We start from the raw sequence: 54310 nt of genomic DNA, 5'->3' as shown, positions 1-54310 counted from the left end.
CCGCAGGATCGACTCCGGTTTCCGCAGCAGCGACGCACTCGTGCGTTCCGAGGCGGCCAAACATCGGCATGCCTTGGCCCAGGTTGTCACCTGGGTGGTGCTGACCGTCGTCTATGTGCTGGTCGGCATGGAAGTGCTGCGGCGGATGGGTTTCGCGGTCACCGGTCTGGTCGCGCCCGCGGCCGTACTCGGTGCCGCGCTCGGCTTCGGCGCACAGCGGATCGTGCAGGACATCCTTGCCGGGTTTTTCCTGATTACCGAGCGGCAGTACGGATTTGGTGATGTAGTTCGCATCGCTGTCACTGGATCTGCGGAGCAGGCCGAGGGTACGGTCGAGGACGTCACGCTGCGGATCACCACACTGCGCAATGCCGATGGTGAGGTGATCACCGTGCCCAACGGCCAGATCGTCAAGGTGACGAATCTGTCGAAGGATTGGGCGCGCGCCGCGATCGACGTTCCGGTTGCGGCCAGCGTCGATATCACCAGGATCAACGAGATCCTGCACGAGGTCGGTACAAAGGCGTACGAGGACCGCAGATTGAAGCCGCTGCTGCTCGACGAGCCCTCCGTGATGGGCGTCGAAGATCTGACAGTGGACCAGATGAACATCCGAATGGTTGCCCGAACATTGCCGGGCAAGCAGTTCGAGGTCGGTCGCGAGCTGCGGGTGCGAGTCGCCGCGGCATTGCGCCGGGAGGGAATCAGTGAGACCACGTAGATCCACGGCGATCCTGATGGCATCATGGGTCGCCACGTTCGTGTTGTACCTGTTCGTCAAGCCCGATCAACCGATCGTGACATCGCCCGAAAAACTCAACACCGTTCCGGTAGTGATGAATACGGCCACGCCGGGTCATTGACCATGATGTAGCTGGTGGCTGCACGCCGGTTGCTGGTTACACTGGCCAACCGTGATCGCTATGCGGAACGTGACCAAGTCGTATCTGACCTCGACGCGACCCGCGCTGGACAACGTCACCGTCGATGTGGGCAAGGGCGAATTCGTCTTCATCATCGGCCCGTCCGGTTCGGGCAAGTCGACCTTCATGCGACTGCTGCTCAAGGAAGAGGCCCCGACCGCGGGCGAGATCCGGGTCGCCGACTTCCGGGTCGACCGGCTGCCCGGCCGGAAGGTGCCGAAGTTGCGTCAGCGCATGGGTTGCGTTTTCCAGGACTTCCGGCTGCTGCAACAGAAGACCGTCGCCCAGAATGTGGCGTTCGCGCTGGAGGTGATCGGCAAGCGGCGCCAGTTCATCGACCGGACCGTCCCCGAGGTGCTCGATATGGTGGGACTCGGCGGTAAGGCCGATCGGCTGCCACACGAACTGTCCGGTGGCGAGCAGCAGCGTGTCGCGATCGCGCGGGCCTTCGTGAACCGTCCGCTGGTGCTGCTCGCCGATGAGCCGACCGGCAACCTCGATCCCGACACCAGCGCTGACATCATGCTGCTGCTGGAGCGGATCAACCGCATCGGTACCACCGTGGTGATGGCCACACACGACAATCACATCGTCGACGCGATGCGTAAGCGAGTGGTGGAGTTGGATCGGGGCCGGTTGATCCGCGACGACGCGATCGGCGTCTACGGGGTAGGTCGATAATGCGCGCTGGATTCCTGTTCAACGAGGTCCTGACCGGCCTGCGCCGCAATGTCACCATGACCATCGCGATGATCCTGACCACCGCGGTATCGCTGACCATGCTCGGCGGCGGTCTGCTCGCGCTGCGAATCGCGGATAAGACCCAGAACTACTTCATGGACCGGGTCGAGATCCGGCTGTACCTCACCGACCTGGTTTCGGCGAACGATCGGGACTGTTCGCTGAATCCGTGTCAGCAGCTGATGTCGGATCTGAAGAAGACCGATGGTGTGGTGTCGGTGCAGTTCGTCAACAGCGATGAGGCGATGAAGGAAGCCACCGAGGTGACCTTCAAGGACCAGCCCGAAATGCTGGACATGATCAAGGACACCCGCCTGCCCGCGTCCTTGCGCGTGAAGATGACCGACGCCGATCAGTACCCGCGGATCTACCAGACGTTCAACGGTAAGGACGGGATCCAGAGCGTTCTCAACGACAAGGACACCGTGGACCGCTTGGTCGGGGTGTTCGACGGCCTGCGGAATGCGGCATTCGCGCTGGCGGCGTTGCAGGCATTGGCGGCACTGTTGTTGATCGCGAATATGGTGCAGATCGCGGCGTTCAGTCGCCGCGAGGAAGTCGGCATCATGCGGATGGTCGGTGCGACGCGCTGGTACACCCAGTTGCCATTCCTGCTGGAAGCGGTGGTCGCGGCCTTGGCCGGGTCGATCCTGGCGGTTGTCGGGTTGTTCCTTGCGCAACCGTTGGTGGTGAATCGTGGGCTCGGTGCGCTGTTCAACAGCAATGTCTTCCCGCATCTCGCGGGTGAGGACATCGCGCTGGTCTCACTGACCATCGCGCCGCTCGGCATCGTGTTTGCCGCGATCACCGCCTACGGCACGTTGCGTTACTACGTCCGGGACTGACAACTCGCGCTGACGGCCTCGGTGTAGCTTGTGCGAGGCCGTCAGGGGACCCCCGCTCGTGATCGAAATTGGTTGTTCACATGTGGACAACTCGGCCGGTCACCTGGGATCCGCGCCGATGTAGGGGTTCGGTTGTCCGACCGCGCTCGTAGGATGGGCCGCGTGGAATACCCCGATGCATTCGCGGCTGTATTGACCGACGGCGCCCCGGTCGCCGAATCCGGTGCGGCACAAGAGGTTCTACGCCGGGTGTTCGGCTACGACAGCTTCCGCGGTGATCAGCGGGAGATCGTCGAGCATGTGGTCGGTGGCGGGGACGCGCTGGTGCTCATGCCGACCGGCGCGGGCAAGTCGCTGTGCTATCAGGTGCCCGCGCTGGTGCGTCCGGGCGTCGGCGTGGTGGTGTCTCCGCTGATCGCATTGATGCAGGATCAGGTGGACGCACTCAGCGCACTCGGCGTGCGCGCCGGATTCCTGAATTCGACGCAGTTCCCGGATGAGCGGCGGATGGTCGAGGCGCAGTTCGTCGCCGGGGAGTTGGATCTGCTGTATCTCGCGCCCGAGCGGCTGCGGCTGGAGTCGACCGCCGCTTTGCTGGATCGCGGCAAGGTGGCGCTGTTCGCCATCGACGAGGCGCACTGCGTATCGCAATGGGGCCACGACTTCCGCCCCGACTATCTGGGCCTGTCGATGCTGCACGAGCGCTGGCCGGAGGTGCCGCGCATCGCGCTCACCGCGACGGCGACGGCGAAGACCCGCGACGAGATCATCGAGCGCCTAGACCTCGGCTCGGCCCGGCGTTTCGTCGCGAGCTTCGACCGGCCCAATATCCAGTACCGGATCGAACCCAAGAATCGGCCGGATCGGCAGCTGCTGGACTTCATCAAGACCGAGCACGCCGGAGACGCTGGGATCGTCTACTGCCTTTCGCGCAATTCCGTGGAGAAGACCGCGGCCTTCCTCACCGAGAACGGCGTCGAGGCGGTTCCGTATCACGCGGGTTTGGATTCGCGCACCCGCGCCGCCAACCAGGCGCGGTTCCTACGCGAGGACGGCCTCGTAGTGGTCGCGACGATCGCATTCGGCATGGGCATCGATAAACCCGACGTGCGCTTCGTCGCCCATCTCGATCTGCCCAAGTCCGTGGAGGGCTACTACCAGGAGACCGGGCGTGCGGGCCGGGACGGGCTGCCGTCGACCGCGTGGATGGTCTACGGACTCGCCGATGTGGTGCAGCAGCGCAAGATGATCGACTCCTCCGACGGTGATGCTACCCATCGCAGGCAATTGCAGTTGCATCTGGACGCCATGCTCGCGCTGTGTGAAACGGTGTCCTGCAGGCGAACTCAGCTACTGGCCTACTTCGGACAGTCGGGACAGTCGTGCGGCAATTGCGATACCTGCCTGACCGCGCCGGAGACTTGGGACGGCACCGTGCCCGCACAAAAGGTGCTCTCGACGGTGCTGCGGCTGAAACGTGAACGCGGACAGAGTTTCGGCGCCGGCCATATCGTCGATATCCTGCTCGGCAAATCGAATCCCAAAGTGCTGCAGCATGATCACCACGAGCTGAAGGTCTTCGGCATCGGCACCGATCTGCGCGATGTCGAATGGCGCGGTGTCATAAGGCAATTGCTCGCACAGGGACTACTCGCCGTGCATGGCGACTACGGTGTGCTCATCCTCACCGAGGCCAGCAACGAGGTGTTGTTCGACGGCCGGGAAGTGCTTCTGCGCCGCGAACCGGAGCGTGCGGTCAAACCGGCTAAGACACCCAAAGCGGCCAGGGGCAAGTCCGTGGCTGCCGATCTGGCTTCCGCGGACATGCCGGTCTTCGAGAAGCTGCGCGAATGGCGGGCCACGACAGCCAAGGAACAGGGTGTACCCGCCTACGTCGTCTTCCACGACGCGACGCTCCGGGAGATCGCCGCGCGCAAGCCCGTGAGCCTGTCCGAGCTCGCGACGGTCGGCGGTGTCGGCGAGAACAAACTCGCCAAGTACGGCGAAGGAGTACTCGCGGTATTGGCCGGAGAAGTGAGCAACGCGTGATCGGGCAATGCGAGCACACCGTCGACCCCAGGGTGCTAACAGTCGATCTCGTGATCGGTGGTGCCAGTGAGGCATTTGCGCGCCGAATTGCCTGAATCGCAATGAAATTGCGCGGCGTCGAACCGGTTTCGCGGCTAGCGTGCAAGATATGCATTCCGGTGATGGCCCCACCGACGACGGGCCCGACCTGGGCGGCTCGCCGTCCACGGACCCTGGTGATCCGCCGCCGCATCGGCGCGGCACCCACGACCCCGCGGTGGAATCGGTGTGGTTGCGCCGCACCCCGCCGTTACCGCCGCGCCCGCGCGGGATACCACGCATGACCACGGTCTTGCTGGTCGCGGCCTTCATCGCGGTACTCCTGCTGTATCTCGCGGTCCGGCCGGGTGGCTAGGACAACAGGCGCGGAATAATTCGGTTGCCGAGTCACTTAAGGTTGACCGTTATGAAGGAACAGGGGCGCAAGGTCATCGCGACCAACCGCCGGGCGCGGCACAACTACACGATCCTGGACACCTACGAGGCCGGGATCGCGCTGGTCGGTACCGAGGTCAAGAGTCTGCGCGAGGGTAAGGCCTCGCTGGTGGACGCCTTCGCGACCGTCGACAACGGCGAGGTGTGGCTGCGAGGTCTGCACATTCCCGAGTTCAGCCACGGCACCTGGACCAACCATTCGCCGCGCCGGGTGCGCAAGCTACTGCTGCACAAGCGCGAGATCGAGCGGCTGGTGGGCAAGTCGCGAGAGGGCAACCAGACTCTGGTGCCGCTATCGATGTACTTCTCCGACGGCAAGGTCAAGGTCGAGCTCGCGCTCGCCAAGGGTAAGCAGGACTACGACAAGCGACAGGATCTGGCCAAACGCACCGCTGAGCGCGAGGTCACCCGGGAATTGGGGCGGCGGATCAAAGGCATGCGTTGACCGCTGTTCTACTGGCGCTGGTGGCCGCGGTCGGCTACGGCGTGAGTGATTTTTTCGGTGGTGTTGCGTCACGGCGGGTGACCGCGCTGCGCGTCGTTGTCGTCTCTTATCCGATGTCGACGCTATTCGTCCTCGCGCTGTTGCCACTGGTCGGTGGAACCCCGGACACCGCATCGATGCTGTGGGGACTGGCCGCGGGTGTCGCGAGCGGCTTCGCGGTCTGGTGGTTCTATGCCGCGCTGGCCAGCGGCCCGATGGCGGTGGTGTCGCCGCTGACCGCCCTGTTGGTTGCGGGAATTCCGGTGCTGGTTGGTCTGTTGATCGGCGAACGTCCGGGTCCACTCGCCATTGCCGGCATCGTGTTCGCACTCGGCGCGGTGTATCTGGTGAGCCGCGAGTCGCCCGATGACGTCACCGAGGAGATCACCGGCGGGCGTGAGCTGCGCTTCACCAGGAAGGTCGCGCTGCTCACCGTCGGCTCGGGCGCGGCGTTCGGCCTCGCCTTCGTGTGCCTGCACGAAACCCAGGCGAGCGCCGGGGTCTGGCCGCTGCTGGCCCAACGCGGCGCCGCGAGTCCGATGGTCTGGCTCATCGCGTTATCAGCGGGGGAGTTGCGGCCGCTGCGCGGTGAACCATTGCGGTTGGCGGCCTATATCGCGGTGCTGGACACCATCGCGAACGCCGCGCTGCTGTACGCATTCCACGGTTCGCTGCTCTCGCTGGTCAGCGTGATCGGCGCGCTGTACCCGGCCGCGACCGTCCTGCTGGCGATGGTCCTACTCGGGGAGCGGGTCGGGCGACAGCAGCAGTTCGGGATGGTTTTGGCGCTCGCGTCGGTTGGATTGATCGCGGCGGCCTGATCGCCGTCCGCGCACCCAGCAAAGCGAAGCTCGCCACCTGCCAAGATCAAGGCGCACCCATGGCGGAACGGTCCCGGGCCGGTGCCGTCGTAGCTTCCCGTTGATCTTGGCCCGACGCGCGTAGCAGGCCGGGGACAGCCCAGGTGCGACCGCATCCGTGGAGGCCGGAGGCGTGATACGCGCCGCATGGATAATGGAATGAACGCGGCATGGCCGAGTGTTAAAGTAACTAGCCCGACAAGGTGTCGGGACGTACGGGGCTGAACGGTTTCGACTGCGTACGTAGATTTAGGGGAAGCGTGTCGGTGCAGGCAAGAGACCACCGTAAGCGTCGTTGCAACCAATTAAGCGCCGATTCCAATCAGCGCGAGTACGCCCTCGCTGCCTAAGTAGCAGGCGTCTCTGTCAGTCCGGGTTCGTCCCTCGACCCGGGTACTGGCATCAGCTAGAGGGAATTACCGTCCGGCTCGGTCGCGGAGTCGGACGGGACATCCAACAGCGACTGGGATCGTCATCCGAGCTTGTTCGCGAGACCCGGAGATCCAAGTAGAGACCTAGCGAACTGCACACGGAGAAGCCCTGAAGACGCGGCGGAGGACCCGGGTTCGATTCCCGGCAGCTCCACGAAAGGCCTCTCACTTGGACACCAGGTGAGGGGCCTTTTTCATGCGCTGACCACCCGCAGATCCGGCCGCGTGCCCACATTTTGCCCACACCTGGCGGCGGCGGCACGGAATCCGACGCCCATCCGATCGGCTACGCCGTCAAGGTCGTCATCGAACAGATGGCCGTAATTGTCCAGCGTCATCGTGGCTGTTTTGTGCCCTAGCTGGCGCTGGATCGTCTTCACGTGCGCCCCGCTGGCAATCATGAGCGACGCGGCAGTGTGACGTAACTGGTGTGCGGTCACCCGCGGGAAGGTCGCCGGGCCGTTGGGCTCGCCACTGTCGTCGCACGGCACGGATGCCGAGATGCAGCGCTGTACGGCCTTGGTGAACCAGTGGGTAGTGGTCGGTGGTCGGATCGGTCCGCCATCGGATGGCCGCGACCACAGGAGCCCGGTCGGGTCGCGTTGGGCTTCGACGATCGGACGCAACAGTTCGGCGACTTCGGCAGGAATCGCGACGGACCGCAGCTCCCATGTCTTCGGCGTGCCGATCACCGTCCGCGAATTCACCTTCGACGCCGACCGCACGATGCGTATCCGGCGCCGGTCCAGATTCACGTCACGCGGACGTAGGGCCGACAATTCGCCCCACCTTAAGCCCGAGTAGGCGAGCAGCATCACTATCTCGCTGCCCTTGCTGCACTCATTCGCCAGTGCGGCCACTTGATCGTGCGTCAGGTACACGTGGTCGACTGGCTGACGGCGGGGGAGCTGCACGCCCTTTGCTGGATTCGCCGGTATCCGACGTTCGTCCACTGCCTCATCGAGGATGGACGACAGAACGCCATGGATATCGGCGACTGTTGACGCTGCCCGGTCGATTTGGGCTATCCAATCACGTATTTCGGGGCGAGTGATCGACGCTAGTTGCCTTGTGCCCCACTGAGGTTCAACATGCACGCGCCAGATGGATTCGACCCGTTCGGACCATGACGGTTTGGTGTGCACCTGCCGCGCTAGCCACGCCTTCCCCATCTCCGCGACAGTGAGCCGCCCCAGAGACGGTGCGATGTACTCACCGGTCATCTTCTTGACCTCGACCGTGTTGGCGAACTGCTCGGCATCGCGCCTGCGGACGAACCCGCGCTTGTCGGTCTGCTTACCGTCAGGCTTGCGGTAGCGCACGCGGTGCAGCGTGTGGCGCGCCTTTTTGCATGGGTCGTCGGCCCCGGTCCCATCCGGCCGCCCCTTGGCGCCGTAGTGCTTCCTGCCGCAGACTGTCAGGCAGGCTGTTGTCTGATACGGCTCAATCGTTGCCATGGCGCGAATCTTTCTGCTGTGTAATTGCTTGAGACAGTTCATCTTTCAGTACACGCGCGATGCGGCCACGTTTCTGTGCGTTGGCGTGATCACCTGCCCGCAAGTCGCGCTCCTCCGTGAAGCCATGCCCCCATAACCTCTCTGCTTCCGCGGCCAACTGTGCGATAGAGAGGTTCAGATCCTTTGCGACACGCTCTTCGGCCTTGCGGGACTGCTGAGTCACCTCGACGGCACCGAAGAAACCCACCTCGACCGGTTCATTCGCAACGAACAGGCTGAGCGTCCGGCCTTCGATTGAATAATCGTCGTTGAGTTCGACAAATCCTTCGTGTGCAAGCAGCGAGGATAGTGAAATCTTTTCGCCGAGAACAGTTTCCAGCGTCAGTGTCAGTGCAACCAGGGTTGCGAGCGTGCATGACACCTTGCCTCTCTCCATTGCTGAGACGCGGCTGTCTGTCCAGTTGAGGCCAAAGCGTCGACCGGCCACGGCTATCTGGTCTGTGGTCAGCCCGTGAGCGGTCCTGATCCTTTTGAGGTTGCCGCCAACGACCTCGGCTATCGGGGTGGTGATGGTGGAATCCATGCGCAGACAGTACCGCAAACTTTCGTCGCCTTGACGAGTTGGCGAAATCTGTGGTTATCTCATCTCATGCCGCAAGAAATCAGCGGCTTGATAGTTGAGGAGGACTCCAAGTGACCATCAAGCGACCGCCGCTTGCCACTCCCGCAGAGGTGGCGGAGTACCGGCGCACAACAGTCGCGGCGCTCGCTCAAGAGCGATACGCAGGGACGGGGCCGAGTTTCAAGAAGCTCGGACGGCGCGTGTTCTACGACTGGGGTGACGTATACGCCTGGGTGGATGCAAACACGTCCGGCGCTGCCTGATGTCCGACTGCCTGATCAACGAAAGCGGCCCGGAGGCTGCAGCAACAGTCTCCGGGCCAGTTCGAAAACCCCAAGCTCAGATAGAAGGAATTTCCGACATGAACAAGGATAGCCGTCCGGCACACCTGTCTGAACGCCAGCCGAGTTGGCCGGCCGAGATGACGGTATCCCGCGCACTGCTCGACGCTCGGAGGACAGGAGTCGATATAGGCGCCGTTCTGGACGCCGCGTATCTCCGGGTCATCGCACAAGCGGAAACAGGAGAATGATCGCCGAATTCCCTCTGTAATTCGATAAAGGGCCTGCACCCCATTACTCGGCCCGGTGAGTAGGAAACCACCGCTCACCGGGCCGAACGTCGAAATTCAGGAGTTATTCCGACATGACTAATAATAATGCCCCGGGTGCGGGATTCTTCGACAACGGTTCCGCGGGCTCGAAATCCCTATCGGATGCCAATTCAGGAGAAAATCTATCCGAAAGCGTGGATCGCACAGCAGGTAGAGCGGTCGTGCCATTTCCCGATCAGAAGAAACCTTCGCTGCGTGATCAGATACTCAGCATAGGCGACCTTGCGGAACTCGAACCAGCGGCGCCGCTCATCGACGAATTTCTATATACGGGCACCCTGGCGCAGCTTTCCGCCCCCGCGGGTAGCTACAAAAGTTTTCTCGCTGTCGGATGGGCCTGCGCTCTAGCACTCGGACAATCGTGGGAAGGGTATCGGGTCCCGAAAGCCGAAAGAGTCCTCTACGTGGCCGCTGAGGGTGTCGCGGGACTACTCGTACGCATTCTCGCATGGTGCGAACTATCCGGCGTCGATCCAATCGCATTGCGTGACGAGCTATTCATCCTGCCCCGACCGGTGCAACTCGGGAACATAAATGATGTCGCCGAGTTGTGCCAAGTCGTCGAGGAAATGAGACCGGGGCTTGTCGTGCTGGACACGAGAGCGAAATGCACAGTCGGTCTAGATGAAAACTCGGCTACCGAACAAGGAAAGGCTATCGCGGCAGTCGAGCGGGTCATGGACGCGGCCAAATGTTCGATGCTCGTGATTCACCATGCCGGACGGCAGGGATCGAATCCGCGCGGCTCGACGGCTTGGGATGGCGGAGTTTGGTCCGATCTGCGAATGGAAGGGTCCGAACTCAGGGCGACTGTTCGCGCTGAAAAGCACAAAGACGCTCCGTCTGGTCGGCGGCACGATTTCAGGCTAGTTCCGCACACGGTCAGCGAGAAACTGATGCCCGGCTTCGATGAGGAACAACGCCGAACGCTCGTGCTCATCGGAAGCGACGGAGCGGAACGGGGGAGTAGCCAGCATGAGCAATGGATCAAAAACACATTGCGCGAATACGCCGGGGAGGATGGTCTCAGCCGCTCTGATCTCGTGAAGATTTCAACGGACCACGAGTCTGCCGCAGGGCCATCAGAGGCGACTATCCGCCGAACGCTCAGGAAGCTTGCCGAGACTCGCGTTCTCACGAACATCGGGACGCGAAGCAGGCCGCGGTATGTCCTGGTTGGCTCATGAGCAAGCGTCGATCAGCTCGTGCAATCGGCTCATTTTGGGGTGAGCCAGTTGCATGAGCCGAATCTTGTAATAGTCAGGACCTGTCACCAATTGGTTCGCCTATATATGGGCTCTGACCTGCGAACTAGTCAAAGGGATCACATTGGCTCAGTCATCAACCAAATCGGCTCAGTCACCTCCCACCCCTATAAGGGTGGGAGATGAGCCAATGGCAGCTTGTTTTGATGCTTCGAACAAGAAGACTCGTCGAAGCATGACTGTCGAAGCTCATGGACTAGTCGAAGCCGCTGCCAATAGCCACGGGCCCGCAATAGCCCCTGATTGCCCGCCTAGCCGACGAAAACCCCTGACTCTAGCGTGCGGCTATGGGCTACAGGAGGAGGCCCGATGAGGCTGTCGCAATCGGAAGCCGAAATGGTCGGCGCTCTTGTCGCAGAAGCGGTAGCACGCCGACTCCGTGTCAGTGCCAACATTCCGCCCTGGCTGATTCATCTCCGCAGTCGGGTCAGACTCGAATTGAGTGTCGGCAGTACCGATAGCGGAAGGGTGCATGAACTCGCAACCGCTATTGAATCGGAATTAGCGATTTCCGCAGTCGGAAATGCCGGTAATGCGAATAAGTCAGAATCTGAAATAGCGGATGGCACTTCTGCATTGATCGGCGCGAAAGAGGCGGCACGCCTAATTGGTTGCACCGATCGGCAAATCAGGAATCTAGCTGCCGATCTCGATGGTAGGAAGGTCGATGGTCGCTGGCTGTTCAATCGACGCGTAGTTCTCGCCTACGCGGCAGGCAGGCAGGAGTGAGCCGATGGGGACTATCACACCGGGGCAGATAAAGACCATCTCACGCTGCCGCTGTCGGCGCGTACACCGTAGCTACAGAACATTCGCCAAGTGTTTGTACCGCAAGCGCTGGGAGCCTATCCGCGGTGACGGTCCATTCGCAGTGCTGATCGACCCACTTAGCGACGATTGCTTCGAGGTCCACCTTTGCCCCACTGAAGAGAATGCGATGGCCTTCTATAAGGAAACGCAGCAGTACGACCTATGTAGGCATCGTGCGAAACGAATTGTTCGGCTAATTAATACCCCTCGAATTACGCGAATAAAAGAGGCTAGATAGAAATGCTCCGTGATAATTCGGACCGGTGGAATTGATTGGACTAGGAATGAGCGAGATCGATAACATCGGCGCGACTGAAAATCTTACGGTCGATGCCGGAAAAATTACTCCACGGAATATCCTTGCATCGGCTAACCATCACGAGCCAATCGGCGACAGGAATTATTCCAGCGCTCACAGTTATTGTCTCTCGTCAACCCTCTTGACAAATGGATTTCTGTCTGAATTTCGACTACGTGCACATGCATTTAAGCCTGTGACCTGCGGTTATGCCTTGAGTAGGAATATGACTGCATTGTCAATAGGTGGGGCACCCGGAAAACTTCCGATATCCGCTACGTCCAACCTCCTTTGGGGAGGGCGTCTCTCCCCCCGCGTCAAGCCCTGGAGTGAAAACCGTAAAAATTCCTGTTTCGCTCATAGGGGTAATTAAATGCGAATTGAATTAAATGACAATAAATCAAATGCAATTCCCGAGTCGACAAATAAATCAATTGGAGCAGCAAGCAATTTAATCGAAACAACCGACCTGGGCCCATATCGTAAATGGTCCGCCCCCGAATTTGTTCTGTGCAATGTCTGTGGAAACAATCGCCGCTATTTCGGTCCCGGTGCCGCTAGTGAGCCGAAGCGCAAACCGAAACGCCGATGGTCATGGCTCAGTGGTGGCGATGATGAATTCGGCGAACTGTGCCCGAGTTGCGGCGCGATATAAATCAGTCAAAAGGAGAAGAGTAATGCCTATCAATATCCGAGTCTCGGACCTTATTGCCGCGGAGGAGCGGTTTGACGCTGCAGAAAAGGAGTTGCGCGAACACAGCGCTAGCGAAGAGTCGTCGACTTTTGAGTCCATCGACAAGCAGGGCCGCAAGTCCTTGAATGTGTCGGGGATTTACTTCGAGCGTCATGAACAGCTACTTCATCGCGTCGAGAAGGCCTATTACGACCTTGCGGCTATCCGCCGTCGTTTTGTGGAAGGGGTGTAGTCATTCATGCAGAAGCTCGAGAACTTTCGCCTACGGGGCATACAGCGGCCCGTTTCGAGCGGTGGCGCCGATTCGGGGCTGGCCGCTCGCGGGTCTCGAATCACAGCCTCTGTTCGTCGCAGCACGGGTTTCCGCGAATGCGCTGAAGACATGGCGCGGATCATCGAACGCCGCGGCACCGACAAGGCCAAGCGGATAGCGGCAGCATTGCGCGCTGGAGCGCCCGAAATTCGCGGCGGGGAGAAGCGGAGTTATTCAATCGTCAAAGCGAAAGGACTGTAATGCTTACGCCTAGAGAAGTGGCAAATGACAACTTCGCCCTAATTCGTTCAATGGGCCGCGGAACCGTGATCGGAGCCGACCGGCGCGAAGTCGATACGGAGCGACTCGCCAGTGCTCATCGCGCCGAGGCTGCGATTCAGCGGGCGTTGGCGGGACCAGTCAAGCAATATTCGGCTGAACCAGATGACGCGCAGTTGCGCGCGATGCTCGGCTATGTGCGGGGGCGCATCGGTGAACTCAAGGCGCGTCTTGCAGATGCCTCGCCCGAGTCGTCGCCTGCATAACTAGCAGGCGATCCGTGCCGCCTAGAGAATGATTTTCCCTGGGGTTTCTTCCTTTGACCCACAGGCGAATCGTGCCACATTCTCTAGGCGGCACCTTTTCCCAAGGAGCTTTGTCATATGCGAGACATGCGATGGGAAGTCACTGGATTTGGTGCGCTCCCACGTCGATACAGCTCGCCGAGCTTATCCGCGCCATGAATCGACCAGTGAAGATCGTTGCCGGGGCCAGTCACAATGGCGGCGAGCCTTACTCTCTGGCTATGTACTTGATCGACGCTTTCAAGCTGCTGAACGCGGCGACGACCGCCTGATGGCCACCGAGTTCGACACCCGCACCGAGTGGTTCCGAAGTCCGCGAGTGTGGCCGCTGATGGTCGAGCACTTGCGGACTCGGGGCCGCCCGGTCGCGGTGTGGTCGGGTGCGTGCTCCAGCGGCGAAGAGGCGTACTCCATGGCGGTAACGCTCGACCGCGAGGGCATTGACGGCACCGTGTACGCGTCCGACATCGATAGGAGGCTCGTGCGGACGGCCGAGAAAGGCGAGTATCCGCGCCCACAGTCGCCGCTGCTGTCCGATCGGGACCTACACAGCTACTTCGCTCAGGTAGGCCGTCGATACGTGGTGCGGTCGACCATCCGCGACCGGGTCGAGTTCGGGACCGCCGAACTCGGCGTCGACACACCGCCTCGGTGCGATATCGCCATGTTGCGCAACGTATGGCGACACCTGACCGAGGATGCCAAGGAGGTTGCCGCCCGTGCCGTTGCCGACGCTATCGGCCCGGACGGTCGCCTCGTGCTGGGCGGAAGCGATTTCTTCATCCAGGACGCGGACGGCACGTGGCGATCACTCGGTGACCCTACGTTCCGCAACGCCACCCAAGCGGATGTCAACGCCGCGTCAGACACGCTCCCTCATGCCCTGCCTGCGCTTCGTGCACACTTCACCCCAGCCGAGCACCCGATGATCTGGCGGACCCGCTACCCATAGCTTCTATTCACTGTCAGGCTTGAACGGTGGGACGCGATCGAAGTCCGGCGGGTGGTCGTACTTCTCGATCGTCGCTTTGCTCGTCGACGGGTCCTGTAGCACGAATTCCCAAGGGCCGGAGTTGATGTCGAAGTTCTTGCCGTACCCGATCCATTTGCCAACCAGTCGATGCCCGGTCGGTTCGATCAGTAGTTGGATGGCCCCGTTGTACCGGGCGCCCCGGTAGTAGCCGTGTGGGTCGGTGTCCTCGGTCCATGTCCCGGTCGCGACTCCGCCGTCGATATCGAGCTCCATGCTCATGACCGATGGCGCTGAGCCGGGCAGGCTCCGCACGGTGAGGTGGTCGCCGTGCTGCAGGATCACCACGTAATGCCCGGTGCTGAAGGTCTGCTTCCGGCCGGACGAGTAGTACTCATAGTGGCTCAGCCAGATACCGCTGTAGTTGCCTGGATTGGCGCGCGGCCGTGGCGCGGTGGCAGGCCGCTGGAGTTTTGTCGGTTCGGCGGGCTCGACATCGTGGCCGCCGTGGCCATCGTCGGTTACGTGGGCCATGGCGAAGCCGAGGTGCTCGATCGGTAGCCCGAGGACCCGTTCGAGTGCGCTCGCATGTGAGGGCCGTGGGGTGCGGGTGGTGCCCGACTCCCAGCGCTGGACGAGTCGCTTGTTTGCGCTAGAGCATCCGATATCGCGCAGTGCGCGGGCAAGGTCATCTTGGCTCATAAGCCGCCCCATCCGCGCGGCGCGTAGGGCGGTGTTTGGTGCGGTCATGCGGGCCACGATAGACCTTGCGGGCAGATAATGACACCCAAATGTCGCCCTCTGAGGTACCGATTGGACGTCAGTCGCGACGCCGCGCGGTCACGCCTTCCGGGAACACGCTGGTAGATACCCGACGCGCCGAGATTCCTCCCGAAGGCTTTCGGCGCGTTGGGCTTTCCCCTTCCAACGAGTACGACACACACCAAGGCGGCACGCCCATGACCGCGGAACTCATCGCCACCCTCGTAACAGGTGGGGCGGTTCTACTGCTCGGCTTCCTGCTGTTCATCTTCCTGCCATGGCTGCTAGACCGAGGCGGCGAAGCGCTACCGGACGGCGCGATTCGGGCCGCCGACATCCTCGACCGCATCGGCGACGACGGATCACTGCGCACCGATTCGTGGCAACTCGAACCGTCCCATCGCGCACCGGCCGAGGGTTACACCACGGAGCAGGCGCACAAGGCGATGCAGCGACATCGCGAGTGTGCCACCGATATGTGCCCAGCGAAGCATTCCGCGTTTTGGACTCTCGTCGACGCCGGGCGCGCGGTACCCGATGGGCGGTTCCAACGATGAGCGGCATCACCCCCGAGCAGGCTCGCGCTATGGATCGCTGCGACATCGCTCCGTACAACCTCGATATGGAGCGAGCCAACGGCATCGTCCGGATCCATGCCGAGAAAGGCACGTGCACACCGGATACCTGCTACCGGCTGGCTGCTGCTGTCGGGTTCCTCGACGATGCTGGCAAGCCTGCGGGTATCCGGGTGGCTGCGGACGGAAACGTCTCGGTGGTCGACGCGGACGGTTGGCTCGAGGATGCCCCCTCGACGGGCGAGCGGTCCGCCATCGAGGACGGCAACACCATCGCCGTTGACCCGGTTGAAGTCACCGATCATCCACAGCGGGCGCTGCCGCACGCTGAATAGAACGTGTCTGTGGCGCGTGCACGCCGCAGTGGCGACGGAACGCCCCGACCGTGCGTGGTCGGGGCGTTTTCGTGTGCCCACAATCTGCCCACAATTGTGGGTGAAACCGGGTGATTCAGCATGACTCACGGTGATGTATTTTCGCAGGTAGAACCCGGATCGGTCCCCCCGTCAGGGGCCTAATCCGGGTTCGATTCCCGGCAGCTCCACGAAAGGCCCGGTCCACACGGACCGGGCCTTTGTCGTTTCGGTTGATCGTTCGGGACTACACGCACACTCCGCCGAGGTTCACCGCCGTGACGTTGGTGTACCCGGCTGCTGGTTGGTAGTCGGGGAGGCCGTCGTAGTAGACGGCGCTGACGATGTGCTGGCCCGCGATATCCGGAATCCAGAGGATGCTCGCGGTGCCGTTGGAGATCGGGACGGTTCCGACGATGTTGCCGCCGAGGCCGGGCAGGCGGCTGGTGAATTCGACAACACCGCTTTGTACCGGGGTGCCATCGGGGCGCTGCACCCGCGCCTGCGCAGTCTGTCCGCATCCGACCGACGCGATACTGGTCGTACCGAGTGTCGGGCCGGTCATCACCACCGAGAGGGTCGGGGCGATCGCCGCATTCGCTTGGGGTGCAAAGGTCGTCGGTACTGCCAGACACGCCGCCGCCAGCGCCACACCGGCCGCGCCGCGCGAGAGTCCGCCCATCATGCCTGCCTTTCGCTGTGCCGACCGGGCCCCGCATGGCCCGGCGTAGGTTGTCGCACGGTACCTGAGACGTGGATCACGTTGAGGCAAGCCGCGCCGAGAATTCCGGGAAAGCCGTTCATGGGTGAACTGTTGCTACGGCCTGATGACCGGGATGTCCGGTCCGAGCTGAGGGAGCCCCGCATTCCCGCCCGAAACCGCGTCGCACGGAGTTAGTGTTGCACCGCGCCACATAGCCACGTTCCAGCAAACCGCGAATGGAGCGTTATGGGACACAGGACGGGTATCGCCGCGTACATTGCAGCCGGGCTGTTGATCGTCACGGGTTGCGCAACATCGACGGACTCCACCGGAACTTCCACGCGATCGACTTCGCCCGAGCCCGCGTATGCCGCCGCTCTTCGGCCGGTGATCACCACGTTGATGAAGGACAACGCCATTCCAGGCGCTGTTGTGATCGTCAAATCGCCGAAGCAGGGCAATTGGACCGCGGCATTCGGTACTCGAGCCATCGACTCGAATGAGCCGATGGCTGTTGACGATTACTTCCGGGTCGGCAGTAATACCAAGACGATGACGTCGACGGTCATCCTGCAGTTGGTGCAGGAAGGCAAGCTTTCGCTCGATGATCCCATCGACAAGTATTGGCCCGGCGTGCCGAACGGTGATCGGATCACGATAGCTCAGCTCAATGAAATGCGAAGCGGGCTATACAGTTACACGTTCGACCCGCAGTTCAATGCCGCGCTCGACAACGAGCCGCAGAAGGTCTGGACACCCGAGGAATTGCTGGCCATCGCGTTCGCGCACCCGGTGAACTTCCAACCCGGGGAAAAGTTCGAGTACAGCAATACCAACTTCATCCTGCTCGGGCTTGTCATCGAGAAGCTCACGAAAAAGACGGCCACTGAGAGCTTTCAGCAGCGAATCTTCGAGCCATTGAGTCTGAAGCACACATCACTGCCCGCGCCAACGGACTCCTCGATTCCGGAGCCCCATCCCCAGGGCTATGCCTTCGGCACCAACGTTTCCACCATCGACACCTACGCGCTTCCTCCCGCGCAACAAGCCGAGGCCGTCGCAGGCACCCTGAAACCGGGCAACCAAACAAATATCAATGTGTCTTGGGCGTGGACCGCTGGTGGTGCGATCTCGACGGCGGACGATATGGCGACGTATGTGAAGGCGCTCGTCGGCGGTGGCCTACTCGATGCGAAGATGCAGAAGATTCGGTTGGACAGCATTGCGCCGATCGATCCGGCGAATCCGGACCAAGCCGGATACGGTCTCGGCATTGTGCGTTTCGGTACCCACCTCATCGGCCACGACGGTCAGCTACCGGGGTTCATGACGTTCATGGGCCACGATCCGGCATCGGACATCACCATCGTGGTCGCCACGAACCTCGCGGCGGTTCCGTCGGGCGAGGGGTCCGCCCTTGTGCTGGTCAAAGGCATGCTGCCGACCTTCTACGGTGCTGATGCCCTACCGGGCAAAGCGACCGCGAGCCCGACGAGCAGTTCCGCCGAAACAACGACGAGCGGTCGATGACAGGTGCCATTGGCGAGCGTTCGCGGCGTGATCTGGTCGCCACGTGGGAAATCGGGCCCTCTGCCTATCGCCGCGCCATATACCGAATGCGGCAGCGCTGAGATCGAGTTCGGTCATTCTGCCGCGGATGATGTTCATGATTCGCGCGGCTTCGGGCTTGCTCTTTGCGGGACAGTCGAATTCTGTGCTCCGTGGCTGTGATCCGAGCCGAGCAGATGGCAGCGACGACGATCATGACGGTCAACGCAACGCTGGAAACCGCGTGAGCTGAAATTTACGCGCCGACGACCGGGCCCGGAAGATAATGCGACGTAGCGGGCACATGAGGAGGAAGCCGTGCGGTATCAGGCCGGGGTGGATGCGACGTTGCGAGTCACCGTCGAGTTCACCGATACGGCGCGTCGAACGCTCGACATCTCGTGGTCGGCCGCCAACGCATCGGCCGCCCGCAAGAAGTTCGAGTACGCGCGAATCTTCCTGGTGGCGCTGGATAATGATCCGCAGCGGATGTACCTCGACCTCGTGGACCGACGGCCGTCGGCATCAGTGTCACTGCCCGCTGAATTGACCGACGGCGAGTACGCCATCGAAGTCGACGCCTATGGCAGCGCGAGCTGGGGTGATGGGCGGCTGGACGCACGCGGCCGCAGTGCCTCGTTCACGATCGGCTCGCGCGAATAGCGACACATACACCCAAGGCTTCGTAACCCAATCGGCCGCAACCGAACACCGGCTAGGGCCGAAGGTACGAAGCAGAGTGGACAAAGAACTCTGGGGTCGGTCGGCCGCGCGGCGGACCATAGCGGGGCGTGCACTCTTTGTCGGGGGAGTGGACCCACCGGGGTCACCACATGGGGCGCGCTCCCACCGAACAAGGCGCAACATGGCAATCTCCTTGCGAAAGTTCGCAATCGGCATAACTCTGATCACGGCGGTTTCGCTCGGATCGGCGGCATGCGACACCGGCACCACGCCCGCCGCGAAAACGACTCCCTCGGCTACCCTCGCCACTCGTATTCAGCTGACAACAACAACATCTGCTGCTCCGAGTGCGGTGACATCGGTGCTGCCCCTCCCGCCGGCGGCACCGTCTGCCACGCCGCCCACTACGGCGGCTGTTCCGCGATCCGTTGTCCCACAACCTGTCGCCACCACCGCTCCGGCGGACGTCTACTACCCCAACTGCGATGCCGCTCGCGCTGCGGGTGCGGCACCACTGCACCGCGGCGATCCCGGCTATCGCTCGAAACTCGACCGCGACAACGACGGAATCGCTTGCGAGTAGCGGACCGCCGCCTCGATTCCGCCGCGATCAGGGTTCTGCTTCCACCACTGTCGGCGTAGCCTCGGATCTGTGCTGCGCCGCCAGCAGATGCACCAGCTCGATCAGAATGCCTACGGTCATGAGTCCGAGCACCTGATCATTTCGCGGTGGCCAGCCCGTGAATCGCAGGTCGATCGACTCAGCGCCGAGTTCGTCGAGTCGATCAGGGACGAATCCGTACGAACCCGGTTGTCCGGCGCGACGATCGCGTTTGCGGCGGACGTGATGACAACGACAACAAAATCTTCGATCCTCGATCGAAGACTCTGGTCGCAGACCGGCACCGCGCCCTGCGGGCGATATCCTGGCCTGCCGGGGTGTTGGTACATCAGATTGGTTGTGAATCAATGCAATTCGCCAGTTCGAACCGTTACCCTGGGGACATGACCGCGATGCGGCTTGGTAACGGTATGTGGTCGATTCTGCGGGTCGCCTGCGCGGGCGTTGGCATCAATTCCACAGACGCCCAACTACTGCGAGTGACGGGGGAGATCGACTACCGGTTGCCCGGCGGTGTGTTAGCGCGGATCGCTGCGCCCGGACAGGACGGTGCCGCCAAGCGTGCGGTCGATGTCGCCCGATGGTTGGAGTCCGCCGGAATCTCAGCGGCACAAGTGGTTTCGGATATTCCCCAGCCGGTGGTGGTGGACGGTCGCGCGGTGACCTTCTGGCATGAGTTGCCGCGGCACCGCGCGGGCACACCCGCGGAGGTGGCCGCGGCGCTGACACGTTTGCACGGACTCGCGTCGCCGGCCGATACGGAAATCGGACAGGTGGCGCCCTTCGTCGGACTCGATGAACGCATCGACGCCGCACACACCATGAGCGCGGACGACAGATCCTGGATGCGTAGGCATTTGGCGGAACTGCGCGGTCGCTGGGCCGCGCTGCCGACCGGTCGACCATGGTCGGTCATCCATGGCGCGGCGTGGAGCGGCAATGTGGTTGTCGCGGAGGACGGCAGCGTGATCCTGCTCGATACCGGGCTGCTGTCGTTCGGTCCGCCGGAATGGGATCTGGTGCATGCGGCGATCGAATGCGCGTCGTTCGGCTGGATCACCGATGCGCAGTATGCCGAGTACTGCCGGGCCTACGGCAGTGATGTGATGCGCTGGGACGGCTTCTATCTGCTGCGCGATATCCGGGAGTTCCGGATGGTCACCATGGCCGCGCAGGCAGCGTCCGCGAATTCGGAGTACCAGGAACAGGCGGATCTGCGCCTGGGCTGTGTGCGTGGCGATATCGGCCCGCGGGTGTGGGACGGGTGGACGGCGCTGTCATAACGTGCTGGCGCCGCCGAGCGGCGGACGTCCGGGAGGGCGTCCGCCGCAGCGCGTTCAGCCCTGCTGGGTCGGCACGACGATGAGCTCGGCCACATTGACCCTCGGCGGTGCGGCGACGGCGTAGGCGATCGCATCGGCGATATCGTCCGAACGCAGGATTTCGAGTTCGCTGCGCCATTGGGTGAGCCCGACGCGCTGTTCTTCATCGCGCATACCGGCGCCGAGTTCGGTTTCCACGAAACCGGGCTCGATATTCTTCACCCGGACACCGCGCGGGCCGAATTCCGCGCGCAGATTGCGGGTCAGGTGGGCAACCGCGGCCTTCGTCGCGGTGTACACGCCGTAGTTGGGGAATACGGTGTGCCCACCGATCGAGCCGACGTGGACTAGATCCGCGCGACGACCGTCGCGTGCGGCGGCGAGCAGGTCATCGATGAAAGCCCGTCCGGTGTAGAGCAACCCGTTGATGTTGGTGCCTACCATTTGATCCCATTCGTCGGTGTCCGCGGCTTCGAACGGCGCGGCGAGCATGACGCCCGCATTCGCGACCACCAGATCGACCGGACCGAATGTCGCGCGCACCGTCGCCGCGGCATCGCGCACGGATCGCTGATCGACCACATCGGCGACCACCGCGAGGGTCGGTCCACCGATCTCGGCGGCCAGTTCTTCGATCCGATCCTTACGGCGGCCGAGCAGGGCCACCCGTGCGCCATGGTGTGCGAGCTGTCGGGCGGTGGCGGCGCCGATACCACTGGACGCGCCGGTGACAACCGCAGTGCGGCCTTCGAGGTTATTTGTCATGAACACCACATTCGTATCCGCCACGGCCACCCGCCAGGCTGCGGACTTCCTGGTAGTCGCAGGGCCACCCAGGTCCGCCCGGGTTGTCCTACCCTCGGGTACATGGACTCCGAGAACCGATTGGGCGTATTCCTGCGCGCCCGCCGCGAACTAGCGCGTCCGGAGGAGTTCGGGATTCCGGGCGGCGGGCAACGGCGGGTAGCCGGACTGCGTCGCGAGGAAGTGGCCATGCTCGCGGGCATGAGCGCGGACTATTATGTGCGGCTGGAGCAGGGACGCGATAAGCATCCGTCCGAGCAGGTTGTCGAGGCATTGGCCCGGGTCTTCGCGTTGGACGAGGAGGGGGTCGCGCATCTGCGGGAGTTGGCGCGGCCGACGGCTCGGCGCAGGCGGGCAACGCGACGGCCCGAGCGGGTTGCGCCCGGGCTGCTACGCCTAATGGATTGCTGGCCGAATACGCCCGCGTTGGTCCTGGGCCGACATATGGATGTGCTTGCGGCGAATCCGCTGGCCACCGCGGTCAATTCCTGTTCGGCCAAGGGCGTCAATATGGTACGGGCGATCTTTCTGGACCCCCAGGCACGTGAGTGTTATGCCGACTGGCCCACCATTGCCGCCGATACCGTTGCCAGTCTGCGTGCCACCGCGGGCACCGATCTCGACGATCCACGCCTGACCGAACTGGTCGGAGAACTGACGCTGAAGAGCGAGGATTTCCGGCGGCTGTGGGCCCGTCATGACGTGCGAGCGAAAACCGCAGGCGTCAAACGTTTTCGCAACCCCTTGGTCGGCGATCTCACGCTGTCGTACGAAACCTTTGCCGTCAACGGTGCTCCGGGCCAGATCCTCATCGCCTATCACGCCGAACAGGATTCGGCCGATGAGCACGCGCTCGCGCTACTAGGCATGATCGTCGCGGGTAATGTGCACGAATCCCCTTCCGTGCCCGCCGATTCCGATAGCTGATACCTCGCCGCCTCGCTCGATCAACGATTTATCCACCAAACCGGTGAGCAACTCGAGATCGTCGACGGCATCGAGTGTTATACCGGCCGGAAATACCGCTAACCACATAACAAGACGGATCAATGCCGAGTTCGTCGCCGAGTCGATCCCTGCTCCGTTCGAACCAAGGCCTGCAAGGCATTCGCGCCGTTATCCGGTGGGTGTCCGTCCCAGATCGCATCGGCGGGCACAATTCGGCCGGGTTCCATGGCGAGCCGGGCCAGCAATGCGCGCACCTTGACCCCCCGCGATCCGCAGCGGTTGGTCCTCGTCATCGCGGACCTCGAAGGGGCCGAGCAGCAATACACGCACGGCAGTAAGCCTGCCGTATTGGTAGGGCAGTCGTAGTTCTGGTGGATCGGCTAACGACTGTGCGGCAGAATGCCGAGTGTCACGGCCAGTCCGGCCGCGATGCACCCGGCGGCCGCCGCGCTGGTCGGGAAGGAACGGGTGATGGTGGCGATGCCGGCCACGAAAATCAGGCAGGTTGCCGAGGCCAGCAGCGCGGTTCCGCGATCGACACCGGCGCGCCGGTGAATTCGCTTGTGCGTCACTGTCATGTTCAGGGAGTACCCGATCGCCGGGTTATCAAACTGTTATCGACCGCGACAGGCCGAATCATTCCGTGACAACTGCCGTCTCCGGCGTACCTCGAGTGGTAGGACTGGCAGATGGGCAATGACGAGACGGACGCGGACCTGATCGAACTCGCCACCAAGATCTTCGATCTAGCTCGGCACGGCGATACCGAGCAGCTCACGGCGTACCTCGATGCCGGTGTCCCGGTGAACCTCACCAACGACCATGGCGACACGCTACTCATGCTGGCCGCCTACCACGGTCATCAGGACGTGGTACAAGTGCTGCTGGCCCGCGATGCCGACCCGAACCGCGCCAATGACAAAGGACAGACACCGCTGGCCGGTGCCGTCTTCAAGGGCGAGACCGAGATCCTGCGCGCCCTGCTCGACGCCGGTGCTGATCCGGATGCCGGGACACCGTCCGCGCGGGCCGCGGCGGCCATGTTCGGCAAGAACGATCTGCTGAGCTTGTTCGGGGCGTGACCGATTGCCATGAGCACGAACGCCGATTCGGCTGCGTTCGGGCGGATCGGTATAGTCGCCGCGGATGAGTAGTGTCACCACCCCAGATAGGTCCAAGCCCGTGAACCGACGATTCGGGCGCGCGGTGTGGCTGGTGCCGGTGCTGCTCGTCGGCTTCGCCACCTGGTGCCTGCTGGCGCCGCTGTGGCCCTTCCATCGGATCACCGGTGGGTTCATCGACTTGCAGGTGTACCGGCTCGGTATCGAGGCGCTGCGCGATGGCGCGGATATGTACGGTCAGCTGCCGCAGACCACCATCGGTATCGGCCTGCCGTTCATCTATCCTCCGTTCGCCGCGCTGGTGCTGAGCCCGTTCGCACTGCTGCCATGGGACGCCGCGGCCTTCACCTTCTTCATCTCCTCGACGCTAGCGCTGGCCGTGACGCTCTATCTGGTCGCGCGGCGGCGCTGGCCCGAGCGCGGCGGATTGCGGCTCGCATTGCTCGCCACCTGCTGCGCGACCCCGCTGGCCATGCTGCTGGAACCGGTCCGGTCCACGCTGGACTTCGGACAGGTCAATCTGCTGCTGATGGTGTTGGTCGCCGCCGACGCGCTGACCGCGAAGCCGAAGTGGCGGCGCGGCATGCTGGTCGGTGTGGCCGCCGCGATCAAGCTGACACCGGCCGCGTTCGTGCTCTACTTCCTGGTGCGCCGGGACTATCGCGCCGCGATCACGGCCGCGATCACCGGTGCGGTGGCGACCGCGCTCAGCTTCGCGATCCTGCCCAAGGAATCGGTCAACTACTGGTTCGGCGGGCTCGGCAATGTCTCCGGGCTCAGCGGCTCCTCCTTCCATACCAACCAGTCGATCCAGGCCGTGCTCGCCCGCTTCGGCGTGGAGAAGCCGCTGTTCACCGTGCTGTGGCTGCTGCTGAGTGCGGCGCTGCTCGCGCTGGTGGTCCCGGCCATGCGCCACGCCGCCCAGGTGCCCGCACTCGCGCTGTCCATCAATGCCGTCTTCACGCTGCTGGTCTCGCCGATCTCCTGGTCGCACCACTGGGTGATGATCGCGCCGGCGCTCTTCGCGATGGTCTGTTACACGACCACACTGCCGCGCGGTCGGGCGATCGGCTGGTATGTGGCAATTGTGCTCACCGCCGCGGCATTCGTCTACGGGCCGCAGAATTGGCTGCCCGGCGATAATCGCCGCGAATTGGCTTGGACGCCTTGGCAACACCTGTGGGGGAACACCTACGTGTGGTTGAGCGTGTTGCTGGTGGCTGCGTACCTCGTTGCCAGCAGGCGGGCGAAGTCGCAAGTGAGCGAACGCGATTGCGCGCCGAAGGACATCGATCTGGTCGATCTGGCAGGTCCCCGCCCGGCAGCCTGACCGTTTCTGAGATGCTGGGCTTTTGGACGGAGGTGCCGCGTGGTCGCGATCGATATCGAACGGAATCCGAAGTCGGCGTGGCCGCTGACGCCCCTGCGCGCGGTGCACGCGCGCGGGCTCGGCGGGGTGCCGCCGACGGCATTGGTGCTGATCGGGATCGTCAGCGTACAGGTCGGTGCGGCACTGGCCAAACAGCTGTTCACTGCCACCGGAGCCGCGGGTGCGGTCACCCTGCGACTGTTCTTCGCCGGGGTGGTGCTGTTGGTCGTCTGGCGCTCCTCGCTGCGCATCGAGCGGCGCGCGCTGCCGGTCGTGCTCGGCTACGGCACCGTACTCGCCTCCATGAATCTGTGCTTCTATCAGGCCATCGACCGGATTCCGCTGGGTATGGCGGTCACCCTCGAATTCTTGGGGCCGCTCACCGTCGCGCTGGCGGGCTCACGGCGATGGACGGATCCCGTGTGGGCGGTGCTCGCCGGCGGCGGCGTGCTGCTGTTGACCAAGGCGGGCGGTGATGTCGGTTGGTCGGGTGTGCTGTTCGCGCTGGCCGCGGGAGCCCTGTGGGCGAGCTACATTCTGCTGAGCGCCGCACTCGGTGACCGGACCAGCGGCGGCGGGGGATTGGCCATCGCAATGGCCTTCGGCGGTGTGCTCATGGTCCCGGTCGGCATTGCCGACGCGGGAGCGACGCTGTTCCAGCCGTCGGTCCTCGCCGCCGGTTTCGCGGTCGCGATGCTGTCGTCGGTGCTGCCGTATTCCGTGGAACTCGAAGCGCTGCGGCGCATTCCACCGCGGGTCTTCGGCGTACTGATGAGCCTGGAACCGGCGGCCGCCGCACTCGCCGGACTGATCGTCCTCGGCCAGATCATGCACGCGGCGCAATGGGCTGGCGTCATCTGCGTGGTGGCGGCCTCCATCGGGGCGACCCGCACAGCGCGGCGGAAATAGTCAGCAGCCCGCACTACCCGGGGCGAAAATCGGGACTTCACACCACCACGGCTTGATCATTGGCGGTGTCGCCGGTGCGCCGGCGACGATCCAATCGCCCTGTAGGGATACCTCGCGGGGTGACAGCGGTTCGTTCGCCGGACCGGTGGCGACGGATCCGTCCAGATGGAATTTGCTGCCGTGACAAGGGCAATTGATGGTGCCGCCCGCGATTTCGTTGAGGGCACAGCCCTGGTGTGTGCAGATCACCGAGAAGCCTTGGTAATTACCGGGATTCGCTTGGGTCACGACAGTGTCACCGAGGATGAGGCCGGAGCCGACCGGCACATCCGCGGCGCGGGCGATGGCGTTCTCCGGTGCGCCCTCCTCGACCTGCGGCGCCGGTGCGGGTTGCTCCTGCACCTGTCGACGAGTGGCGGGTAGCGGTGCGAACGCGCCCGCGATGATCCATTCGCCCTGAACCGAGATGGTGCGCGCGGCGAGCGGTTGGGTGGCCGGACCAGTGGCTACGGAGCCGTCGAGATTGAATCTACTGCCGTGGCAAGGGCAATTGACGGTGCCCCCGCTGATCGTGGCGACCGCACAGCCCGCATGCGGGCAGATGACCGAAAAGGCCTGGTAATTGCCAGAACTCGGTTGGGTGACGACGGTATCGCCGAGTAGCACGCCGGAACCGATCGGGACATCGGCGGTACGGATAAGTGCGGTGCCGGGCACTGGTTGCCGCCCGGCCTGTATCTCGACGGCGGAAGGCGACGGTTCGGCGGCGATCGAACTCGACGACGTCGGCGCTGCGGTGGAAGTGGAAGTGGCTGGGTTCGAGGGACTTTCGCTCGTCGAACAGGCCGCGACAACTGCCGCGGCTCCTGCTCCGATGACGATTGTTCGACGGTTGACATGTTCGACGCTCATCGTGACCTCGGCGTTGTCGGCTCGTTGTGGTAGGTGTTACGAGATGGCCGCCGATTCGGTTCGAGGTCGTTTCGGATACTTGCCGATTTTGGCGCTGCCTACCGCCCGGTGGTGATCGGGGTGCTCGCCGCGCTGTATGCCGTCGAGCGAACCGGCCGCGGCCAAGTCGTCGATGCGGCGATCGTGGATGGCACCGCGCATCTGCTCGCGAGCACCTTCGCCAAACTCGCGCGCGGCGCGTGGACCGACGAGCGCGGGGTCAACCAACTCGATGGTGGTTGGCCGTTCTATTCCGTCTACGAGACCAAAGACGGGTCGGCACATGGCCGTCGGTGCGCTGGAGGCGAAGTTCTACCGGCAGCTGATCGAACTGCTCGACCTCGATATCGATCCCGCACAACAGCACGACCGCTCGACCTGGCCGAAGCTGCGAAATATGTTGGCCGAACGATTCGCCGAGCGCACCCGCGACGAATGGGCCCGGTTGTTCGAGGGGACCGACGCCTGGAGACTGGAACCGGGCGGGGCAGCCACCGGCCATTGAACGGAACACTTCTGAGACCAGAGGTAGGTGTTCGATGAGACTCTCCTGAGAAAATACGGCGGCGCTACCCGTAAGCGCGCGCTGTGACCCGTAGGCTGGAATGATGCGGGCGATTGCGTTCTACGAATTCGGCGGTCCGGACGTACTGCAGATCGTCGACATCCCGATTCCGGAACCGGGTCCTGGGCAAGTCCGAGTCGAGGTGCGGACCACCGCGGTGAATCCGGTGGATTGGAAGATCCGTTCCGGCGCATTATCTTTCGGCGAACCGACGTTTCCGCAGTATCCGGGTGGTGAGATCGCCGGTGTGATCGATGCGGTCGGTCCTGATGTCACCGGCGTGGCGGTCGGCGACGAGGTGCTCGGCTGGGCCGTCGCGGCGTACGCCGAGTACACCCTCAGCAATGCCGTCGCGAAGAAACCCGAGGAATTGTCCTGGCCGGATGCCGCATCGCTCCCGGTCGCGGTGTCGGCGGCGGAGAAGTCATTGGCGGCACTGAAAATACAGTCGGGCGACACGCTGCTCATCAACGGTGCGTCCGGTGCGGTGGGGTCGATGGCGGCGCAACTGGCAGCGGCCGAGGGAGCCACCGTAATCGGCACCGCATCCGCGGCCAATCAGGACATTGTGCGCGAAATCGGCGCCACCCCGACCACCTACGGTGCCGGTCTGGTCGAGCGCGTGCGCGAACTCGCGCCCAACGGCATCGACGCCGTCTTCGATGCGGCCGGATACGGTGTGCTGCCCGCCGCGATCGAATTGCGTGGCGGCACCGACCGCATCGTGACGATCGCCGACCCGGCGGCCAGCGATCTCGGCATCACGTTCCTCGCCGGTACCGGTGCCCAGCGGCCGACCGAACTGCTCCACCAGGTCGCCGAGCGGGTCGCCAGCGGTACGTTCCGGCTGCCCGGCCCGGCGCGGACCTTCCTGCTCGAGCGTGCCGCAGCCGCCCAGGAGGAGAGCGAAAAGGGGCGTGGCCCAGGCAAGGTCGTCCTCAACGTGAGCTGACCCCGTCCCGGAACGCCTTGTTGCGAACGACAACCGGCGTACCATCTTCTCTTGCCGTGTACCGATAGGAGCCGCGGCAAGGAGGAGGACGGGCGCGATGGCCGGTAGTCCATCGACGGACGGCACGGGCCGCGGCGTGCTCGATGCCGGTTTCCAGATCCTGGAGGCCATTTCAGCGGCACCCGAGGGCTGTGGACTCTCGCAACTGGCCCGCACCACCGGATTGGCGAAGGCCACCGCATATCGGCTGGCCGAACAATTGGTGGCGCTCGGTGCCGTACAGCGGGTAGAGCAGCGTTATTTCGTCGGCGAGCGCATGGCGGAGCTCGGGCGACATTGGCAGGCCGCACCGATCCTGCGCCGGGCCGCGCAACGACCGGCCCGGGTACTGTCCGCATTGACGAATTCGACTGTTGCGGTGTGCATTCTCGATGCGGGTGAGGTTCGGATGGTCTCCGGGATCAAGGGCGCGGAGTTTTTCGTAAATACCACCGTGGATCCGGAGTTGGTCTATCGCACCGCGTTGGCGCAGGTGCTGTTCGCGGGGCGCGTCGACAACACCGTCCCGCCGCCGAGCTATTCGGCCGCGGAATGGCAGCGTGTCTGCTCCGGAATCGTCGATGCGGGAATGGTTTCCGTCGACCATCACAAGCTCATCGCCGGGATATGTTGTGCCGCAGCGGCTATCCGTCAACCGGGCATGTGTGACGCGGCCGCGATCGGCTGTATCTCCCTGTCCCAACAGTTTCCGCCGAATCTGCCCGGCCTGGTCGCACATGCCGCCCGCGAAATCGAGAAGAATCTTCGCTGATCGGTTCGTTCAGTGGACCGGACCGTTCCTGCATACTCGGCGGGCGAACCAGGATAGATGAGCTGTCGAACGCTGTGAGTAAGGGCGATCCACCGATGCAAGACTCCGATCTCTGGGGCCACCGCTATGTCTCCTCATCCGTCATCGAGAACGGCCGACCACGATTCCTGGTCCGCGGCACCTGGATCACCCTGTGGTTCGTCGACGAAACCCGCCGCCTATCCGCCCATGCAGGTGCGAATACCGTGATGTTCGAGGTGGATCCCGATAGCGGTGTTCTGAAAACCCGGTCCCCGTTCTCCACCGTGCTTTCCTACCCGCCGGAATTCGCCGACCAGGACTCCTGGCTCACCGAATTCCTGCTCCTCGCACCGACATGGACCACCACCGGCGACGGCACCCTCATCCTCAGCGACGACCGGATCAGGATCGAGCTGCAACAGACCGCCGACTGCCCCTAGGTCGCCGGAATAAGAAGGTTTTCGACAACTCGGCGGATCTTGGACACCGCATCGGATTCGCCGAGTCGCAGTGCGGTATTGGCGGCGCAGAGGACTGCGTCGATCTGGAAGGCTGCGAGATCGATATCCAGATCAGCGATTTCGCCCGAATCGACGGCATACCGGAGTTCGCGCGCGATGGTCGCTATCCAGTCGCGCTGATCGCGGACGAGGGCATCGCGCACCGGACCGGGACGACTGTCGAACTCCGCCATATTCGCGACCCGATAGCAGCCACCCGTGAACAGCGGGGTCTGCGCATAGACGATCCAGTGTTCGATCAGGGCGCGAAGTCGTGCCACTCCATGCGGTTGTGCGCGGGCGGGCTGGATGACGGCATCGACGAACATATCGCGGGCGAAATCCAGCGCCGCCAGTTGCAGCGTCTCCTTGGTCTTGAACAGGGTCTGCACACCCGCCTTGCTGAGCCCGGTATCGCTTGCCAACTTGCCGAAGCTCAAACCCTCGAGACCGTCGAGGGAGGCGGTGTCGACCGCGTGACGCAATACGAGCTGGCGACTGCGGGCCCCGCGCAGCAGGCGCTTGTCCTCGGTAGTCATATCTAAAGAGTACGTCCGGCCGTATTGTTAAACAACGGGGCTCACCATCGCCTGCAGCAGATCGCGCAGGGTGCGCTGCTGCGCGGCGGTGAGTGAGGTCAGTGGCGACCGCGCCCCGAGCAGGTCGAGCGCCTCGGCGCGGCGCCGCTGCCCGGCCGCCGTCAGCACGATTTGTTTGGCGCGGCGATCGGTCGGATGTGGTTGTCGCCGAACGAGATCCTGCTGTTCGAGGCGGTCGAGCACGAAGGTCGCATTCGACGGTTCGCACGACATTCTGCTGGCCAACTCGCGCGCGGTAATCGGATCCGACAGTTCGCGCAGGGCGATGACCTGCGACGGCGTCATATCCAATGTCTCGGCGACGCGGCGTACATGCACGTCGAGGCGATGGGTGAACTGATGCACCAGCTTGCAGACATCCCGATCGATCTCGGTATCGACGGTGAGATTCGGTGACGCCTGCTCCATCATGCCGCCGAGTCTAGTGTCATGCTTCGAACTGTGATAGTTCTAGTTCAAATCATTTGAGTTGTAACTATCTGGAGTGGATATATGCGTCCTGCTGTCTTTGCGCTCATGCTGGTGGTCTTCAGCCTGACCACCGGGGAATTCGTCATCGCCGGAATCCTGCCCGAGGTGGCCGATGGTCTCGCGGTGTCGGTGCCTGCGGCGGGTCTGCTGGTGAGCGCCTATGCGCTGGGCATGATCGTCGGTGGCCCGGTGGTGACCGTGGCGACGGCGCGGCTGCCGCGCAAACCGCTCGTGGTCGGTTTGGTCGCGGTCGCGGTCGTGGCGAACCTGGGTTCGGCTCTCGCGCCCGACTATTCGACCGTGCTGCTGGCCAGATTCGCCGCAGGACTCGTGGTGGCAACGTTTTTCGCCGTCGCCATCGCAACGGTCGTCGCTACGGCCGAACCCGGGCGGGAGGCGTCCGCGGTGGCGCAGGTGTCGCTCGGCATGAATCTGGGCATTGTCGGCGGCACCCCGATCGGCGCGGCTATCGGCCAATCTTTGGGCTGGCGTGCGACATTCGTATCGGTCGCAATGTGCGCGGCCGTCGCGCTACTGCTCGTGCTGCGTTTCCTGCCGACGATGCCTGCGCCGTCGGGCGGATCGGTGTCCGGCGAGCTGCGCGTATTCACCGACCGTCGAGTGCAATTGGCGATCGCGCTCACCGCACTCGGCAATGTCGGTGTGGTGATGGTGTTTACGTACTTCACCCCGTTGCTCACCGAGGTGAGCGGTTTCGCGGCGGGTGTTGTTCCCGTGCTGCTGCTGACGTACGGCGCGGGCGCGGTGCTCGGCAATTATCTCGGTGGTCGGCTGGCCGATAAGGCGCTGATGCCATCGCTGGCGGTCCTGCTCGTCGCTCTTGCGGGCACGCTGGCGCTGCTCTGGGGCGTCGCGGAAATTCAATTGATCACAGTGGCATTGATTTTCGTGCTCGGTGTGCTGGCCTTCGCGATCATTCCCGGTATGCAGACCCGCGTCGTGACCGCGGCGGGTGCGGCACCCACACTGGCCGTCGCGGTCAATGCCTCCGGATTCCAACTCGCCGCCGCATGCGCGGGCCGCGTCGGCGGCTGGGCCATCGATGACGGACCGGGTCTGCGTTCGATATATTCGGTCGCCGCTGTGCTCACGGTCTCCGGTTCGGCGATGGCACTGTACATGCTGCGCCGTGATCGCAAACCCGCGTTGGAATCCAGCTGACCGGTATCTCGGTGAATCTGCTTGGTGCACAATCCGTCTCGAGTCGAGCCGCTATTATCTGGCTAGACGCTTACCAGCGTCGCCGATATCAGAAGAGGGGTACGACTGTGAGCATGATTCTGGCCGCGGCACATGACACGTATGGAGCAGTCCTGGCCCAACTCGGCAATCCGACACCGGAGGCGCCGCCCCTCGCGGACAAGATCCTGCAGATGGTGCGCTATTTCACCTGGTTCATCCTGCTGGCAGGCATTACCGCCATCACCTACGCGGGTGGACGGTTCGCCTGGGAGAAGTGGTCCGGTGGTGGCCTGCAGTCGCCGAAGATGGTGGCGGGAGCCATGATCGGCGGCGTCGTCGCGACCAGTGCGGGCACCATCATGAATGCCGTAATCGGCACCTAGGCACGCCATTTGATGGAGCAGCCCATGCTCGGCCGGTGCGGCTCGGGCACGGGTGCTCTGGTGAGTACCGCCTCGACCGCGGCGCGTAATTCGTTGCCGGTCACCGGTTTACCGTTGCCGGGGGTGGATTCGTCGAAGGCGCCACGGTATGCGAGTTCGAGTCGCGCGTCGTAGAGGAAGAAGTCCGGCGTGCATGCGGCCCGGAAATCTCGACCGACCTGCTGTGTTTGGTCGATCAGATAGGGGAACTTCCACCCCGCGCGATCGGCTTGTGCCCGTAGATGTTCCGGCGCATCATCTGGATAGGCATCGGCATCATTGGTGCAGATCGCCACCGTCGGGATGGTCAATGTGCCGAGCACCTCGCCGAGCTTCGCCTCGAGGTGCCGCACATAAGGGCAGTGGTTACAGGCGAAGATGACCAGTAACCCGGGCCCGTCCGCGTAGTCGGCACGGGTGTGTAGGTGACCGTCGAGGTCGGGCAGACTGAAGTCCGGAGCGGGTGTTCCGATCGGGACCATCAAGGATTGGACCGACATGAGGTGCCTCCATCCGAGTCGATGTCGAGCGTAAACCGTTTATCGCGCCAGATCCGCCGGATCGGTATTGGCGCCGCACAGGACGACGCAGACCCGTTCGCCGGGTTCGGGTCGATAGGCCTTGGTGGTCAATGCCGCGAGAGCAGTTGCGGCGGCGTGTTCCACGGCCAAGCGGCGGTCCTGCCACAGGGCCATCCGGGCCGCGATGATGTCGGCATCGGGGACGAGCACCGACGTCACGTCATAGTTCTGCGCAGCGTGCAGTGCCAGTTCGGTGGCGCGGCGGGCGCCCAGGGAATCGGCGGCGACCGAATCGACCGGCGCGTCGACGATACGTCCGGCCTGGATCGCATCGTGCAGCGCCCGACAGCGTTGCGGTTCCACCGCGATCGTCCGGACGCCGTAGTGGTCCGCCGCCGTGGCGACCCCGGCGAACAGACCTCCGCCGCCGACCGCGACGACAACGGTGTCCAACCGGGGGAGCAGATGGTGGAGCTCCACCATGAGGGTGCCCGCGCCGGCCGCGATGTAGGGGTTGTCGTAGGCATGCGAGGGCAAAGCCCCACTGGTATCGGCGAATTCGCGACAGGCGGCGAGTGCGTCCGCGTATTCGGTGCCGACCAGGCGCACATCCGCGCCGTAGCCGCGCAGTCGCTCGACCTTCACCCTCGGCGCCGTAGCTGGCAGGAATACAGTCGCCGGTACCTCCTGTTCGCGAGCCGCCCACGCGCACGCGAGTCCGGCGTTTCCGCCGGATGCGATGGTCACGCCCGCGTCCGGCAGCGTCGCGTCGTCCTGGTGCGCCCGGATGAAGTTCCGGGCGCCACGGGCCTTGAACGAACCGGTGTGCTGCATGAATTCCAACGCCAGCCATAGCTCACCGGTTGCGTCCCCGGGTGCGATGGCGACCGGCCGCACATGCCCGGTGATCCGATCGGCAGCGGCCTTCACATCGCCGTAGCTCAACTCCATTCGCACTCCTGTCCTCGGGTTCCTCATTGCTCATCCTGCCCTCTCCTCAGGCGTTGGGGAGCGCCCGGTGCAGGAGGTCGAGCAGATCGGTGAGGTGGCGGTCGTAGGTGGCTGATCGAAGACCCGTGGTGTCGCGCATGGTGAAGCCGTGCGGGTAGCCCACCGAGGCGTAGCGGACGTGCGCCGCGGCGAGCGCGCTTTCCAAACGGGCGATCTGCTCCGGAGTATCGAATCATCTTGGCTCGCAGGGTCGATCAATAATTCAGCGGTAGATATCCGTCGAGTCCTCTTATTTGCGAACAAATTGCCGATTTTCCCGCCATGTAGTCTGCGTCCATCTGTGAAGTTGTAGTCATGCTCTGTCGAAGAGAGGTTGACCTGTGAAACTGATCTGGATGACGGTGCCGGCCGCAGTTGCCGTTGCCGTGGCGGGCTGCTCCGATGACAAGTCCACGACGGCCGCGTCGCGTTCGTCCGTACCTGCGGAGACGAGTTCGGTGAGTGCGACGCCGATCGAAAACGAGGAGCCAGCCGACGGCGTGCGGATTCCGTTGGGGGAAACCAAGAAAGTGCCGATTCCCGCCGATGCCGTAATGGATATCAGGGTGCCCGTCGATTGGGGCGCGGCGAGCGCGAGCCTACGCTGTGCGGTAACCGACAGCACCGGCCGCAACGAAGACCTTCGTTCCACTAATACGAAAAAACAGGAAACAATCGGCGGAAAAGAGTGGATGACGCTGTGGACCTTTTCCTCGCCCGCCGGTGCTGAAGTCACCGTGGGATGCAAAGATCCGGAGTCGAAACTCGCGCCGGACGACGATCACCTGATCCGAGTTGTCCCGCGCGGCATCACTCCGCACTGAATCGCTGTGACGCGGGCGCCCAACCCGCCGCCCGAGCCTGCGGTACGCCGCCGCGATTGTCGACGGTGTAGACGATTTCCACCGATCCGCCGGACAGCGCACGCGAACTCTCGAGGGTCAGCCCGGTATCGATATCCAGTGCTTCGGTGAGGCGCATGCCGCCGCCGACGAAGAAGGGCAGCACGACCAATTCGAGTTTGTCCAATGCGCCTATCGCGCGAAAGGTTTCGATGGTGCGCGGACCGCCGATCAAATGGACATCACCGCCTCGATTGGCCGCGCGCAGCTGCTCGAGCAAGCGCGCCGGATCGCTGTCCACCGTGACGTGGTCGGGGGTGCCCGCGGGACGCTGCGATGCGAGCACGAACACCTGCAGTGTCGGCCACGGCCAGCGGTCATTTGTCAGCGCGGGCGCGAAGGTGGTGTGCCCCATGAGCGCGGCCTCACAGGTCGCGACGAATTCCGGAATGCCGTGGCTTTCGCCGGGTACATACGCCGGATCGACGACCTGTGGCGGCCACCCATTCGGTGTGGTGATGTAGCCATCGGCGCTCATGCACAGGCGTGAACGGATTTGCATACGACGTGCCTCCTTGGTTCGGCCTGCTGGATAGGACGACCCGGCCGCCGGGAATTCATCGGCGATCGATGACCGATCTCGGTGCCGCAGGAGCAGCCGCGGTGGCTGGCCGATCGACTACTGACCTTCCTCGACTCGGGCACGGGTAGCCTCGGATTCGTGGCAGAGGCAGTGCCGGGATATCGGGAGCGGCCGTCGCGGCTGCCGGGTGCGGTGGTGTGGACGAATACCAATGCCACCGGGGCCACGGCATTGCCGGTGTTGCCGGATGGATGTATGGATCTGCTCTGGAGTAACGGCAGGTTGCTGGTGGCCGGACCGGATACCCGGGCATATATGGCCGATGGTGCGGCGGGCACTCGATGGGTGGGGGTTCGATTCGCACCAGGGAGCGCGCCCGCTCTGCTCGGCGTGCCCGCATACGAATTGCGGGATAAACGGGTGGAGTTGGCGGATCTGTGGTCCTCGGCGAAGGCGCGGCGGCTCGCGGAACAGGTCGGCGCGGCAGCGGATCAGACCGATGCACTGGAAGCTATCGCGGTGCGCCGGGCCTACGACACCGAACCGCCCGACCCGGTCTTGTGGCGAATCGTCGATGCGCTGAATGCCGGATGTTCGGTCGCCGCGACGGCCGAGGCCGCGGGGGTCGGTGCGAGAGTGTTGCATCGACGCTCGCTCGCGGCCTTCGGCTACGGACCGAAGACGTTGGCGCGAATCCTGCGGCTGCAGCGGGCGCTCGCGGTGGCGCGTAGCGGAGTGCCGCTCGCGGACACCGCGTTTCGCACCGGATTCGCCGATCAGGCCCACCTCGCGCGCGACGTGCGTGAACTGGCAGGCATGCCGTTGAGCCAGTTGCTCACCCGCTCATAGCGACCGCTCAATCGGAGAGCGGGGCGTACAGATCGACGCTGTTGCCGTCCGGATCCAGGATCGTCGCGTACCGCTGGCCCCAGAAGGCGTCCCACGGCTTCAGTTCGCCGCGGTATCCGGCATCGATGAGTTCGCTGTAGACCGCGTCGACCTCGGCGGGATCCGCGCACTGGAATGCCAGCCCGAGTCGCCCCGCGGACGTCGGCGGCTGCCAGTCGGAGTGGAACGACTTGATCACGGCCTCGGTATCCAGTGTCAGGCGCATACCGCCGGGGAGCGTGGCCTCCATATGCCCCTCATCCGCCTCCGGGAACTCGAGACCCAGGCGGCGGTAGAAGGCGAGTGAGGCGGCCATATCGCTGACGACAATGCCGATGACATTGAGTTGTGGAGTCATATCCGCAGCGTATGCCGCACTTCGGCGGGCGTCTTGAATAAATCGGACTCAGCAGGCGGTGGCCGGGATCAGTTCCGCGATGAGGTTGTCCACCAGGATACGGATCCGGTCGCGGATCGAGCGCACGATGGCGATGTCCTCATCGGTCGCATCCGGCAGCATCCAATCGCGATAGCTGATACCGGGGAAGAACGGGCACACATCGCCGCAGCCCATGGTGACGACGACATCGGACATCGCGACCGCGTCCACGGTCAGCAGCTTCGGCGCATGGGCCGAGATATCGATATCGAGTTCGGCCATGACCGCGACGGCGGCCGGATTGATGGTGTCGGCGGGCGCACTCCCGGCGGAGTGCACATCGATGCGGTCGCCGGCGAGCGCATCGAGGAATCCGGCGGCCATTTGCGACCGGCCCGCATTGTGGACACAGATGAACAGCACGCTGGGCTTGTGAGCCATGTGCGGGAATACCTTTCAGGCTGGTGCGTGGTGCTGGGCGCAATGTCGGGATTGTCGGACGGTTGCACCTGGTCTGCGTCGGAGGGTGCGTGATACGTATACCAGGACGGGCGGCATATGTTTCGCGACGAGGGGGGCGACTTTGTCCGCCAAGGCATCTCGAGCCCCGGCGCTCGAGAGTTGTTGCCGTACGCGGCATATCGGTCAAGAAGAAACCGGTCGGTCAGGAATTCGGCATTTTGCCTGGATACGACGCGGCCCGCGGTGCCGGAGCGGCAACCGCGGGCCGTGCACGCACGCGAGGCGTCACATGGGACGCAGATCAATCACCTTGCGCAGCCGCGCGCGATCGCGCTCGAGCCGCCGGGCCTCGTATGCGATCGGGAAGTAGCGCACCCGCTCCGGCAATAGCGGCACCGCGCGGGCGACGAACCACCCCAACGCCTTGAGCTTGCGCTCATCGGACTCCGACCACGTCAGGCCGAGCTTGCGCCGGGCCGCCTCCGGAGTCGTGCCGACGGTCACGAAGTACTGCAGCCGACCGACCGGCGCGACCATGCGCTTCCAGGCCGGGTGCAATGCCCGCGGCAATTGTTCGGGCGGTGCCACCGACTGGATCACCCGCAGGTAGTCGTGCGCGGTGCCGGTCTCCTGTAGGTGGTTTTCCACCATATCGGCGAAGAACTTCTCGAATTCGGTGTAGTTCGCCGGAATCTCCTTGGGCGGCACCACAAAATTGCGCATGAGCTGCACCGTCTCCTGGTAGTACGCCTCCTTCTCGTCCGGGGTGAGCGGGCGGCGGGCAAAGTATTCGGCATTCTCGGTGAAGGCGAAGGTGCCGGTGTGCAGCACCCAGGCCCACGGCCCGGAGGCCAGCGCCTTGTGTCGGACACCATCGGCGGTGGTGGTGTTCAGCGAGGCATGCATCTTGCGCAGGCGATCCGCTTCCGCGATCGCCTCGTCGCCGCCGTACACCCACATCATCACCGAACCGATGCTGCGCACCGCGCGTCCGAGTGGATCGGTGCGGAAGGTGGAGTGTTCGTCGACGACGGCGGCAATGGTCGGTTCCATGGTCTGCAGCAGAAATGCCGAACCAGCGGTGAGGGAGAAGGTGATCAAGCCGGTCTCGTCCCACATGCGCGTCCCCGGTGCGAACGGGCGGCGCTCCGGTGCGGTCCGTGAATCGGCGTCGGATGCGACGGCGGTCATTGCGATCTCCTTTGATCGACCATCCAAGAACTTGAGAGACTTAGTGTAGCAATCTCTCATCGCCTTGGCTTGTCGACCGATCGTCCTGGGCATCGCTGACACGGCCCCCTAGGCTGAATCAATGTGACGACCGACTGGCGCAAACGGGACGGGCGGATCGGTGTACTCACCGGCGCGGGCATCTCCACCGATTCCGGCATTCCCGATTTCCGCGGCCCCCGCGGCGTGTGGACGAAAGACCCCATCGCCGAACTGTTGTCGACCTACGATGCCTACCTCTCCGATCCGGAGCTGCGCAAACGCTCCTGGCTGGCCCGCCGCGACAATCCTGCCTGGCAGGCCCAACCCAATGCCGCGCACACCGCACTGGCCGATCTGGAACGGGCCGGGCGCACCATCACGATCATCACCCAGAACATCGACCGGCTGCATCAGCGCGCCGGATCCTCACCGGGCCGGGTGATCGAAATTCACGGCAATATGTTCGAAGTCGTTTGTATCGGTTGCGAATACCAGACGAGCATGGCCGCCACCCTGGCTCGCGTGGCGGCGGGCGAGGCGGATCCGCCCTGTCCGGCATGCGGCGGCATTCTGAAATCCGCGACCATCATGTTCGGCCAGCAAATGGATCGCCGCACCATGACCAAGGCCGCGCTGACCGCCGAGTCCAGCGATATCTTCCTGGCCGTGGGTTCCTCGCTGCAGGTCGAGCCCGCCGCATCGATGTGCGCGATCGCGGTCGACAGCGGCGCGGATCTGGTCATCGTCAATGCCGAACCGACGCCCTACGACAGCATCGCCACCGAGGTCATCCGCGAACCCATCGGCACCGCCCTACCGCGCTTGGTCGCCGAAATACTGGCAAGTTGACGCTACCGCGCTTGGTCGCCGCACTAGTACTGGCGAGTTGACGCGCGACTCTGCCCCAACGGAGCGAGTCTTACGGGCGACCCGTTGGCGGTCCGAGCCGTCCAAGCACACGCGACGCAGGCTAAACACCACCGAGTACCCGCTCGACGTAGCCGTTGGCGAAGCGGCCTTTTGGGTCGAAGCGGCGGCGCACCTCGGCGAAGTGATCCCAGCCCGGGTAGCGCGGCCGTAGTGTTTCGGCGGTCTGGAAATGGCGTTTGCCCCAGTGCGGGCGGCCGTTGTACTTGTCGAAAACTGCCTCGCAGGCGCGGAAATACGGTTCGAAGTCCATGCCGCGGTACTGATGCACGGCGATGTAGCAGGTGTCGCGCCCGCTCGCGGGGGAGAGGTACGCGTCATCGGGGGCAACCCAGCGCACCTCGATCGGCATCGGCGTATCGAACTGCATGGCGAGTTTCTTGATCTCGCGAATGGCCGCTACGGAATATTCGCGCGGGATCGCGTATTCCATCTCGGTGAAGCGAATAAGCCGAGGTGAGGCGAAGACTCGATAGGAGCGGTCGACCTGGCGGCGGTAGCTGCCCGCATAGGCAGCGCCGCGATGTATCCACGGCACCAGCCGGGGCTGGCGCTTGCCGAGTCGGCACAGCGCGTCGAAGGCGTAGTTGGACATCAGGATGTCGGCAAACCAGTCCGCGGCCCTACCGCGCGGCTGTTCCGGCAGGTCGACGGGGTTGTTGCGTTTGGTCATCGCCAGTGGGCTGTGCCCGAACATATAGAACTCGAAATGCTGGTTGCCGTCGACATGGGAGTCCAGATCGGCTAGGACCTCCTCGACCGGAACCGGGCGCTCGATTCCCTCCAGCACGAACGACGGCACCAGCTGCAAGGTGACCGCGCTGATCACGCCGAGTGCCCCCATGCTCACCCGTGCCGCGCGCCAGCCCTCCGGATCGGACTCCTCGTTCAACTCGACCCGGCTGCCATCGGCGAGTACCAGCTCGATGGATTGCAGTGCGGCCGAAAGGTTTTGCAGTGTCGCGCCGGTGCCGTGGGTGGCCGTGGCGGTCGCGCCCGCGATGGTCTGTACGTCGATATCGCCGAGATTGGGAAAGGCCAGGCCGAGCGGATGCAGCGCATTGCTCGCGGCATTGAGGGTGATACCTGCCTCGACTCGCACGCGTCCGGTCTCCCGATCCACATCGAGGATGCGGTTCAGCTTCGCGAGGTCGAGCAGAATGCCGTCGGTGAGTACGGCATCGGTGAACGAATGACCCGCACCGGCGACGCGTACGGTCTGTCCGGTGGTGGCCGCGCGGCCGATGATCTCGGCTAATTCTTCGGTATCGCGCGGGGTGGCGATGGTAGCTGGCGCACACCGCTGATCCCCGGCCCAGTTCCCCCACGAATTGGTCATGTGTCCAACTGTAAGGGGTGGCTCGGACCGGCGCTAGATGTGTCCGGTTTTTGCGCGCTAGCGCTTGCGGCCCGCGCAGGCGAACGACTTGGCGCGTTCGACTTCTTCGTCCGTCAAGGGGGGCGCTGGTAGTGGTCGGCGTGGCGTGTCATCGCTGCGCACGCCGTTGAGTGCGATGGCCATATAGCGCTGCCAGGAATTCGGATTCACCGGCTTGGAGAACTCGGCCAGCGCATCGACCATGTGGATCAGCGCGAAGAAGTCCGATGGCTCGATATCGGGCTGTAGAGCACCGGCTTCGCGCGCGCGATCGATGACCGCGGCGATGGTCGGCTTGATCCGGTCGCGCAGCTGGGCGAAGCGCTCCAGATCCTCCTCGAGTTCGAGCATGACCTCGCTGAAGCCGCGATTGGTAGCGAGATGGGTGCAGGCGTACTCGAAGAACTGAACCAGCCCCAACCAGGGGTCCGGGTGCTTGGCCGCGGTCTCGGCGGCGACGGCGAACTCGCCGACATTCTGTTCGAAGACCTCGGCGATCAGTTCCTTCTTATTGGCGAAGCGCCGGTAGACGGTGCCGACGCCCACCCCGGCGCGTTCGGCCACGTCATCGAGGGTGATCTCCAAGCCGTGATCGGCGAAGAGCTGGCGGGCTGCCTCGACGATGCGCTGCTGATTGCGGGCAGCGTCGGCGCGTAGACGCCGAGGTGGAGGCACGGTAGTGGCGGGATTCACAGTCACATCCTAGCAATAAGCGGGATTAAGTGGAGGAGTTGTCTCCGTTATTGTGTTAGCTTAACTCGGAAAGCGGAGGAAATACCTCCGGATCAAGCCTCGAGACAAAGGGGACACATGACTACCACGTTGGACCGTGGGGCACTGGCCCCCGAGAAAACCGACTCGGGCCGCCGCGGCTCGCACGCCCTGCGCTGGTGGGTGCTCGCCGTACTAGGCGTGGCTCAGCTCATGGTGGTGCTCGACGCGACCGTCGTGAATATCGCGCTGCCCGCAGCGCAACAGGACCTCGGTTTCAGCGATGGCGATCGGCAGTGGGTCGTCACCGGTTACGCTCTTGCCTTCGGCAGCCTGTTGCTGCTCGGTGGCCGACTCAGTGACCTGTTCGGCCGGCGTAACACCTTCATTATCGGCCTGATCGGATTCGCCGTGGCCTCCGCGGTCGGCGGCGCGGCCACCAGCTTCGAAATGCTGGTCGCGGCTCGCGTCGGACAGGGCGTCTTCGGCGCGCTGCTGGCACCCGCCGCCCTATCGCTGCTCACGGTGACTTTCACCGAACCGAGTGAGCGCGCCAAGGCCTTCGGCATATTCGGTGCGGTCGCCGGCGCCGGTGGTGCCATCGGTCTGCTGCTCGGCGGCATGCTCACCGAATGGGCATCGTGGCGCTGGGTGATGTTCGTGAACCTCGGCTTCGCCGCGGTCGCGCTGACCGGCGCGGTGCTGCTGCTGGCCAAGCACGTGGTGACGGAGCGGCCCCGGCTCGATATTCCGGGCACCGTCGTGGTGACCGCCGCACTGTTCGGCATCGTCTACGGGTTCTCGCACGCCGAGTCGACCAGCTGGGGCAACCCGGTCACCCTCGGTTTCCTGATCGGCGGCGCGGCACTGCTCGCGGTGTTCGTGGCGCTCGAGACCCGGGTCGCGAATCCGCTGTTGCCACTGCGCATCGTGCTGGACCGCACCCGCGGCGGTTCGTTCCTGACAGTGTTCGTCATGGGCATCGGAATGTTCGCGATCTTCCTGTTCCTGACCTACTACATGCAGCTGAGCATGGGGTACTCGCCGATCAAGACCGGTCTGGCGTTCCTGCCGATGGTGGCGGGCATGGTCGTCTCCTCGACCACGGTCCCCTCGCTGCTGCTGCCGAAGGTCGGTCCGAAGATCGTTGTCGCCGGTGGCTTTCTGGTCGCCGCGCTCGGCATGGCATGGCTGACCCAGATCAGCCTCGACAGCAGCTATGTCGCGAATATCCTGCCAGCCCTGGTCCTGATGGGCCTCGGTCTCGGTGGCGCGATGTCGACCGCCTTCCAGGGCGCGACGGCCGGTGTGCACCACGAGGATGCCGGTGTCGCCTCGGCGATGATCAACACGAGCCAGCAGGTCGGCGGCTCGATCGGCACGGCGCTGCTGAGCACCATCGCCGCCTCGGCCGCGACCGACTACCTGTCATCGCATACGCCGGGTCCGCTGGCCGTGGCGCAGGCCCAGATCGAGAGCTACACGACCAGCTTCTGGTGGGCCACCGCGATTTTCGTGGCCGGTGCGGTGATCACCGGATTCCTGATGCCGAATACGGTTCCGGCTCCGTCGGAAGGTGAACCGGTAATCGTGCACTGAACTGTTCCGCTCGAAAAGCACAGCGCCCGCATCAATGACGATGCGGGCGCTGTGCTTTCGTCGATCGCCTCGGCCGTCACCGGGCCGAAGGCCCCAGCTGCCACGAAGCCGAACAGTTGCTGGCGCCCATTTTTCGCCGTCTTCCAAGGCGTTTCGGATCTCGCCCTCGGTGCCGCCGTCATCGCTGCCGACCTGTGCCCGTAGGGGTGGCCGGGAACTTCGGCCGAACATTCCCACCATTCGTACGTGCTCAGCGCCCCGTGTCAACGAACGATGCTGTTCATGGTGCGTCCCGTCGTCCCGGATGTTCGGCTCGGCCGACCCGCCCGTTAGCATTGCGCCGGTGACATTCGGCTCGGCAGGAGGTCAGCGCATGGCTCAGCGGGCCCGCAACCCTGCCGTCGAACCGTTGGTGCTGGTGGTGATCTCGCTCGGCGGTGGTCTCGGCGCGCTGGCGCGCTATGGCATCGGCGTGTGGTGGCCTTCGCAACCGCATCAGGTCCCCTGGGCGACCTTCACGATCAATGTCGTGGGATGCTTTGCGATCGGAATTCTGATGGTTCTGATCACCGAGGTGTGGGTAGCCCACAGACTGCTCCGCCCATTTCTCGGTATCGGCGTGCTCGGCGGCTTCACCACTTTTTCCACCTATAGCCTCGAGGTTCGTAGACTGCTCGAATCGGGTGCCGCGGTCGAGGCACTCGGCTATCTCGGGGGAACAGTGGTGGCCGGACTGGGGGCGGTTGTGCTCGGCATGTTTTCGGCACGGTCGGCTACTGGTACGGCACGGCGGATGAGTTGAATAGTGGACAGCGCGACGGAAGGGGGTCAGGCGATGAAAGATTCACCGACGGGCACTGGTCCGGCGGCGGGACAGTGGCAGTCGGCGGCGCGGCTGACGGTGCTGCTCGACGAGGACGACAAGTGGCGGCACGGGCCCCTGTACCACGAGATCGTGCGGCGCGCCCGCGACACCGGACTGGCCGGCGCCAGCGTGTGGCGCGGTGTGGAGGGTTACGGGTCGTCCTCGCGCATCCACACCAGTCGGATCCTCGATCTGGCCGAACACCTACCCGTACTGGTGATGATCATCGACGAGACCCTGCGGTTGCGCGCCTTCGTCGAACAGAATTCCGAGCTACTCGCTACGGTGAATGTCGCATTGTCCGAAGTCGAGGTCTGGCAGCCGACGCTGGGGGTCGCCCGATGATGGTGGTGCTCGTCCTGGTCGGCGGCATGATCGGTGCGCCGGCGCGGTATCTCATCGACCGTGCGGTGGCCGCGCGATTCGAATCTCTGCTGCCGCTGGGCACATTGACCGTTAACATTGTCGGTTCGGCGTTGCTCGGTGGACTGATCGGCGTCGGCGCGAACCACTGGCTGCTGGCCGCCGCGGGAACAGGTTTCTGCGGCGCGCTGACCACATTCAGCACCTTCGGCTACGAGACGATCAGGCTCGTGGCCGAGGGCGCCTACGCCTATGCGGTGGGCAATGTGGTGCTCAGCGTCGTGACCAGCTTGACCGCGGTGTTCGTCGCCGCGGCCACGACCCAGTGGTTGTGGACATGATTTTGATGACGAGCCGGGCGCAGCCGACACGGAAGGGAGACCCGAGCATGGCCCATGATCGAGCCGGGCGACCCGCGCGTCCCACTGACCTCGAGGACATCGCGCGTCTGGTGACGGCCTACTACAGCCGCATCCCCGATCCGGCCGAGCCCGCACAGCAGGTGGCCTTCGGCACCTCGGGGCACCGGGGCTCGAGTCTGGACACCGCGTTCAACGAGGCGCATATCCTGGCCATCACCCAGTCGATCGTGGAATACCGTGCCACGCGCGGGATTACCGGTCCGGTCTATCTGGCCCGCGATACCCACGCGTTGTCCGAACCCGCCTGGACCACCGCGCTCGAGGTGCTGGCCGCCAACGATGTGACCACGATGATCGACGCGCGCGATCGCTACACACCCACGCCCGCGCTGAGTCATGCGGTGTTGCGGCACAACCGCGGTGGGGCCAAGCATCAGGCCGATGGCATTGTCGTCACGCCATCGCATAATCCGCCGCGCGACGGCGGCTTCAAATACAACCCGCCGCACGGCGGTCCGGCCGACACCAAGGCCACCGATGCCATCGCCAACCGCGCCAACGAACTGTTGCGCAGCGGCTTGGCCGGGGTGCGGCGGACCACGCTGCGGCATGCGCTGGAGAACTGCGTCGAGCGCTACGACTACCTCGACCACTACATCGCGGATCTGCCGAATGTGTTGAACCTGGACGCCATTCGTGGTGCCGGGATCCGGCTCGGCGCCGATCCGATGGGCGGAGCCAGTGTCGACTACTGGGAGGAGATCGGACAGCGCTACGACCTCGAACTCGAGGTCGTCAACCCGTTCGTCGATCCGACCTGGCGGTTCATGACACTGGATTCCGACGGCAAGATCCGGATGGATCCGTCCTCGCGCTATGCGATGGCCTCGCTGATCGCGATCAAGGACGATTACGACATCTCCACCGGCAACGACGCCGACGCGGATCGGCACGGCATCGTCACACCCGATGGCGGTCTGATGAATCCGAACCACTTTCTCGCGGTCGCCATCGAATATCTGGTCGCGAATCGGATGGGTTGGGATGCGCTCACCAAGATCGGCAAGACGGCGGTGAGTTCGTCGATGATCGACCGAGTGGTCAGCGTGCTCGGGCGCGATGTGTACGAGGTGCCGGTCGGCTTCAAATTCTTCGTACCCGGATTGTTCAGCGGTAGTCTGGCTTTCGGCGGTGAGGAAAGTGCGGGCGCATCGTTCTTGCGCATGGACGGCACGGTGTGGACCACCGATAAGGACGGCATCCTGCTCGCCTTGTTGGCCACCGAGATCGCCGCCGTCACCGGCCAGAGCCCGTCGGCGCGCTATGTCGAACTCGAGAAGCGCTACGGCAGTCCGGCCTATGCCCGCATCGACGCCGCCGCGACCCCGGAACAGAAAGCACTGCTCGGTAAGTTGACACCGGACATGATCACCACGAAGGAGATCGCCGGTGAGCCGATCACCGCGGTCCTCACCCGAGCCCGCGGCAACGGCGCCCCCCTCGGCGGCCTGAAGGTCACCACCGAAAACGCCTGGTTCGCCGCGCGCCCCTCCGGCACCGAAGACAAGTACAAGATCTACGCGGAGTCCTTCGAGGGCCCAGAACACCTGACCCAGGTCCAAGCGGCCGCGGAAGAAGTGGTGGGGCAGGCGCTGTCCGGTGAGTGATAGATCGACCGCGGGGTCGTCGGAGTCGCTGGGTTCGGGAGCTTCGGCGGGGAAGGCAGCGGCGTCGGGTGGGTCGGCGTCCAGGGCTTTGCCGGTGGAGATCTGGGTACTGATCGGGGCGTCGTTTGTTATCGCCGTGGGGTTCGGCCTGGTGGCCCCCGTATTGCCGCAGTTCGCGCGGGGGTTCGGGGTCGGGGTGGCGGCGGCTTCGGCGATTGTCAGTGCGTTTGCGTTGATGCGGCTGCTGTTCGCGCCGGTCAGTGGGCGATTGGTGCAGCGGCTGGGGGAGCGGTCGGTGTATCTCGGCGGTCTGTTGATCGTCGCGGTATCGACGGGGGCCAGTGCGTTTGCGCAGAGTTATTGGCAGCTGCTGGTGTTGCGGTCGGCGGGTGGGGTCGGGTCGACGATGTTCACGGTGTCGTCGCTGGCACTGGTGATCCGGATGTCGCCGCCCGCGCAACGTGGGCGGGTGTCCGGGCTGTGGTCGACGAGTTTTCTGATCGGGTCGGTGAGCGGGCCGCTGGTCGGCGGCGCGCTCGCCGGGCTCGGGTTGCGGGCGCCGTTCCTGATCTATGCGGCGGCGCTGCTGCTCGCGACCGCGGTGGTCTATGTGAATCTGCGGCATTCGACCCTGGCCGCACCGGAACCGGTGGGCGGGTTGCGGCTGATGTCGTTCCGGGAGGGATTGGCCCGGCCGGAGTATCGGGCGGTACTGCTATCGAATTTCGCCAATGGTGCTGCGGTATTCGGGGTGCGGATGGCGCTCGTGCCGCTGCTCGTTGTCGAAGTGCTGCATCAGAAACCGGGCATGGCAGGTGTCACCCTGACCGTGTTCGCCGCGGGAAATGTGGCGGTGCTTTTCGCGTCCGGCAGGCTCTCCGACCGCTTGGGACGCAAACCATTCCTGATCACCGGATCGCTGATCTGTGCGGCCGGTACCGCCGGACTGGGTCTCACGTCGAACCTGCCCTGGCTGCTGATGACCTCATTCGTCGCCGGGCTGGGCTCGGGCATGTTCACTCCCGCTCAACAGGCCGCGGTCGCGGACGTCATCGGACCGAAGGCGCGCGGCGGCCCGGTCCTCGCGGGCTTCCAGATGGCAGCCGACCTCGGCACCGTCATCGGCCCGGTCGCGGTAGGCGCCGTGGCCCAACACTTCTCCTACGGCCTCGCCCTCGCACTGACCGGCGCACTACTCGCCATCGCAGCCGCGATCTGGGCACTCGTCCCGGAACCGCTGCACCGCCGAGGCGTCGCATCGAAACTGGAAACCGCTGTGGACTCCCCGCCCGGCTACACCTACGGCCCCCACGACGCCGAGTCCCCCACATCCGACTCCCAAGGAAACGACTACGCCTCCCGCTGACCTGGACGTCTGATCACTATGTAACCCTGCAGGCCTCCCCCGACGTTTGCCTGCGTGAATGCACCGTGATCGACGGTCGAGAACGCACCCCGCGCGCGGGTTGGCGTGTGGTTGGGGCAGAGTGGTCGGAGTGAGCGAATCGGGATCGAAATACACGCCGCGGCCGATGTCCAGTGCGACCACATATGCGCTCGGTGGCGTGGCGCTCGCGCTCATCGTGTTGATCGTGATCCTGGCTTTCCGGTGGGGACGCGACGACGCCACGATCCGCAATGACGGATACGGGTCGGTGCACAGCGCGGACATTCACGCGGTCCTGGACCAGAACAACGGCACGATTCTGCTCGGCCGCCCGGATGCGGCGAAGACCATCGATGTGTACGAGGATCCGCTGTGCCCGTCCTGCGGTGCGCTGGAGCGGCTCTATGGTCAGGAGATCGCGCAGCAGATCGACGAGGGCAAACTCGCCGTCCGATATCACCTCGTGACCTTCCTCGACCCGAAGTCGAAGAGCAAGGACTATTCGACCCGTGCGGTCGCCGCGAACGAATGTGTCGCCGATAACGGTTCGGGCCCGGTGTATTCGAAATTCCACGCGCTGCTGTTCACCTCGAAGCAGCCGAAGGAAGGCGGCGCGGACCTCAGCAATGACGATCTCGCGAATGTCGCCAAGGAATCGGGCGCCTCGCTGGAGGCGGTGCAGTGCATCAGCTCCGGCGCGAAACTCGACGCGGCCAAGATCCACGCCCAAATGGCCCGCGCGGCGCTGACCGATGCCAACGGGGAGGTCGCCACGCCAGCCGTCTTCGACGGAAAGAACAAGGTCGACGTCAACAACCACGAATGGGTCGTCGACCTGACCAAGTGAATCGTGCCGGGCGGTGGTACCGCCCGGCACGACCCAGCTACCCGGCGGGTTCGGGCTCCGGCTCACTCTTCACGATCTCGGCCAATTCGCGCTCGACGAGCTCGTCGTGCGCCTTGGCCTGCGCGGCCGCCTTCTTCGGACTCCAGTGTCCGGCCATCAGGAAGACGAACGGTAGGAACACCACCTGCGCGGCCAGGCAGATCCACCACCAGCGTTCCCACTGCTTCGGTGAATCGGCTTGCGCCTGCTGCACTTCCGTGGCGTGCGCGGCCAGATAGGCCTGATCATCTGCCGGGATGGTGCCGACCGACTGCAACTGCGCAGCCGCCTGCGCAAGTTTGGGGCCGACGGTCGCCGCCACCGCGAGGTCGGCGGCCGGAATCTGCTGCACGGCTTGCAGGCGCGCGATCGCCTGATCCACCGGAATGCCGAACTTCTTAGCGACCTGTCCGACCGCCGCCATACCTGCGTTGGCATCGGCCGGATTCGCGGTCAGCGCGGCCAATGTCGCCGAATCAATGGCCTGCAGCGTCGCCAACTCCTGCGGGTAGCGGGTGTTGAGACCGACGGTGGTCTGGATATCGGCGGGTGAAGCGCCGGTCAGTTTGGTCAGCGCGGTGATCTGTGCGGCCTGATCACCGGAATTGTGCTGCAGTGCCGCAAGGGTTTCCGTGCCGACAGTCTGGATGGTCGCGAGTTGCTGGGCGTATTTGTGCGCGATCTCCGAGAGCCGGGGTCCGTAATTGACCAGCGGACCGGCCGCGTTCACCACGATCAGCAATCCGAACAGCACCACGGTGACAACGCTGCGCAGTGTGCCGCCCCACACCGCGAGCCCCACCGCGGTAGCGGCCGGATTACGAGCCTCGACCGTCTCGGTGAAGCTCGCCATCCAGGTGGAGTAGGCAATGCCGGTGCCGACTGCGATCACTACGAAAACCGCGGCGAACGAGTAGTAACCGGTATCGGGCTGATCGGTGTAGCCGATGAACAGGTACATGCCGACGATGCTGATGAGCGCGCCGACAATCATGAACGGCTTGCGCACCTTCAGTTTGTCCGACACGATCCCGGCCAGCACCAGGGCGATCGCATTGGCGGCCCAGTACCAGTTGCCGAGCGCATTGGCCTTGGCTGGGCTGAAGCCGAAATTCGTCGCCATATACACCGGTAGGAACGACACGATGGTGTAGAAGAAGGCGAGGAACAGGCTGATCGCCAACGCCGAGCCGATGATGTTGGGGCGCAGCATCTGTCGCCACACGCCCTGCTCGAGTTCCTTGACGTCCAGACCGCGGGCGCGGGCCTCGATCAGCGCACGGTCGCGCAAGGTCACCATGATCTGGTCACGCAGTTGCGGGCTCAGTTCGCGCAATCCGATCACCGCGACCACCGCGATGACGAGGCTGATCACACCGCACAGCCGATAGTGGTACTGCCAATCCGGATGCGCGTCGAGCGTGTGGGTGGAGATCTGCGTCGTGACCAGTGCGCCGATGACCGGTCCCAGTGTCCAGAAGCCCATTGCCGATGCCCGGTCCAGTTGCGGGGAGAAGTCGCGAATCAGTGCCGGTGTGGCCACAAGCACCGCACCCTCGACAATGCTGACCAGGCAGTACACGAACAGGTACTGCTCTTTGGTGGTCGTCGCGGGCACCGCGAACAGGGTCAGCAGCGAGCAGATCACCACGCCGTAGGCGACGATATTCGCCCGCCCCCACCGATCCAGCACGCCCGCTAGCACCGAGGCCACCGCGCCGAAGGCGGCGCCGATGATGAAGATCCAGACGAAGTAGGCGAAGGACAGGTCGAAGTAACCGATGAGTTCATTTCCAACGGCGCCGGTGACGAATAGTTGGTAGTAGAGCGCGATCGAGGCGATGACCACGACGGCCAGGTACCAAGAACGGGCGGGTGTATCGGGATAGTGCGGTAGCTTGCGTTGCCACAGCCCCGTGAGCAGGGTGGGTGGATCCGCAATCTGGGTCGAGCTCATGGTCGAGATGCCTTTCTAGCCACGGCATTTCGTAAAGGACCTGAGCCGTGCATGGATCAGGGCGATTTGCCGGGTGGACACAGGGTAGTGAGATGGATCACTGCCCGCAGCTGTTTCGGACCATGAGAGCGCTCGATTTGCGCAATTGGAATAGACCGTACCAATGAGTGGGACTATTGGTTGACGCCGCAAGTATCTCGAGCTGGGGTGGGGGTTGTGAATTCGGCCGCCGCAGAGTGATTTTCGAATCCCAGATCGGGCGGATATTCGCCGGAATAGAACGGCGGTTGCGCGCCGGATTGCTGGAAATAATTCCGGCACTGGTGATTTCGTTGATCGTACTGACGACAACGGGGCCCGTGCACGATGGCACGGACCCCGCTAGGTCTATCCGGGCTTACAGGTAAGCGCCGCACACGGGCCAAGCGCCCGGGCCCTGGGTGGCGAGCACGTTCTCCGCGACGCGGATCTGCTCCTCACGGCTGGCGTTGGCCGGGCTGCCCGAGCCGCCGTTGGCCGACCAGGTGCTCTGCGTGAACTGCAGACCGCCTGCGAAGCCGTTACCGGTGTTGATGCCCCAGTTACCACCGCTTTCGCACTGCGCGACGGCGTCCCAGTTGTGGCCGGATGCCGATGCGGTGGCGGTGGACAGGCCGAACGGAACGGCGGCGATGGCACCGGCGACGGCGGCGATTCCAAGGGCACGGGTGAACTTGCGGTTCTGAGTCATGTGTATTCCTGGCTGCGCCCGCTCGGCCCCGGCGGACTTCCGCCGTGTCCCTGCCCCCAGCGATGTCGGGGATCCTCGAAACCGCGGGGCAGGGTTACCGGCGTTCAGCAGTTCGAGTTCGAGCTCGTCGCATTGATCCGAGCTGTCGACGACGACGCTAGCGAAGAATTCACGACAGATCACGTTGAGATAACGTCCGAATTGTCTCGACCAAAACTGTGGATTATCGGCATTCGCCCAGTTCGAATGCGTAAAAATGTATATATACGACCGTTCGTGATAGTTACGTTATGTGTTTGGGATCACTACGAAATAGTGACCTGGATCGCGTTTGAGCTCCGGATCCTGGGATGTATGTCCGGTTCTGCCGCTGGTCCGTCTCGGTGTGGATGGTGAAGTTGTTATCCGCTGTGGTATTTGTGAATCCCGCTCAGCTCCGGTTCGAGTCTCACAAATCGGGTTTTGCGGCGTGCGCGCGCTTTGTGACGACAGGAACTGGCTGGTCAGAAGGTTGACGTCGCACGGTCACTCCTCGGTAGCCGATGGGCGTGTCGGGTACATCGGTCGGTCGAGAACGACATCAGAGCTCACCGATGTAGTCAGGCGGGCGTTGGAATCGGCCGATTCCATACTCCGTGTCCATTACGAGATGGCCTGGACCATTCCATCGGCCGCGGACTGTTCGATGGCGGCTAGCAGCCGGTGGTGACGTAGGGCGGTCTCGAAGTTGGGATGTGGTTGCCTGGCTTCGGTAATGGCCTGAGCGACCTCCTGGTAGAGGGCCGCAATGTTGGCCGGTGGGCCGGACTGGACGCTGGCGGGCACGGTGCGATAGGTGTCGGGCACAGCCAGGGCCTCGTCGCCGATCCGGATATTCCAGTCGCCCCAGTGGATGAACGTCCCGGGCTGGGCTGAGGTGGCGGTCAACGTTGCGTCGCTGCCGACGAGCTCGAGGCGGAACCCGTCCCGGGCGGGCCCGTTGCCGCCATGCACGGCGACCGAGGTGGTAGCGCCGCTGGCCAGCACTCCGTGCAGCAGCACGTGACTGGGCGTGGCGTTGGGCACAGTCCGCTCCGCCCCGGCGACGAGCACGCGGTCGTGCATTCGGGGCAGCCGTGCGGAGACTTCGGTCAGTGAGCCCGCGACTTGTTCGAGTGTGGCCAGGAAGTGACCGGCCATGATGGTCAGGATGTTGGTTCCCTCCGAAGGGTCGAGGCCGAACACCAGGTTCGGCGGTATTCGACTGCCGCCCCAGGGGGCACCCTCCGCCACCAGTGAAACCGATTCGAGCATGCCGATTCGACCGTCGGCCAGGAGGTCTGCGGCGAAGCGGACGCTCGGGGAGTGATGGCCCTGGAGGACGACCGCATGAACGACTCCGGCGGCGGTGGCGGCTTCGGTCAATTCGCCCGCTTCGTCGGCGTCGACGCCCAGCGGCCACTCGGACACGACGTGCTTGCCGCCGTCGAGTGCTGCCCTGATCACGGCGGCATGTCCGGAGGCCTTCACCGAGACGACGACCAGGTCGACCTCGGGGTGCGCGGTGAGTTCACCTGCGTCGGCGAAGGCGTACCGAGCGCCGTGGGCGGCGGCCGCCCGGTCCGCGCTGGCCTGGTGGGTCGTCGCGACCGCGGTCACGTCGAACTCCTCGAGCGCTGTGAGCGCGGGCAGGTGCGAGCCGTCCGCCCAACCGCTGGCCCCGACAACTCCGACTCGAATCATGTGCGCTCCTTAGTTGTGTACCTTTCGGTATGAAACTAGGTGGCGCAGAGCTCTCACGCAAGAGATAATGTACCGATAGGTAAAAAACTGGAGCGAGCACGGAGGACGGCATGCCCGGCGGACGCCCCCGCTCATTCGACGCAGAAACCGCACTCGACCGCGCGCTGGAGGTGTTCTGGCGGAACGGCTACGAGGGCGCCTCGCTGACCGACCTGACCGCCGCGATGGGCATCAACAAGCCGAGCCTGTATGCCGCCTTCGGTAACAAAGAGGAACTGTTCGGCAAGGTCCTCGCCCGCTACCTCCACGGCCCCGGTGCCTACACTGCCGAAGCGCTGGACGCGTCCACCAGCCGCGAGGTCGTCGAACGGCTGATCCGCGGGGCCGTCGACCTGACCGCAGGCGAAAGCACGCCCCATGGTTGCCTGTGCGTCAAGACCGTTCAAGCCTGTGGACCCGACGCGCACGCTGCACGCCAGGACGCCGTCGCGGTACGCAAAGCCGGCGAGGCGGCGCTGCGCAGACGGCTCGAGCAGGCCACCGACCTGCCGTCCCACCACGAACCAGCCGCCCTGGCCGCACTCATCCACACAATCTCGGACGGCATCGCCGTCCAGGCCGCGGCCGGGCGCAGCCGCGACGAGCTACTGCAGATCGGCACCTCGGCGCTTCGCGCCATCCTGGGCGAAGGCGCGCAGACCACGCCCTGACAAATCGGTCGCGGGCACCGCATCGGAGTCTTCAGCCAATCACCCGGTGGCCGGCCCGGCGCAGCAGCTCAGACGCCTCGTCCACCTGATCAACGGGGATCAGCACGATGTCGCCGTCGAAGGAGGCCGCGACCCAGACCGGCACATTGCCGGCTGCGAGCGGCGCCACGATCGCGGCCAACATGCCGGTCGCGTCCGGCGGGTGCGCCTCGTCGCCATTCCACAGCGCCACCCAAGCGTCGTCGGCCGCATCCTGGCGTCGCATGCGAGCTCCGCCGTCAGGGCCGCGCACGACCGCGAGCACCTCGCCATCACGGGCGACCTGGCCGTCCGATACCGCGCGCTCCAGCACGTATCGACCCTCCAGCACCCGCAACGTCTGATGATCAGCGACCGACATCAGCGCATCGTCGCACACCGATCGCGTCCGATGTCCAGCGTTATGGACAGTTCGTAAGGAATCACAAACGCCCCCTCCGTCACCCCTGAATCGAGGCGATTTGGTCGCCGACACGCCAGTGGTGTAACTTCGTTCAGGCAGTCAGGGAAACCCGACGGCAACCCACTCGGGGCTATGGCGC

Annotated in this window: 66 protein-coding genes, 1 tRNA gene, 1 other RNA gene and 1 pseudogene (2 of these 69 running past the window's edge); 45 read left to right on the top strand and 24 right to left on the bottom strand. The window is 64.0% G+C overall.

Going from position 1 to position 54310, the window contains the following annotated elements; all coding sequences use genetic code 11:
• From ACIBG0_RS25230 to ssrA, 8 genes are all read left to right on the top strand, one after another.
• Positions 1-721, top strand: partial view of a mechanosensitive ion channel family protein gene (locus ACIBG0_RS25230; protein ID WP_397035428.1) — the 3' portion only. The gene continues 137 nt to the left of window position 1, outside the view; only the last 721 of its 858 coding nucleotides appear in the window; its start codon lies off the left edge, out of view; its stop codon occupies positions 719-721.
• 202 nt (positions 722-923) lie between these two features.
• Positions 924-1604 (top strand): cell division ATP-binding protein FtsE, encoded by a 681-nt coding sequence (ftsE, locus tag ACIBG0_RS25225; RefSeq protein ID WP_397035427.1) that lies wholly within the window; start codon positions 924-926, stop codon positions 1602-1604.
• Complete coding sequence (gene ftsX / locus ACIBG0_RS25220; protein ID WP_397035426.1) at positions 1604-2509, top strand: permease-like cell division protein FtsX; 906 nt, start codon at positions 1604-1606, stop codon at positions 2507-2509. The genes ftsE and ftsX overlap by 1 nt, the downstream gene beginning before the upstream one ends.
• 162 nt (positions 2510-2671) lie before the next feature.
• Positions 2672-4558 carry a DNA helicase RecQ gene (recQ, locus tag ACIBG0_RS25215; protein ID WP_397035425.1) on the top strand — a complete coding sequence of 629 codons (1887 nt, stop codon included), beginning with the start codon at positions 2672-2674 and terminating at the stop codon, positions 4556-4558.
• 148 nt (positions 4559-4706) lie between these two features.
• On the top strand, positions 4707-4952 hold the full coding sequence (locus tag ACIBG0_RS25210; protein WP_397035424.1) for a hypothetical protein: 246 nt from the start codon (positions 4707-4709) through the stop codon (positions 4950-4952).
• A gap of 51 nt (positions 4953-5003) precedes the next feature.
• A complete protein-coding gene (gene smpB / locus ACIBG0_RS25205) occupies positions 5004-5477 on the top strand; it encodes an SsrA-binding protein SmpB (RefSeq protein WP_040694424.1) in 474 nt (157 codons plus the stop codon).
• Positions 5474-6337: an EamA family transporter gene (locus ACIBG0_RS25200; RefSeq protein WP_397035423.1), complete on the top strand. Its 864-nt coding sequence runs from the start codon at positions 5474-5476 to the stop codon at positions 6335-6337. Before smpB ends, ACIBG0_RS25200 begins: the two co-directional genes overlap by 4 nt.
• Positions 6338-6593: 256 nt before the next feature.
• Positions 6594-6964: a transfer-messenger RNA gene (gene ssrA, locus ACIBG0_RS25195) on the top strand.
• 37 nt (positions 6965-7001) lie between these two features.
• On the opposite strand, the gene ACIBG0_RS25190 is transcribed toward ssrA, so the two are convergent.
• Positions 7002-8264 (bottom strand): tyrosine-type recombinase/integrase, encoded by a 1263-nt coding sequence (locus ACIBG0_RS25190; RefSeq protein ID WP_397035422.1) that lies wholly within the window; start codon positions 8262-8264, stop codon positions 7002-7004.
• Positions 8251-8847, bottom strand: a complete 597-nt coding sequence (locus ACIBG0_RS25185; protein WP_397035421.1) for a helix-turn-helix domain-containing protein — start codon at positions 8845-8847, stop codon at positions 8251-8253. Before ACIBG0_RS25185 ends, ACIBG0_RS25190 begins: the two co-directional genes overlap by 14 nt.
• Before the next feature lie 110 nt (positions 8848-8957).
• On the opposite strand from ACIBG0_RS25185, the gene ACIBG0_RS25180 reads away from it, so the two are divergent.
• From ACIBG0_RS25180 to ACIBG0_RS25145, 8 genes are all read left to right on the top strand, one after another.
• Positions 8958-9149 carry a helix-turn-helix transcriptional regulator gene (locus ACIBG0_RS25180; protein WP_397035420.1) on the top strand — a complete coding sequence of 64 codons (192 nt, stop codon included), beginning with the start codon at positions 8958-8960 and terminating at the stop codon, positions 9147-9149.
• A gap of 98 nt (positions 9150-9247) precedes the next feature.
• Positions 9248-9418 carry a hypothetical protein gene (locus ACIBG0_RS25175; RefSeq protein ID WP_397035419.1) on the top strand — a complete coding sequence of 57 codons (171 nt, stop codon included), beginning with the start codon at positions 9248-9250 and terminating at the stop codon, positions 9416-9418.
• A 113-nt stretch (positions 9419-9531) separates the two neighbouring features.
• Entirely contained in the window at positions 9532-10686 is a 1155-nt protein-coding gene (locus ACIBG0_RS25170) for an AAA family ATPase (protein ID WP_397035418.1), read from the top strand.
• A gap of 387 nt (positions 10687-11073) precedes the next feature.
• Positions 11074-11493: a hypothetical protein gene (locus tag ACIBG0_RS25165; protein WP_397035417.1), complete on the top strand. Its 420-nt coding sequence runs from the start codon at positions 11074-11076 to the stop codon at positions 11491-11493.
• A gap of 1056 nt (positions 11494-12549) precedes the next feature.
• Positions 12550-12798, top strand: coding sequence for a hypothetical protein (locus tag ACIBG0_RS25160; protein ID WP_397035416.1), 249 nt, complete (start codon positions 12550-12552; stop codon positions 12796-12798).
• Between the two features lie 6 nt (positions 12799-12804).
• A complete protein-coding gene (locus tag ACIBG0_RS25155; protein ID WP_397035415.1) occupies positions 12805-13080 on the top strand; it encodes a hypothetical protein in 276 nt (91 codons plus the stop codon).
• Between the two features lie 17 nt (positions 13081-13097).
• A complete protein-coding gene (locus tag ACIBG0_RS25150) occupies positions 13098-13364 on the top strand; it encodes a hypothetical protein (RefSeq protein ID WP_397035414.1) in 267 nt (88 codons plus the stop codon).
• Between the two features lie 310 nt (positions 13365-13674).
• A complete protein-coding gene (locus tag ACIBG0_RS25145) occupies positions 13675-14355 on the top strand; it encodes a CheR family methyltransferase (protein WP_397035413.1) in 681 nt (226 codons plus the stop codon).
• Positions 14356-14358: 3 nt separating this feature from the next.
• Here the strand turns inward: ACIBG0_RS25145 and ACIBG0_RS25140 are convergent, their stop codons facing one another.
• Entirely contained in the window at positions 14359-15123 is a 765-nt protein-coding gene (locus ACIBG0_RS25140; RefSeq protein ID WP_397035412.1) for a multiprotein-bridging factor 1 family protein, read from the bottom strand.
• A gap of 209 nt (positions 15124-15332) precedes the next feature.
• Between ACIBG0_RS25140 and ACIBG0_RS25135 the strand changes: the two genes are divergently transcribed.
• Positions 15333-15692: a hypothetical protein gene (locus tag ACIBG0_RS25135; protein WP_397035411.1), complete on the top strand. Its 360-nt coding sequence runs from the start codon at positions 15333-15335 to the stop codon at positions 15690-15692.
• Complete coding sequence (locus tag ACIBG0_RS25130; protein ID WP_397035410.1) at positions 15689-16045, top strand: hypothetical protein; 357 nt, start codon at positions 15689-15691, stop codon at positions 16043-16045. Before ACIBG0_RS25135 ends, ACIBG0_RS25130 begins: the two co-directional genes overlap by 4 nt.
• A gap of 265 nt (positions 16046-16310) precedes the next feature.
• Here ACIBG0_RS25130 and ACIBG0_RS25125 read toward each other — a convergent pair whose 3' ends face one another.
• Complete coding sequence (locus ACIBG0_RS25125; RefSeq protein WP_397035409.1) at positions 16311-16745, bottom strand: hypothetical protein; 435 nt, start codon at positions 16743-16745, stop codon at positions 16311-16313.
• A 408-nt stretch (positions 16746-17153) separates the two neighbouring features.
• On the opposite strand from ACIBG0_RS25125, the gene ACIBG0_RS25120 reads away from it, so the two are divergent.
• From ACIBG0_RS25120 to ACIBG0_RS25100, 5 genes are all read left to right on the top strand, one after another.
• The gene (locus ACIBG0_RS25120; protein ID WP_397035408.1) at positions 17154-18296 is read left to right on the top strand and encodes a serine hydrolase domain-containing protein; all 1143 of its coding nucleotides are present in this window, start codon (positions 17154-17156) and stop codon (positions 18294-18296) included.
• A 336-nt stretch (positions 18297-18632) separates the two neighbouring features.
• The gene (locus ACIBG0_RS25115; protein WP_397035407.1) at positions 18633-18977 is read left to right on the top strand and encodes a hypothetical protein; all 345 of its coding nucleotides are present in this window, start codon (positions 18633-18635) and stop codon (positions 18975-18977) included.
• A gap of 202 nt (positions 18978-19179) precedes the next feature.
• Positions 19180-19581 carry an excalibur calcium-binding domain-containing protein gene (locus ACIBG0_RS25110; RefSeq protein WP_397035406.1) on the top strand — a complete coding sequence of 134 codons (402 nt, stop codon included), beginning with the start codon at positions 19180-19182 and terminating at the stop codon, positions 19579-19581.
• A 69-nt stretch (positions 19582-19650) separates the two neighbouring features.
• Positions 19651-20007 carry a hypothetical protein gene (locus ACIBG0_RS25105; protein WP_397035405.1) on the top strand — a complete coding sequence of 119 codons (357 nt, stop codon included), beginning with the start codon at positions 19651-19653 and terminating at the stop codon, positions 20005-20007.
• Positions 20004-20903, top strand: coding sequence for a phosphotransferase family protein (locus ACIBG0_RS25100; protein WP_397035404.1), 900 nt, complete (start codon positions 20004-20006; stop codon positions 20901-20903). The genes ACIBG0_RS25105 and ACIBG0_RS25100 overlap by 4 nt, the downstream gene beginning before the upstream one ends.
• A gap of 54 nt (positions 20904-20957) precedes the next feature.
• On the opposite strand, the gene ACIBG0_RS25095 is transcribed toward ACIBG0_RS25100, so the two are convergent.
• Entirely contained in the window at positions 20958-21707 is a 750-nt protein-coding gene (locus ACIBG0_RS25095; RefSeq protein ID WP_397035403.1) for an SDR family oxidoreductase, read from the bottom strand.
• A 102-nt stretch (positions 21708-21809) separates the two neighbouring features.
• On the opposite strand from ACIBG0_RS25095, the gene ACIBG0_RS25090 reads away from it, so the two are divergent.
• The gene (locus tag ACIBG0_RS25090; protein WP_397035402.1) at positions 21810-22673 is read left to right on the top strand and encodes a helix-turn-helix transcriptional regulator; all 864 of its coding nucleotides are present in this window, start codon (positions 21810-21812) and stop codon (positions 22671-22673) included.
• A gap of 119 nt (positions 22674-22792) precedes the next feature.
• Here the strand turns inward: ACIBG0_RS25090 and ACIBG0_RS25085 are convergent, their stop codons facing one another.
• A complete protein-coding gene (locus ACIBG0_RS25085; RefSeq protein WP_397035401.1) occupies positions 22793-22987 on the bottom strand; it encodes a hypothetical protein in 195 nt (64 codons plus the stop codon).
• An 87-nt stretch (positions 22988-23074) separates the two neighbouring features.
• Complete coding sequence (locus ACIBG0_RS25080; protein WP_364345082.1) at positions 23075-23272, bottom strand: hypothetical protein; 198 nt, start codon at positions 23270-23272, stop codon at positions 23075-23077.
• A gap of 111 nt (positions 23273-23383) precedes the next feature.
• On the opposite strand from ACIBG0_RS25080, the gene ACIBG0_RS25075 reads away from it, so the two are divergent.
• From ACIBG0_RS25075 to ACIBG0_RS25065, 3 genes are all read left to right on the top strand, one after another.
• Positions 23384-23776, top strand: coding sequence for an ankyrin repeat domain-containing protein (locus ACIBG0_RS25075; protein ID WP_397035400.1), 393 nt, complete (start codon positions 23384-23386; stop codon positions 23774-23776).
• Positions 23777-23840: 64 nt separating this feature from the next.
• Complete coding sequence (locus ACIBG0_RS25070) at positions 23841-25145, top strand: glycosyltransferase 87 family protein (RefSeq protein ID WP_397035399.1); 1305 nt, start codon at positions 23841-23843, stop codon at positions 25143-25145.
• A gap of 39 nt (positions 25146-25184) precedes the next feature.
• Positions 25185-26093 carry an EamA family transporter gene (locus ACIBG0_RS25065; protein ID WP_397035398.1) on the top strand — a complete coding sequence of 303 codons (909 nt, stop codon included), beginning with the start codon at positions 25185-25187 and terminating at the stop codon, positions 26091-26093.
• Here the strand turns inward: ACIBG0_RS25065 and ACIBG0_RS25060 are convergent, their stop codons facing one another.
• Both ACIBG0_RS25060 and ACIBG0_RS25055 read right to left on the bottom strand, forming a co-directional pair.
• Entirely contained in the window at positions 26094-27005 is a 912-nt protein-coding gene (locus ACIBG0_RS25060) for a Rieske 2Fe-2S domain-containing protein (protein WP_397035397.1), read from the bottom strand.
• A 36-nt stretch (positions 27006-27041) separates the two neighbouring features.
• Positions 27042-27206, bottom strand: coding sequence for a hypothetical protein (locus ACIBG0_RS25055; RefSeq protein ID WP_397035499.1), 165 nt, complete (start codon positions 27204-27206; stop codon positions 27042-27044).
• Here ACIBG0_RS25055 and ACIBG0_RS25050 point away from each other — a divergent pair.
• The 4 genes and pseudogenes from ACIBG0_RS25050 to ACIBG0_RS25035 all read left to right on the top strand — a co-directional run bounded on the left by ACIBG0_RS25050 (position 27138) and on the right by ACIBG0_RS25035 (position 29833).
• Positions 27138-27549, top strand: a pseudogene (locus ACIBG0_RS25050) (CoA transferase). The gene ACIBG0_RS25055 and the pseudogene ACIBG0_RS25050 sit on opposite strands and share 69 nt — an antisense overlap.
• A gap of 103 nt (positions 27550-27652) precedes the next feature.
• Positions 27653-28561, top strand: a complete 909-nt coding sequence (locus ACIBG0_RS25045; RefSeq protein ID WP_397035396.1) for an NADP-dependent oxidoreductase — start codon at positions 27653-27655, stop codon at positions 28559-28561.
• Positions 28562-28658: 97 nt separating this feature from the next.
• The gene (locus ACIBG0_RS25040) at positions 28659-29372 is read left to right on the top strand and encodes a helix-turn-helix domain-containing protein (protein ID WP_397035395.1); all 714 of its coding nucleotides are present in this window, start codon (positions 28659-28661) and stop codon (positions 29370-29372) included.
• Positions 29373-29467: 95 nt separating this feature from the next.
• Positions 29468-29833 (top strand): META domain-containing protein, encoded by a 366-nt coding sequence (locus tag ACIBG0_RS25035; protein WP_397035394.1) that lies wholly within the window; start codon positions 29468-29470, stop codon positions 29831-29833.
• Here the strand turns inward: ACIBG0_RS25035 and ACIBG0_RS25030 are convergent.
• On the bottom strand, positions 29830-30432 hold the full coding sequence (locus ACIBG0_RS25030; protein ID WP_397035393.1) for a TetR/AcrR family transcriptional regulator: 603 nt from the start codon (positions 30430-30432) through the stop codon (positions 29830-29832). The two genes, ACIBG0_RS25035 and ACIBG0_RS25030, sit on opposite strands and share 4 nt — an antisense overlap.
• Positions 30433-30459: 27 nt before the next feature.
• Positions 30460-30903, bottom strand: a complete 444-nt coding sequence (locus tag ACIBG0_RS25025) for a MarR family winged helix-turn-helix transcriptional regulator (protein WP_397035392.1) — start codon at positions 30901-30903, stop codon at positions 30460-30462.
• Between the two features lie 81 nt (positions 30904-30984).
• On the opposite strand from ACIBG0_RS25025, the gene ACIBG0_RS25020 reads away from it, so the two are divergent.
• Both ACIBG0_RS25020 and ACIBG0_RS25015 read left to right on the top strand, forming a co-directional pair.
• The gene (locus ACIBG0_RS25020; protein WP_397035391.1) at positions 30985-32145 is read left to right on the top strand and encodes an MFS transporter; all 1161 of its coding nucleotides are present in this window, start codon (positions 30985-30987) and stop codon (positions 32143-32145) included.
• A gap of 113 nt (positions 32146-32258) precedes the next feature.
• A complete protein-coding gene (locus ACIBG0_RS25015; protein WP_174415132.1) occupies positions 32259-32549 on the top strand; it encodes a hypothetical protein in 291 nt (96 codons plus the stop codon).
• Here the strand turns inward: ACIBG0_RS25015 and ACIBG0_RS25010 are convergent.
• The 3 genes from ACIBG0_RS25010 to ACIBG0_RS25000 are packed head-to-tail and all read right to left on the bottom strand — an operon-like array spanning position 32546 to position 34265.
• Positions 32546-33088, bottom strand: coding sequence for a thioredoxin family protein (locus ACIBG0_RS25010; protein WP_397035390.1), 543 nt, complete (start codon positions 33086-33088; stop codon positions 32546-32548). The genes ACIBG0_RS25015 and ACIBG0_RS25010 overlap by 4 nt on opposite strands.
• Before the next feature lie 39 nt (positions 33089-33127).
• Positions 33128-34060, bottom strand: coding sequence for a threonine/serine dehydratase (locus ACIBG0_RS25005; RefSeq protein ID WP_397035389.1), 933 nt, complete (start codon positions 34058-34060; stop codon positions 33128-33130).
• A gap of 46 nt (positions 34061-34106) precedes the next feature.
• The gene (locus tag ACIBG0_RS25000) at positions 34107-34265 is read right to left on the bottom strand and encodes a hypothetical protein (protein WP_397035388.1); all 159 of its coding nucleotides are present in this window, start codon (positions 34263-34265) and stop codon (positions 34107-34109) included.
• Between the two features lie 175 nt (positions 34266-34440).
• On the opposite strand from ACIBG0_RS25000, the gene ACIBG0_RS24995 reads away from it, so the two are divergent.
• On the top strand, positions 34441-34923 hold the full coding sequence (locus tag ACIBG0_RS24995) for a hypothetical protein (RefSeq protein ID WP_397035387.1): 483 nt from the start codon (positions 34441-34443) through the stop codon (positions 34921-34923).
• On the opposite strand, the gene ACIBG0_RS24990 is transcribed toward ACIBG0_RS24995, so the two are convergent.
• Complete coding sequence (locus tag ACIBG0_RS24990) at positions 34910-35503, bottom strand: dihydrofolate reductase family protein (RefSeq protein ID WP_397035386.1); 594 nt, start codon at positions 35501-35503, stop codon at positions 34910-34912. The two genes, ACIBG0_RS24995 and ACIBG0_RS24990, sit on opposite strands and share 14 nt — an antisense overlap.
• Positions 35504-35584: 81 nt before the next feature.
• Between ACIBG0_RS24990 and ACIBG0_RS24985 the strand changes: the two genes are divergently transcribed.
• Positions 35585-36373, top strand: coding sequence for a helix-turn-helix domain-containing protein (locus ACIBG0_RS24985; RefSeq protein WP_397035385.1), 789 nt, complete (start codon positions 35585-35587; stop codon positions 36371-36373).
• 7 nt (positions 36374-36380) lie between these two features.
• On the opposite strand, the gene ACIBG0_RS24980 is transcribed toward ACIBG0_RS24985, so the two are convergent.
• From ACIBG0_RS24980 to ACIBG0_RS24970, 3 genes are all read right to left on the bottom strand, one after another.
• The gene (locus ACIBG0_RS24980; protein ID WP_397035384.1) at positions 36381-36770 is read right to left on the bottom strand and encodes a VOC family protein; all 390 of its coding nucleotides are present in this window, start codon (positions 36768-36770) and stop codon (positions 36381-36383) included.
• Between the two features lie 48 nt (positions 36771-36818).
• Positions 36819-37232: an arsenate reductase ArsC gene (locus ACIBG0_RS24975; protein ID WP_397035383.1), complete on the bottom strand. Its 414-nt coding sequence runs from the start codon at positions 37230-37232 to the stop codon at positions 36819-36821.
• 306 nt (positions 37233-37538) lie between these two features.
• The gene (locus tag ACIBG0_RS24970; RefSeq protein ID WP_397035382.1) at positions 37539-38444 is read right to left on the bottom strand and encodes an oxygenase MpaB family protein; all 906 of its coding nucleotides are present in this window, start codon (positions 38442-38444) and stop codon (positions 37539-37541) included.
• A 123-nt stretch (positions 38445-38567) separates the two neighbouring features.
• On the opposite strand from ACIBG0_RS24970, the gene ACIBG0_RS24965 reads away from it, so the two are divergent.
• Positions 38568-39314 carry an SIR2 family NAD-dependent protein deacylase gene (locus ACIBG0_RS24965; protein WP_397035381.1) on the top strand — a complete coding sequence of 249 codons (747 nt, stop codon included), beginning with the start codon at positions 38568-38570 and terminating at the stop codon, positions 39312-39314.
• 121 nt (positions 39315-39435) lie between these two features.
• Here ACIBG0_RS24965 and ACIBG0_RS24960 read toward each other — a convergent pair whose 3' ends face one another.
• Positions 39436-40731 carry a D-arabinono-1,4-lactone oxidase gene (locus tag ACIBG0_RS24960; protein WP_397035380.1) on the bottom strand — a complete coding sequence of 432 codons (1296 nt, stop codon included), beginning with the start codon at positions 40729-40731 and terminating at the stop codon, positions 39436-39438.
• A 57-nt stretch (positions 40732-40788) separates the two neighbouring features.
• Entirely contained in the window at positions 40789-41463 is a 675-nt protein-coding gene (locus ACIBG0_RS24955; RefSeq protein WP_397035379.1) for a TetR/AcrR family transcriptional regulator, read from the bottom strand.
• A 117-nt stretch (positions 41464-41580) separates the two neighbouring features.
• On the opposite strand from ACIBG0_RS24955, the gene ACIBG0_RS24950 reads away from it, so the two are divergent.
• From ACIBG0_RS24950 to ACIBG0_RS24920, 7 genes are all read left to right on the top strand, one after another.
• Entirely contained in the window at positions 41581-43080 is a 1500-nt protein-coding gene (locus ACIBG0_RS24950) for an MFS transporter (RefSeq protein ID WP_397035378.1), read from the top strand.
• Between the two features lie 373 nt (positions 43081-43453).
• Positions 43454-43882, top strand: coding sequence for a fluoride efflux transporter CrcB (crcB, locus tag ACIBG0_RS24945; RefSeq protein WP_397035377.1), 429 nt, complete (start codon positions 43454-43456; stop codon positions 43880-43882).
• A 33-nt stretch (positions 43883-43915) separates the two neighbouring features.
• Positions 43916-44290, top strand: a complete 375-nt coding sequence (locus tag ACIBG0_RS24940) for a DUF190 domain-containing protein (protein ID WP_397035376.1) — start codon at positions 43916-43918, stop codon at positions 44288-44290.
• Entirely contained in the window at positions 44287-44649 is a 363-nt protein-coding gene (crcB, locus tag ACIBG0_RS24935) for a fluoride efflux transporter CrcB (RefSeq protein ID WP_397035375.1), read from the top strand. Before ACIBG0_RS24940 ends, crcB (ACIBG0_RS24935) begins: the two co-directional genes overlap by 4 nt.
• 47 nt (positions 44650-44696) lie before the next feature.
• Positions 44697-46337 carry a phosphoglucomutase (alpha-D-glucose-1,6-bisphosphate-dependent) gene (pgm, locus tag ACIBG0_RS24930; RefSeq protein WP_397035374.1) on the top strand — a complete coding sequence of 547 codons (1641 nt, stop codon included), beginning with the start codon at positions 44697-44699 and terminating at the stop codon, positions 46335-46337.
• A 28-nt stretch (positions 46338-46365) separates the two neighbouring features.
• A complete protein-coding gene (locus ACIBG0_RS24925; protein WP_397035494.1) occupies positions 46366-47703 on the top strand; it encodes an MFS transporter in 1338 nt (445 codons plus the stop codon).
• Between the two features lie 130 nt (positions 47704-47833).
• Positions 47834-48571 carry a DsbA family protein gene (locus ACIBG0_RS24920; protein WP_397035373.1) on the top strand — a complete coding sequence of 246 codons (738 nt, stop codon included), beginning with the start codon at positions 47834-47836 and terminating at the stop codon, positions 48569-48571.
• Between the two features lie 37 nt (positions 48572-48608).
• On the opposite strand, the gene ACIBG0_RS24915 is transcribed toward ACIBG0_RS24920, so the two are convergent.
• From ACIBG0_RS24915 to ACIBG0_RS24905, 3 genes are all read right to left on the bottom strand, one after another.
• On the bottom strand, positions 48609-50567 hold the full coding sequence (locus ACIBG0_RS24915; RefSeq protein ID WP_397035372.1) for an MFS transporter: 1959 nt from the start codon (positions 50565-50567) through the stop codon (positions 48609-48611).
• Between the two features lie 397 nt (positions 50568-50964).
• The gene (locus ACIBG0_RS24910) at positions 50965-51297 is read right to left on the bottom strand and encodes a transglycosylase family protein (RefSeq protein ID WP_397035371.1); all 333 of its coding nucleotides are present in this window, start codon (positions 51295-51297) and stop codon (positions 50965-50967) included.
• Between the two features lie 642 nt (positions 51298-51939).
• The gene (locus ACIBG0_RS24905; protein WP_397035370.1) at positions 51940-53019 is read right to left on the bottom strand and encodes a Gfo/Idh/MocA family protein; all 1080 of its coding nucleotides are present in this window, start codon (positions 53017-53019) and stop codon (positions 51940-51942) included.
• A 110-nt stretch (positions 53020-53129) separates the two neighbouring features.
• Here ACIBG0_RS24905 and ACIBG0_RS24900 point away from each other — a divergent pair, with 110 nt between their 5' ends.
• The gene (locus ACIBG0_RS24900; RefSeq protein ID WP_397035369.1) at positions 53130-53729 is read left to right on the top strand and encodes a TetR/AcrR family transcriptional regulator; all 600 of its coding nucleotides are present in this window, start codon (positions 53130-53132) and stop codon (positions 53727-53729) included.
• 31 nt (positions 53730-53760) lie between these two features.
• On the opposite strand, the gene ACIBG0_RS24895 is transcribed toward ACIBG0_RS24900, so the two are convergent.
• Positions 53761-54129: an ACT domain-containing protein gene (locus ACIBG0_RS24895; protein WP_397035368.1), complete on the bottom strand. Its 369-nt coding sequence runs from the start codon at positions 54127-54129 to the stop codon at positions 53761-53763.
• 168 nt (positions 54130-54297) lie between these two features.
• Between ACIBG0_RS24895 and ACIBG0_RS24890 the strand changes: the two genes are divergently transcribed.
• Positions 54298-54310 (top strand) — tRNA-Ala (locus tag ACIBG0_RS24890) (it continues 60 nt past the right edge of the window).

Source organism: Nocardia sp. NPDC050630 (assembly GCF_044457245.1).
In the GTDB taxonomy this organism is placed as follows: domain Bacteria; phylum Actinomycetota; class Actinomycetes; order Mycobacteriales; family Mycobacteriaceae; genus Nocardia.
This window is presented reverse-complemented; position numbering and strand designations above follow the sequence as displayed.

Bases quoted from the DNA above. Each gene is read 5' to 3' on its own strand.
- ftsE (WP_397035427.1), top strand. From the start codon at position 924: ATGCGGAACGTGACCAAGTCGTATCTGACCTCGACGCGACCCGCGCTG.
- ftsX (WP_397035426.1), top strand. From the start codon at position 1,604: ATGCGCGCTGGATTCCTGTTCAACGAGGTCCTGACCGGCCTGCGCCGC.
- ACIBG0_RS25210 (WP_397035424.1), top strand. From the start codon at position 4,707: ATGCATTCCGGTGATGGCCCCACCGACGACGGGCCCGACCTGGGCGGC.
- smpB (WP_040694424.1), top strand. From the start codon at position 5,004: ATGAAGGAACAGGGGCGCAAGGTCATCGCGACCAACCGCCGGGCGCGG.
- ACIBG0_RS25190 (WP_397035422.1), bottom strand. From the start codon at position 8,264: ATGGCAACGATTGAGCCGTATCAGACAACAGCCTGCCTGACAGTCTGC.
- ACIBG0_RS25185 (WP_397035421.1), bottom strand. From the start codon at position 8,847: ATGGATTCCACCATCACCACCCCGATAGCCGAGGTCGTTGGCGGCAAC.
- ACIBG0_RS25175 (WP_397035419.1), top strand. From the start codon at position 9,248: ATGAACAAGGATAGCCGTCCGGCACACCTGTCTGAACGCCAGCCGAGT.
- ACIBG0_RS25170 (WP_397035418.1), top strand. From the start codon at position 9,532: ATGACTAATAATAATGCCCCGGGTGCGGGATTCTTCGACAACGGTTCC.
- ACIBG0_RS25165 (WP_397035417.1), top strand. From the start codon at position 11,074: ATGAGGCTGTCGCAATCGGAAGCCGAAATGGTCGGCGCTCTTGTCGCA.
- ACIBG0_RS25160 (WP_397035416.1), top strand. From the start codon at position 12,550: ATGCCTATCAATATCCGAGTCTCGGACCTTATTGCCGCGGAGGAGCGG.
- ACIBG0_RS25155 (WP_397035415.1), top strand. From the start codon at position 12,805: ATGCAGAAGCTCGAGAACTTTCGCCTACGGGGCATACAGCGGCCCGTT.
- ACIBG0_RS25145 (WP_397035413.1), top strand. From the start codon at position 13,675: ATGGCCACCGAGTTCGACACCCGCACCGAGTGGTTCCGAAGTCCGCGA.
- ACIBG0_RS25140 (WP_397035412.1), bottom strand. From the start codon at position 15,123: ATGACCGCACCAAACACCGCCCTACGCGCCGCGCGGATGGGGCGGCTT.
- ACIBG0_RS25135 (WP_397035411.1), top strand. From the start codon at position 15,333: ATGACCGCGGAACTCATCGCCACCCTCGTAACAGGTGGGGCGGTTCTA.
- ACIBG0_RS25130 (WP_397035410.1), top strand. From the start codon at position 15,689: ATGAGCGGCATCACCCCCGAGCAGGCTCGCGCTATGGATCGCTGCGAC.
- ACIBG0_RS25125 (WP_397035409.1), bottom strand. From the start codon at position 16,745: ATGGGCGGACTCTCGCGCGGCGCGGCCGGTGTGGCGCTGGCGGCGGCG.
- ACIBG0_RS25110 (WP_397035406.1), top strand. From the start codon at position 19,180: ATGGCAATCTCCTTGCGAAAGTTCGCAATCGGCATAACTCTGATCACG.
- ACIBG0_RS25100 (WP_397035404.1), top strand. From the start codon at position 20,004: ATGACCGCGATGCGGCTTGGTAACGGTATGTGGTCGATTCTGCGGGTC.
- ACIBG0_RS25095 (WP_397035403.1), bottom strand. From the start codon at position 21,707: ATGACAAATAACCTCGAAGGCCGCACTGCGGTTGTCACCGGCGCGTCC.
- ACIBG0_RS25090 (WP_397035402.1), top strand. From the start codon at position 21,810: ATGGACTCCGAGAACCGATTGGGCGTATTCCTGCGCGCCCGCCGCGAA.
- ACIBG0_RS25085 (WP_397035401.1), bottom strand. From the start codon at position 22,987: ATGACGAGGACCAACCGCTGCGGATCGCGGGGGGTCAAGGTGCGCGCA.
- ACIBG0_RS25080 (WP_364345082.1), bottom strand. From the start codon at position 23,272: ATGACAGTGACGCACAAGCGAATTCACCGGCGCGCCGGTGTCGATCGC.
- ACIBG0_RS25075 (WP_397035400.1), top strand. From the start codon at position 23,384: ATGGGCAATGACGAGACGGACGCGGACCTGATCGAACTCGCCACCAAG.
- ACIBG0_RS25070 (WP_397035399.1), top strand. From the start codon at position 23,841: ATGAGTAGTGTCACCACCCCAGATAGGTCCAAGCCCGTGAACCGACGA.
- ACIBG0_RS25060 (WP_397035397.1), bottom strand. From the start codon at position 27,005: ATGAGCGTCGAACATGTCAACCGTCGAACAATCGTCATCGGAGCAGGA.
- ACIBG0_RS25055 (WP_397035499.1), bottom strand. From the start codon at position 27,206: ATGCGCGGTGCCATCCACGATCGCCGCATCGACGACTTGGCCGCGGCC.
- ACIBG0_RS25045 (WP_397035396.1), top strand. From the start codon at position 27,653: ATGCGGGCGATTGCGTTCTACGAATTCGGCGGTCCGGACGTACTGCAG.
- ACIBG0_RS25040 (WP_397035395.1), top strand. From the start codon at position 28,659: ATGGCCGGTAGTCCATCGACGGACGGCACGGGCCGCGGCGTGCTCGAT.
- ACIBG0_RS25035 (WP_397035394.1), top strand. From the start codon at position 29,468: ATGCAAGACTCCGATCTCTGGGGCCACCGCTATGTCTCCTCATCCGTC.
- ACIBG0_RS25030 (WP_397035393.1), bottom strand. From the start codon at position 30,432: ATGACTACCGAGGACAAGCGCCTGCTGCGCGGGGCCCGCAGTCGCCAG.
- ACIBG0_RS25025 (WP_397035392.1), bottom strand. From the start codon at position 30,903: ATGATGGAGCAGGCGTCACCGAATCTCACCGTCGATACCGAGATCGAT.
- ACIBG0_RS25020 (WP_397035391.1), top strand. From the start codon at position 30,985: ATGCGTCCTGCTGTCTTTGCGCTCATGCTGGTGGTCTTCAGCCTGACC.
- ACIBG0_RS25015 (WP_174415132.1), top strand. From the start codon at position 32,259: ATGATTCTGGCCGCGGCACATGACACGTATGGAGCAGTCCTGGCCCAA.
- ACIBG0_RS25010 (WP_397035390.1), bottom strand. From the start codon at position 33,088: ATGTCGGTCCAATCCTTGATGGTCCCGATCGGAACACCCGCTCCGGAC.
- ACIBG0_RS25005 (WP_397035389.1), bottom strand. From the start codon at position 34,060: ATGGAGTTGAGCTACGGCGATGTGAAGGCCGCTGCCGATCGGATCACC.
- ACIBG0_RS24990 (WP_397035386.1), bottom strand. From the start codon at position 35,503: ATGCAAATCCGTTCACGCCTGTGCATGAGCGCCGATGGCTACATCACC.
- ACIBG0_RS24980 (WP_397035384.1), bottom strand. From the start codon at position 36,770: ATGACTCCACAACTCAATGTCATCGGCATTGTCGTCAGCGATATGGCC.
- ACIBG0_RS24975 (WP_397035383.1), bottom strand. From the start codon at position 37,232: ATGGCTCACAAGCCCAGCGTGCTGTTCATCTGTGTCCACAATGCGGGC.
- ACIBG0_RS24970 (WP_397035382.1), bottom strand. From the start codon at position 38,444: ATGACCGCCGTCGCATCCGACGCCGATTCACGGACCGCACCGGAGCGC.
- ACIBG0_RS24960 (WP_397035380.1), bottom strand. From the start codon at position 40,731: ATGACCAATTCGTGGGGGAACTGGGCCGGGGATCAGCGGTGTGCGCCA.
- ACIBG0_RS24950 (WP_397035378.1), top strand. From the start codon at position 41,581: ATGACTACCACGTTGGACCGTGGGGCACTGGCCCCCGAGAAAACCGAC.
- crcB (WP_397035377.1), top strand. From the start codon at position 43,454: ATGGCTCAGCGGGCCCGCAACCCTGCCGTCGAACCGTTGGTGCTGGTG.
- ACIBG0_RS24940 (WP_397035376.1), top strand. From the start codon at position 43,916: ATGAAAGATTCACCGACGGGCACTGGTCCGGCGGCGGGACAGTGGCAG.
- crcB (WP_397035375.1), top strand. From the start codon at position 44,287: ATGATGGTGGTGCTCGTCCTGGTCGGCGGCATGATCGGTGCGCCGGCG.
- pgm (WP_397035374.1), top strand. From the start codon at position 44,697: ATGGCCCATGATCGAGCCGGGCGACCCGCGCGTCCCACTGACCTCGAG.
- ACIBG0_RS24915 (WP_397035372.1), bottom strand. From the start codon at position 50,567: ATGAGCTCGACCCAGATTGCGGATCCACCCACCCTGCTCACGGGGCTG.
- ACIBG0_RS24910 (WP_397035371.1), bottom strand. From the start codon at position 51,297: ATGACTCAGAACCGCAAGTTCACCCGTGCCCTTGGAATCGCCGCCGTC.
- ACIBG0_RS24905 (WP_397035370.1), bottom strand. From the start codon at position 53,019: ATGATTCGAGTCGGAGTTGTCGGGGCCAGCGGTTGGGCGGACGGCTCG.
- ACIBG0_RS24900 (WP_397035369.1), top strand. From the start codon at position 53,130: ATGCCCGGCGGACGCCCCCGCTCATTCGACGCAGAAACCGCACTCGAC.
- ACIBG0_RS24895 (WP_397035368.1), bottom strand. From the start codon at position 54,129: ATGTCGGTCGCTGATCATCAGACGTTGCGGGTGCTGGAGGGTCGATAC.